This window comes from Streptomyces sp. NPDC008238, from assembly GCF_042956445.1.
Lineage (GTDB): Bacteria > Actinomycetota > Actinomycetes > Streptomycetales > Streptomycetaceae > Actinacidiphila.
Genome location: NZ_JBIBGK010000033.1, coordinates 1 through 57,671 on the forward strand (window position 1 = coordinate 1; position 57,671 = coordinate 57,671).

General features: G+C 69.0%; 46 protein-coding genes and 8 pseudogenes (1 of these 54 running past the window's edge). 28 read left to right on the top strand and 26 right to left on the bottom strand.

What is annotated here, in order from left to right; all coding sequences use genetic code 11:
- Positions 1-638 precede the first annotated feature (638 nt).
- The 5 genes from ACFZAU_RS36875 to ACFZAU_RS36895 all read right to left on the bottom strand — a co-directional run bounded on the left by ACFZAU_RS36875 (position 639) and on the right by ACFZAU_RS36895 (position 3,688).
- Entirely contained in the window at positions 639-1,502 is an 864-nt protein-coding gene (locus ACFZAU_RS36875; RefSeq protein WP_500555814.1) for an LLM class flavin-dependent oxidoreductase, read from the bottom strand.
- Positions 1,503-2,067: 565 nt separating this feature from the next.
- The gene (locus tag ACFZAU_RS36880; RefSeq protein WP_500555815.1) at positions 2,068-2,544 is read right to left on the bottom strand and encodes a hypothetical protein; all 477 of its coding nucleotides are present in this window, start codon (positions 2,542-2,544) and stop codon (positions 2,068-2,070) included.
- Positions 2,545-2,806: 262 nt separating this feature from the next.
- Entirely contained in the window at positions 2,807-3,130 is a 324-nt protein-coding gene (locus tag ACFZAU_RS36885) for a hypothetical protein (protein ID WP_500555816.1), read from the bottom strand.
- Positions 3,127-3,492: a hypothetical protein gene (locus ACFZAU_RS36890; protein ID WP_500555817.1), complete on the bottom strand. Its 366-nt coding sequence runs from the start codon at positions 3,490-3,492 to the stop codon at positions 3,127-3,129. The genes ACFZAU_RS36885 and ACFZAU_RS36890 overlap by 4 nt, the downstream gene beginning before the upstream one ends.
- A gap of 34 nt (positions 3,493-3,526) precedes the next feature.
- The gene (locus tag ACFZAU_RS36895) at positions 3,527-3,688 is read right to left on the bottom strand and encodes a type II toxin-antitoxin system Phd/YefM family antitoxin (protein ID WP_500555818.1); all 162 of its coding nucleotides are present in this window, start codon (positions 3,686-3,688) and stop codon (positions 3,527-3,529) included.
- Positions 3,689-3,894: 206 nt separating this feature from the next.
- Here ACFZAU_RS36895 and ACFZAU_RS36900 point away from each other — a divergent pair, with 206 nt between their 5' ends.
- The 4 genes and pseudogenes from ACFZAU_RS36900 (at position 3,895) to ACFZAU_RS36915 (ending at position 9,427) form a co-directional block, all read left to right on the top strand.
- A complete protein-coding gene (locus ACFZAU_RS36900) occupies positions 3,895-4,503 on the top strand; it encodes an HhH-GDP family DNA glycosylase (protein ID WP_500555819.1) in 609 nt (202 codons plus the stop codon).
- 198 nt (positions 4,504-4,701) lie between these two features.
- Positions 4,702-5,504 (top strand): annotated as a pseudogene (locus tag ACFZAU_RS36905) (IS5 family transposase); the annotation flags it as partial.
- A 367-nt stretch (positions 5,505-5,871) separates the two neighbouring features.
- On the top strand, positions 5,872-6,345 hold the full coding sequence (locus tag ACFZAU_RS36910; protein ID WP_500555820.1) for a hypothetical protein: 474 nt from the start codon (positions 5,872-5,874) through the stop codon (positions 6,343-6,345).
- 379 nt (positions 6,346-6,724) lie between these two features.
- Positions 6,725-9,427, top strand: a pseudogene (locus ACFZAU_RS36915) (helicase associated domain-containing protein).
- A gap of 160 nt (positions 9,428-9,587) precedes the next feature.
- Here the strand turns inward: ACFZAU_RS36915 and ACFZAU_RS36920 are convergent.
- Both ACFZAU_RS36920 and ACFZAU_RS36925 read right to left on the bottom strand, forming a co-directional pair.
- The gene (locus ACFZAU_RS36920; protein ID WP_500555865.1) at positions 9,588-9,926 is read right to left on the bottom strand and encodes a PIN domain-containing protein; all 339 of its coding nucleotides are present in this window, start codon (positions 9,924-9,926) and stop codon (positions 9,588-9,590) included.
- Between the two features lie 35 nt (positions 9,927-9,961).
- A complete protein-coding gene (locus tag ACFZAU_RS36925) occupies positions 9,962-10,219 on the bottom strand; it encodes a hypothetical protein (RefSeq protein ID WP_500338971.1) in 258 nt (85 codons plus the stop codon).
- A 967-nt stretch (positions 10,220-11,186) separates the two neighbouring features.
- Between ACFZAU_RS36925 and ACFZAU_RS36930 the strand changes: the two genes are divergently transcribed.
- Positions 11,187-11,552, top strand: coding sequence for a hypothetical protein (locus tag ACFZAU_RS36930; protein WP_500555821.1), 366 nt, complete (start codon positions 11,187-11,189; stop codon positions 11,550-11,552).
- 253 nt (positions 11,553-11,805) lie between these two features.
- On the opposite strand, the gene ACFZAU_RS36935 is transcribed toward ACFZAU_RS36930, so the two are convergent.
- Positions 11,806-12,498, bottom strand: a complete 693-nt coding sequence (locus ACFZAU_RS36935) for a protein kinase family protein (protein ID WP_500555822.1) — start codon at positions 12,496-12,498, stop codon at positions 11,806-11,808.
- Positions 12,499-12,754: 256 nt separating this feature from the next.
- On the opposite strand from ACFZAU_RS36935, the gene ACFZAU_RS36940 reads away from it, so the two are divergent.
- Positions 12,755-13,987: an MFS transporter gene (locus ACFZAU_RS36940; protein ID WP_500555823.1), complete on the top strand. Its 1,233-nt coding sequence runs from the start codon at positions 12,755-12,757 to the stop codon at positions 13,985-13,987.
- 116 nt (positions 13,988-14,103) lie between these two features.
- Here the strand turns inward: ACFZAU_RS36940 and ACFZAU_RS36945 are convergent, their stop codons facing one another.
- Both ACFZAU_RS36945 and ACFZAU_RS36950 read right to left on the bottom strand, forming a co-directional pair.
- On the bottom strand, positions 14,104-14,238 hold the full coding sequence (locus tag ACFZAU_RS36945) for a hypothetical protein (protein ID WP_500555824.1): 135 nt from the start codon (positions 14,236-14,238) through the stop codon (positions 14,104-14,106).
- A gap of 8 nt (positions 14,239-14,246) precedes the next feature.
- On the bottom strand, positions 14,247-14,615 hold the full coding sequence (locus tag ACFZAU_RS36950) for a hypothetical protein (protein ID WP_500555825.1): 369 nt from the start codon (positions 14,613-14,615) through the stop codon (positions 14,247-14,249).
- A 471-nt stretch (positions 14,616-15,086) separates the two neighbouring features.
- On the opposite strand from ACFZAU_RS36950, the gene ACFZAU_RS36955 reads away from it, so the two are divergent.
- Positions 15,087-16,826, top strand: a complete 1,740-nt coding sequence (locus ACFZAU_RS36955) for an AIPR family protein (RefSeq protein ID WP_500555826.1) — start codon at positions 15,087-15,089, stop codon at positions 16,824-16,826.
- Positions 16,827-16,883: 57 nt separating this feature from the next.
- A complete protein-coding gene (gene cutA, locus ACFZAU_RS36960) occupies positions 16,884-17,216 on the top strand; it encodes a divalent-cation tolerance protein CutA (protein WP_500555827.1) in 333 nt (110 codons plus the stop codon).
- On the opposite strand, the gene ACFZAU_RS36965 is transcribed toward cutA, so the two are convergent.
- On the bottom strand, positions 17,217-18,503 hold the full coding sequence (locus ACFZAU_RS36965) for an NsdA family TPR-like regulatory protein (RefSeq protein WP_500555828.1): 1,287 nt from the start codon (positions 18,501-18,503) through the stop codon (positions 17,217-17,219).
- Between the two features lie 228 nt (positions 18,504-18,731).
- Here ACFZAU_RS36965 and ACFZAU_RS36970 point away from each other — a divergent pair, with 228 nt between their 5' ends.
- From ACFZAU_RS36970 to ACFZAU_RS36990, 5 genes and pseudogenes are all read left to right on the top strand, one after another.
- Positions 18,732-19,601, top strand: a complete 870-nt coding sequence (locus tag ACFZAU_RS36970) for a hypothetical protein (RefSeq protein ID WP_500555829.1) — start codon at positions 18,732-18,734, stop codon at positions 19,599-19,601.
- 208 nt (positions 19,602-19,809) lie between these two features.
- A complete protein-coding gene (gene tgmA / locus ACFZAU_RS36975; RefSeq protein ID WP_500555830.1) occupies positions 19,810-20,052 on the top strand; it encodes a putative ATP-grasp-modified RiPP in 243 nt (80 codons plus the stop codon).
- Positions 20,053-20,094: 42 nt separating this feature from the next.
- Positions 20,095-21,016: pseudogene (gene tgmB, locus ACFZAU_RS36980) on the top strand (ATP-grasp ribosomal peptide maturase); the annotation flags it as partial.
- A 5-nt stretch (positions 21,017-21,021) separates the two neighbouring features.
- On the top strand, positions 21,022-22,185 hold the full coding sequence (tgmC, locus tag ACFZAU_RS36985) for an ATP-grasp peptide maturase system methyltransferase (protein ID WP_500555831.1): 1,164 nt from the start codon (positions 21,022-21,024) through the stop codon (positions 22,183-22,185).
- 900 nt (positions 22,186-23,085) lie between these two features.
- A complete protein-coding gene (locus ACFZAU_RS36990; protein WP_500555832.1) occupies positions 23,086-24,321 on the top strand; it encodes a hypothetical protein in 1,236 nt (411 codons plus the stop codon).
- Positions 24,322-24,777: 456 nt separating this feature from the next.
- On the opposite strand, the gene ACFZAU_RS36995 is transcribed toward ACFZAU_RS36990, so the two are convergent.
- Positions 24,778-26,880 (bottom strand): restriction endonuclease, encoded by a 2,103-nt coding sequence (locus ACFZAU_RS36995; RefSeq protein ID WP_500555833.1) that lies wholly within the window; start codon positions 26,878-26,880, stop codon positions 24,778-24,780.
- A gap of 735 nt (positions 26,881-27,615) precedes the next feature.
- Between ACFZAU_RS36995 and ACFZAU_RS37000 the strand changes: the two genes are divergently transcribed.
- Complete coding sequence (locus tag ACFZAU_RS37000) at positions 27,616-33,258, top strand: GH92 family glycosyl hydrolase (RefSeq protein ID WP_500555834.1); 5,643 nt, start codon at positions 27,616-27,618, stop codon at positions 33,256-33,258.
- Between the two features lie 677 nt (positions 33,259-33,935).
- Here the strand turns inward: ACFZAU_RS37000 and ACFZAU_RS37005 are convergent.
- Genes ACFZAU_RS37005 through ACFZAU_RS37015 form a run of 3 tightly spaced genes read right to left on the bottom strand, consistent with a single transcriptional unit; the run spans position 33,936 to position 36,227 of the window.
- Complete coding sequence (locus ACFZAU_RS37005) at positions 33,936-34,217, bottom strand: SCO5918 family protein (RefSeq protein ID WP_500555835.1); 282 nt, start codon at positions 34,215-34,217, stop codon at positions 33,936-33,938.
- Positions 34,218-34,262: 45 nt separating this feature from the next.
- Positions 34,263-34,667 carry a CBS domain-containing protein gene (locus ACFZAU_RS37010; protein ID WP_500555836.1) on the bottom strand — a complete coding sequence of 135 codons (405 nt, stop codon included), beginning with the start codon at positions 34,665-34,667 and terminating at the stop codon, positions 34,263-34,265.
- Positions 34,668-34,712: 45 nt separating this feature from the next.
- Positions 34,713-36,227: a DEAD/DEAH box helicase gene (locus tag ACFZAU_RS37015; protein ID WP_500555837.1), complete on the bottom strand. Its 1,515-nt coding sequence runs from the start codon at positions 36,225-36,227 to the stop codon at positions 34,713-34,715.
- Between ACFZAU_RS37015 and ACFZAU_RS37020 the strand changes: the two genes are divergently transcribed.
- Entirely contained in the window at positions 36,215-36,475 is a 261-nt protein-coding gene (locus ACFZAU_RS37020; RefSeq protein WP_500555838.1) for a hypothetical protein, read from the top strand. The two genes, ACFZAU_RS37015 and ACFZAU_RS37020, sit on opposite strands and share 13 nt — an antisense overlap.
- A gap of 60 nt (positions 36,476-36,535) precedes the next feature.
- Here ACFZAU_RS37020 and ACFZAU_RS37025 read toward each other — a convergent pair whose 3' ends face one another.
- From ACFZAU_RS37025 to ACFZAU_RS37035, 3 genes and pseudogenes are all read right to left on the bottom strand, one after another.
- Positions 36,536-36,739 (bottom strand): cold-shock protein, encoded by a 204-nt coding sequence (locus ACFZAU_RS37025; protein WP_500555839.1) that lies wholly within the window; start codon positions 36,737-36,739, stop codon positions 36,536-36,538.
- Between the two features lie 415 nt (positions 36,740-37,154).
- Positions 37,155-37,958 (bottom strand): PAQR family membrane homeostasis protein TrhA, encoded by an 804-nt coding sequence (gene trhA / locus ACFZAU_RS37030; RefSeq protein WP_500555840.1) that lies wholly within the window; start codon positions 37,956-37,958, stop codon positions 37,155-37,157.
- 54 nt (positions 37,959-38,012) lie between these two features.
- Positions 38,013-38,349: pseudogene (locus ACFZAU_RS37035) on the bottom strand (MerR family transcriptional regulator).
- 1,956 nt (positions 38,350-40,305) lie between these two features.
- On the opposite strand from ACFZAU_RS37035, the gene ACFZAU_RS37040 reads away from it, so the two are divergent.
- The 7 genes and pseudogenes from ACFZAU_RS37040 (at position 40,306) to ACFZAU_RS37070 (ending at position 45,291) form a co-directional block, all read left to right on the top strand.
- Positions 40,306-40,647 carry a MerR family transcriptional regulator gene (locus ACFZAU_RS37040; RefSeq protein ID WP_500555841.1) on the top strand — a complete coding sequence of 114 codons (342 nt, stop codon included), beginning with the start codon at positions 40,306-40,308 and terminating at the stop codon, positions 40,645-40,647.
- A gap of 427 nt (positions 40,648-41,074) precedes the next feature.
- On the top strand, positions 41,075-41,434 hold the full coding sequence (locus tag ACFZAU_RS37045; RefSeq protein ID WP_500555842.1) for a hypothetical protein: 360 nt from the start codon (positions 41,075-41,077) through the stop codon (positions 41,432-41,434).
- Between the two features lie 509 nt (positions 41,435-41,943).
- A protein-coding gene (locus ACFZAU_RS37050) for an IS630 family transposase (RefSeq protein WP_500555843.1) occupies positions 41,944-43,079 on the top strand; the annotation gives its coding sequence in 2 pieces (ribosomal slippage) (positions 41,944-42,400 and positions 42,400-43,079; 1,137 coding nt in all).
- Positions 43,080-43,471: 392 nt separating this feature from the next.
- Positions 43,472-44,169: pseudogene (locus ACFZAU_RS37055) on the top strand (IS5 family transposase); the annotation flags it as partial.
- 203 nt (positions 44,170-44,372) lie between these two features.
- Positions 44,373-44,645: a hypothetical protein gene (locus ACFZAU_RS37060; protein WP_500555844.1), complete on the top strand. Its 273-nt coding sequence runs from the start codon at positions 44,373-44,375 to the stop codon at positions 44,643-44,645.
- Positions 44,642-45,013 (top strand): hypothetical protein, encoded by a 372-nt coding sequence (locus ACFZAU_RS37065; protein ID WP_500555845.1) that lies wholly within the window; start codon positions 44,642-44,644, stop codon positions 45,011-45,013. Before ACFZAU_RS37060 ends, ACFZAU_RS37065 begins: the two co-directional genes overlap by 4 nt.
- Positions 45,010-45,291, top strand: a complete 282-nt coding sequence (locus ACFZAU_RS37070) for a hypothetical protein (protein ID WP_500555846.1) — start codon at positions 45,010-45,012, stop codon at positions 45,289-45,291. The genes ACFZAU_RS37065 and ACFZAU_RS37070 overlap by 4 nt, the downstream gene beginning before the upstream one ends.
- Before the next feature lie 231 nt (positions 45,292-45,522).
- On the opposite strand, the gene ACFZAU_RS37075 is transcribed toward ACFZAU_RS37070, so the two are convergent.
- On the bottom strand, positions 45,523-45,984 hold the full coding sequence (locus ACFZAU_RS37075; RefSeq protein ID WP_500555867.1) for a hypothetical protein: 462 nt from the start codon (positions 45,982-45,984) through the stop codon (positions 45,523-45,525).
- Positions 45,985-46,146: 162 nt separating this feature from the next.
- Positions 46,147-46,357, bottom strand: a pseudogene (locus ACFZAU_RS37080) (hypothetical protein); the annotation flags it as partial.
- Positions 46,358-46,561: 204 nt separating this feature from the next.
- Between ACFZAU_RS37080 and ACFZAU_RS37085 the strand changes: the two are divergent.
- On the top strand, positions 46,562-46,702 hold the full coding sequence (locus ACFZAU_RS37085) for a DUF4839 domain-containing protein (protein WP_500555866.1): 141 nt from the start codon (positions 46,562-46,564) through the stop codon (positions 46,700-46,702).
- A gap of 263 nt (positions 46,703-46,965) precedes the next feature.
- Here ACFZAU_RS37085 and ACFZAU_RS37090 read toward each other — a convergent pair whose 3' ends face one another.
- A complete protein-coding gene (locus tag ACFZAU_RS37090; RefSeq protein ID WP_500555847.1) occupies positions 46,966-47,937 on the bottom strand; it encodes a calcium-binding protein in 972 nt (323 codons plus the stop codon).
- 283 nt (positions 47,938-48,220) lie between these two features.
- Here ACFZAU_RS37090 and ACFZAU_RS37095 point away from each other — a divergent pair, with 283 nt between their 5' ends.
- The 4 genes and pseudogenes from ACFZAU_RS37095 to ACFZAU_RS37110 form a co-directional block, all read left to right on the top strand.
- Positions 48,221-48,667 carry a hypothetical protein gene (locus tag ACFZAU_RS37095; RefSeq protein WP_500555848.1) on the top strand — a complete coding sequence of 149 codons (447 nt, stop codon included), beginning with the start codon at positions 48,221-48,223 and terminating at the stop codon, positions 48,665-48,667.
- A gap of 696 nt (positions 48,668-49,363) precedes the next feature.
- Positions 49,364-50,479: pseudogene (locus ACFZAU_RS37100) on the top strand (IS110 family RNA-guided transposase); the annotation flags it as partial.
- A 789-nt stretch (positions 50,480-51,268) separates the two neighbouring features.
- Positions 51,269-52,483, top strand: coding sequence for a barstar family protein (locus tag ACFZAU_RS37105; RefSeq protein WP_500555849.1), 1,215 nt, complete (start codon positions 51,269-51,271; stop codon positions 52,481-52,483).
- Between the two features lie 549 nt (positions 52,484-53,032).
- A pseudogene (locus ACFZAU_RS37110) lies at positions 53,033-53,145 on the top strand (IS630 family transposase); the annotation flags it as partial.
- Between the two features lie 34 nt (positions 53,146-53,179).
- Here ACFZAU_RS37110 and ACFZAU_RS37115 read toward each other — a convergent pair.
- On the bottom strand, positions 53,180-53,305 hold the full coding sequence (locus ACFZAU_RS37115; protein ID WP_500555850.1) for a hypothetical protein: 126 nt from the start codon (positions 53,303-53,305) through the stop codon (positions 53,180-53,182).
- 62 nt (positions 53,306-53,367) lie between these two features.
- Positions 53,368-54,957 (bottom strand): carboxylesterase/lipase family protein, encoded by a 1,590-nt coding sequence (locus ACFZAU_RS37120; RefSeq protein WP_500555851.1) that lies wholly within the window; start codon positions 54,955-54,957, stop codon positions 53,368-53,370.
- A 67-nt stretch (positions 54,958-55,024) separates the two neighbouring features.
- Between ACFZAU_RS37120 and ACFZAU_RS37125 the strand changes: the two genes are divergently transcribed.
- The gene (locus ACFZAU_RS37125) at positions 55,025-55,666 is read left to right on the top strand and encodes a TetR/AcrR family transcriptional regulator (RefSeq protein ID WP_500555852.1); all 642 of its coding nucleotides are present in this window, start codon (positions 55,025-55,027) and stop codon (positions 55,664-55,666) included.
- A 483-nt stretch (positions 55,667-56,149) separates the two neighbouring features.
- On the opposite strand, the gene ACFZAU_RS37130 is transcribed toward ACFZAU_RS37125, so the two are convergent.
- The 3 genes from ACFZAU_RS37130 to ACFZAU_RS37140 form a co-directional block, all read right to left on the bottom strand.
- Positions 56,150-56,524, bottom strand: coding sequence for a hypothetical protein (locus ACFZAU_RS37130; protein ID WP_500555853.1), 375 nt, complete (start codon positions 56,522-56,524; stop codon positions 56,150-56,152).
- A 360-nt stretch (positions 56,525-56,884) separates the two neighbouring features.
- Entirely contained in the window at positions 56,885-57,475 is a 591-nt protein-coding gene (locus ACFZAU_RS37135; protein ID WP_500555854.1) for a hypothetical protein, read from the bottom strand.
- A 102-nt stretch (positions 57,476-57,577) separates the two neighbouring features.
- Positions 57,578-57,671 carry the end of an AraC family transcriptional regulator gene (locus ACFZAU_RS37140; RefSeq protein WP_500555855.1) on the bottom strand. The gene runs 800 nt beyond the window's last position, so the window shows 94 of its 894 coding nt (coding positions 801-894); the start codon falls outside the window, past its right edge; the stop codon is at positions 57,578-57,580.

Consider the following 57,671-nt stretch of genomic DNA (forward strand, 5'->3'; position numbering starts at 1 on the left):
GGCCCTACCCTCATGCCCGGACATCCCGGAGATCACCCGACCGAGTCGCCACACTCGAACCGATGCTCACCATGATCGATAGAGAAACGGCTTCTCAGCCCCAGCGGTGACCGGGTCGTCGGTTGGCCAGGGATGTGACGCCTGCGGGTTTCCGTCGGGGTGTTCGTTGATCCATGCCAGGCCGCCGAGGTCGAGGCGGCTGCGGGCGCGGGGGAATGGAGAGCTCCCATCGCTTGGCACCAGGCCTCCCCGACTTCCCGGGGAGACCTGGCCCGGCACGGAAGGGTAATCCGAAAGGCATCCGTACCCTGGCCATGTGGCCAGCGATGAGACTAGGCCACACGTATGTCACCACGGCCGCCAGGTACCTGCCCTACCGCGTCCGGAACACAGTGCCGACGGCGCGTGCAGCGCAGACCACACCAACCCTCAATCGCCGACGGCCCGCCCCCGGCTCTGTCCGCCGGGCAGCAGGAAACGGCATACGGACGTCAACACCGCGGCGAGGTCGGCCCGTCCCGCCTGTGGCATGGCCCTACCCCGAGCGGCACGGGTCGCACTGTGGGCATTCCCGTCACGCGCGGAGCGCACAACTCGTTCCGGGACCACGGAATCGGCGAGAATGCGCGCAGGCACTGTCAGACCGACGGCGGGCCCGCCTCGATGCGTCGCAGCACCGGGCGCAGGCGGTCCAGGTCCGGGCTGCTCTGGATTTGCCGCTCGTCCCACCACGTGGCGCCCGCGTCCCGCAGTGGCCCGATCACGTCCCTGGCCTTCGCCGCGTCCAGGGACGTCGCACCGCCGAGCACGAACTCAAAGGGGCGCTCGATCCCGGCCGTACGGTGCTTACGCACAAAGCTGACCAGCTCCTGCACCTCCGCCACGTCCGGCACCTGACCATGCCGGGCCGTCTCGAACAGCGGCACCGCGCCGTCCCAGCGCGCGGCCCGCCGCATGGGCGCCCGACGCGGCCAGAACCCGCCGATCCAGACCGGCGGAGCGGGCTGCTGCACGGTGGCGGGCAGGAGTGTCACGTCCCGCACCTCGTAGTGCCGGCCGTGGTGGTCGACCGGCTCGCCCGACCAGAAGCGCCTGAGCACCTCCAGTCCTTCGTCAAGGCGCTCGCCCAGGACGCGCGGCTCGGCGGTGTCGCCAAAACTCGCGTACTCGTCCTCGACCGGACCGCCCAGGCCCGCGGCGAAGATCACCCGGCCGCCACTGAGGTGGTCCAGCGTGACCACTTGGCGGGCGAGTTGCTGCGGACGGTAACGAGGAACCGGTGTCAGCAGGGTGCCCAGCCGTATCCGGGAGGTCGCCAGTGCGGCGGCGGTCAGCAGCATCCAGGGGTCGCCGAAGGGACGTCCCTGATGCCGACGGTGCAATATGTGGTCCCACACGAAGAACCCGTCCCAGCCGGCCTGCTCAGCGGCGGCCGCCGCGGTCGCTACATTGCGGGGGTCCGCGAAGTCCCCGAAGTTGGGCACGTTGATCGAGAAGCGCATCCCCGCAGGATGCCCAGCAGGCCAGGCACGAGGCAATCGCAATTCCGCCTCGACCGGCCCCGCCTTCCCGAACCGCTCGAACGGTCCGGGGCACGTGGTGCCGACGCCGGCCACGGCACTGGGGAAGCCGAGATCGCACGGCGCACTCCCCTGACCGCCATGGCCCGGTAGGGACCTCAGCCGCGTTGCCGACACTCCGGCGCTCTGGGCACCGATCCATCCATCGCCGGAACGCTCGACCGCACTTCCTGAGCTGTTCACGCCTGACTACGACCGCAGGCTAGAAGCGGCTCGTCAGCAGCTTCGGCCGGAGGACTGATCGAGCCGCCACTGCCTGCATGACCGAACCCATCGGGCCTGCGGCAAAGGCGGGACTACGGGTGGTTCAGCTCGAAGCCCCAGCAGGAATTCGTGGCCCCGTGGGCTTCCCGCCGGGGCGCACGAAAAGCGGTGCGCGCGGACCCTTTGATCCGTCTGACGTGGCCTTGGCGACGACGTGGCGTAGCGGCCGTGGAGCGCCCCCGCTGTCCTTCGGGACAGCGGAGGCGCGTTCGTATCTCCGGGGCTATCGCTGCCTTCGGTCCCACTTCGCCCATTCGCCCGTCTTGGGGTCGCGAGCGCTGTAAGGACGGCCAGGCTCTTGAGTTTGGCCGGTCACACCGATCCTCTTCCAGGCCCGTACGGCACCCCACACGAAGGCGCCTGCAAGCACGACGCACATGACCGCCATGGCTGGCTCATGAACCTTGCCGGCTGTCACGAAAAAGACAAGAGCCCAGAAACACAGGAACAGCGCGAGAACATTCCACAAAACCTTGCCCCAGGCACTGAGCGGCGTCCGGGGTGCCGACCGGGTGCCCTTGGCTCTTCGCCAGGCACCGGACACACCGAACCCGAGACCAACGAAAATGGGCGCAGAAACGATGAGCACGTCGAGGGCACTGTTCCGCCCATCGAAGTAGAGCAAGGCCATGACTACGACCACGGCGACAATCGCCAGGCCGAGCACGGCAGTACAAATGGCCCACAGGATGGATTTCATAGCGGCACAGTAGCTTTCGCTGACCTGCACAGATGCGCCGCCCATTCTGTTCGGGGCAGTACCCGCGGTCAGCGCCCCGGCTCGGCGGCTTCGTGACGAACACGCGCAGCCACGGGTGCAACACGGCCAGGCCGTCCCGCGCAGTGGGCGCCGTACCTTCTGCCCGGTCGCCACAGCGATCCCCCACCCCTGCTGCAGCTCCCTCAGCGAGGGCAAGGGCAGCTTCCCGCCGGGCGGGCACGCGCCGTCAGCTCACGGCCCGTCAGATCCAGAAGGCGTCGGTGATGGTGATCTGGGGTTCGGCGTGGCCGCGGATGAAGGTGTAGACGAGCCATCCACGCCCGCCGGCGAGATCGGCGATGTGGGGTCCGCCGGGGCTGATAGAGGCAAGGGGGCGCACGGTGATCCAATGCGGCAGGCAGGCGCCGGCGTCGATCCCTCGGTAGTAGGGGTCCTGGACGGTGATCAGTTCCGCGCGGGCGGCCAGGACGAGTTGCCGGCCGTCGGCGCGCATCGCGTCGAATTCCTGTCGTGCCTCGGCGGTCCAGTCCATCTGCCAGGGCGGCTGCGGGAGGTCGTCCGTCACTGGCCAGGCTTCACAGTCGCCGCTTCACGCCGCAGGCGGCTGTACTCGGCCAGGAGAGTGGCCGACTCCTTAGGGTCCTCGGACTTCGCGGCGCGGACCTCGAGACTGTGAAGGTGTGCTGCAAGGCGGGGGTCGCGAGCGATGGCGTACTGGGTCCACCACAGCCGCATGAACGCCGGCACAGGGGTGAGGTTGGAAGCGTCCCCGATCGCCTGGTGCCAATGGGACTCGAAGTCCGGCAGGAGATGCGGGGCGTGCTCCTGGATCGCCAGACGCAGGGCTTGCGGTGTCCGTTCGGGCATCAACGGAACCTGGGCTTCATCTCCCCCGGGTCCATCGAAATGCACTGGCTGAGCAGTCATGAAGTCAGGGCTCCCGGTCTTCCTGCCTGGCGCTTCAGGCCGCGTCCTGGCCGACGTCGGAGGCCGCCTGCTGCCCGGGCTGTTGCTGGTGTTGCTCGAACCACTCGGCGGGCACCAGATAGGCCACCGTCTTCCCCTTGCGCGTGATCGCGGCCGCCTCACCCGCGATCCGGGTGCGGTCAAGGATCTCCCCCATGGCCTTACGAAGGTCGATTGTCGTGTATGTCCTCGTCTCCATGGACGTCACAGTGCCCGAACTATCATAGTTGCGATACTTGCCGTCGCCCCCTCGTCACTCGGCGGCCCTCCCGCCCGGCAGCGCCCCGGCGCCGGTTCCTCTTCCCTTCCCCTGCTTTCGGTGTTCCCGGGTGTGCGGGCCCGGCCGGGCGCCATCATGGGCCGGTGACCGCACACAGCCCGGTGCAGCGCCTGACCGCCCACGTGCGGTCCGCCCTCGGCGACGGCCCGTTCCTCCCGTCTCGCGGCTGGACGCACATGGGCGCCGTGATCTGCGACGCCAGCTTCCACGCCCGCCGCAGGTACAAGTCGACGATCCGGCCGCGGCTGATCCGACTCCAGGCCGCTTGGCCCGACGCCGCCACGGTGCAGGGCTTCCAGGCACGTCTGGCCACCGAAGACCTCTCCACCGCCATGGACTTCAACAGCCCCCGCCGGGTCGCCACCGCCCACGCCCTCACCGACCTCCTGGTCACGAGGCGCGTCGACACCCGCGACGAGCTCCACGCATGGCTCGGCCGGCAGGCCAACCGTGACGCCCTGCGGAAGATAATGGGCGTGGGGCCAAAAAGCGTGGACTATCTCAGGAACCTCGTCGGCCGTTCCCAGATCGCCGTCGACGTGCACCTGCGCGCCTTCGCCGCCCAGGCCGGAGTCACGGGCCCAGGCTATGGGGAGCTACGGGCGGTGTACGAAGAGACCGCCGATCTCCTCGGACATGACCGCGCCGGCTTGGAGCACGCCGTGTGGCGGTACATGTCGCAATCCCCATAAATCGGACCTGCCGGAGGAACCCCTTGTGCGCAGCCCAAGAGCGCAGCGCGGCGATCGTGGGGTCGTCGAGGGCGTAGGCGGTGAAGGCTTCGTCGTCGATCTAACTCGGCGCAGGCCAAGTTGGCCTTACTGATCGTTGCAGAATGAGATCGGCGTGTCGGCTGGCAGTCAGTGATCTTCGTCGGCAGGGTCTGCGGGGTGTCCGATGATCTTGTCCCTGATGACCTGTGGAAGCGCATAGCCCCGCTGCTGCCGCCGCAGCCCGAGCGAAGGCACCGGCACCCAGGCCGACTTCGGGTGCCTGACCGTGTTGCGCTGGCGGGCATTGTCTACGTGCTGCGCAAGGGGGTGGCCTGGCGGGACGTTCCTGCTGGTGTGGTGGGCTGCTCGGGCGTGACCGCATGGCGCCGTCTGCGGGACTGGACCGAAGCCGGTGTCTGGCCCCGGCTGCACGCGGAGCTCCTTGCCGAACTACGCAAGACCGGCTTGCTCGAGATGGACGACTGCGCGATCGACGGCTCCCACGTCAGGGCCCTCAAAGGGGGGATCACGTCGGGCCTTCACCGGTCGACCGAGCCCGTCCCGGCTCCAAACACCACCTGATCGTCGACCGCCGCGGCACCCCGCTGGCCGTGTCCGTGACCGGCGGGAACCGGCATGACGTGACACAACTGATCCCACTGCTGGACGCGATCCCCCGAATACGGGGACTTCAAGGGCGTCCGCGCAGCAAGCCCAAGCGGTTATTTGCCGACCGCGGCTACGACTACGACAAGTACCGCCGGCTGCTGTGGCAGCGCGGCATCAAGCCCCTCATCGCCCGACGCGGTGCCGCCCACGGCTCCGGCCTGGGCAAGACCCGCTGGGTCGTCGAGCGCACCTTCGCCTGGCTCCACCAGTTCAAACGACTCCGGACCCGCTACGAACGCCGCGCCGACCTCCACCAGGGCCTCCTGGAACTCGCCTGCAGCATCATCTGCCTCCGACGACTCCGCACGTCATTCAGAAACGATCAGTTAAGGTCTCCTCGTTCGAAGCGGCCCCGGGCGTGTCGGCGGCCGAACGGGGGTCCGGACGTTCACATCGGGCACGCGGGGTCTTCCGTTCACGGTGCTGCAGGACACCACCGGGGGGTCCGGGTACGTTCCCGTGCCGCTTCCGGAACGCGCGCGACACCCGAGAGCGGCGGCCGGGCCGCAGGCCGGCCCGTGGCCTGAGACTGGCCGGTACGGTGTCACACCGGACGCCTTGGCTCTCACCACCTGCACGACCAGCGCGTGCGGGTGAAATTCGCCCTCCTCCGCAAGCGCGTCCTGCTGGTGGAGTGAGAGCTTCCATGGCCTGCCAACGGCAGAGATCATGGTCGGTATGAATAGCCGGTCCGAGCAGGACACAACTGACGGCAGCGACGTTCCTCCGCCGAAGTGGATCGAGGAGATATTCCTTCAGACCGTTGACGCTGCTGGCCTGGTGCGTCACGTCACCATCTGCCTCAGTGATCCCTCCACCGGTCTCATCGCGCTCCTCGATGCTCACTCACGCCTAGAGTTCAGCGGGACCGACTATCTCGACTGCCTTTCCCAGGCCCGGCAACAGCTCGAACGTGACGGTCGCCTCCTGTGCTGCCAGGGAGCCCGCCCCAACGTCCAACCTTCCGGACAACTGCGACAGTTCACCAACGGCCGGCAGGCATACGTCCGCCACTCGGAACGGCAGAGCGAGGGCTCTGAGATAGTCGACATCTTCGCCCCTGCACCCCCCGGAGACGTCGTGAATCTCGACGACCAGCGAGCAGCAATAATCAGCTCCTGGAACGCCCGGCACCTGGGAAACCAGATCTGACCCCCTCACAGCCGCAGTCACTCTGCGTGGACCCATCACACAACTCGTGCCAGAACCCGTTCTCACGAGCAGAGCCAGCCCCGGGCGTCTCGGCGGCCGAACGGGGGTCCGGACGTTCACATCGGGCACGCGGGGTCTTCCGTTCACGGTGCTGCAGGACACCACCGGGGGGTCCGAGTACGTTCCCGTGCCGCTTCCGGAACGCGCGCGACACCCGAGAGCGGCGGCCGGGCCGCAGGCCGGCCCGTGGCCGGAGACTGGCCGGTACGGTGTCACACCGGACGCCCTGGCTCTCAGCACCTGCACGACCAGCGCGTGCGGGCAGGAACAGGGCGCAGACGGCGGTGGCCGTGGAACCGGCTCAGGAGGAGGAGCAGGCGTGAATAGCGTCCGGCTGCGCGAGCACCAGGTCGAAGCGAACGCGCGGATCCGGCAGTGGGCGGGATTCCCCGCACGCTCCCCCGTCCCCGACGACGGGGCGCGGGCCACGCTGGTGTCCGCCACCGGATCGGGGAAAACCATCACCGCGGCTGTGGCTGCGCTGGATCTGTTCCGGGACGGTCGCGTCCTGGTGATGGTGCCCACGCTCGACCTGCTCGTGCAGACCGCGCAGGCCTGGCGCCGAGTCGGGCACCGCGGGCCCATGGTCGGCGTCTGCTCGCTGGAGGGCGACGAACTGCTGGAGCAGCTGGAGGTGCGGACCACCACGAACCCCATCCAGCTCGCGCTGTGGGCCGGTACCGGGCCCGTGGTCGTGCTCGCTACCTACGCCTCCCTGGTGGATCGCGAGGACCCTGAGGACATCACAGGTGGCGGACGGGTGCGCGGGCCGCTAGAGGCAGCCCTGACCGGCGGGCAGCGCCTGTACGGGCAGCAGCTGGCCCCGTTCGACCTCGCCGTCATCGACGAGGCGCACGGCACCGCCGGGGACCTCGGGCGGCCCTGGGCCGCGATCCACGACAACACCCGCATCCCCGTTTCCTACCGGCTGTACATGACCGCGACACCGCGGATCCTGGCCGCGCCGCGGCCGCCGAAGGGCAAGGACGGGACCGAGCTGGAGATCGCATCGATGGTCTCCGACCCGGCCGGCACCTACGGGGAATGGATCTTCGAACTCGGGCTGTCAGAGGCGGTCGAACGCGGAATCCTGGCCGGATTCGAGATCGACGTCCTGGAAATCCAGGACCCCGACCTCACCCTGGGAGCCTCCGAGGAAGCCATGCGGGGCCGGCGCCTCGCCCTGCTGCAAGCCGCCCTGCTGGAACACGCCGCCGCCCACAACCTCCGCACCGTCATGACCTTCCACCAGCGCGTCGAAGACGCCGCCGCGTTCGCGGCCAAACTCCCGGAAACCGCAGCCGAGCTATACGGGAGCCAGCCGTCCGAACATGCCCTGGCCGAAGCCGGGGCTTTGCCGGCGTCGTCGATCGACGCCGGCTTCTACAACCTCGCCGCCAACCGCCACGTACCCCCGGACAGCGTCTGGGCTGGGTGGCTGTGCGGCGACCACCTCGTGGCGGAGCGGCGTGAGGTGCTCCAGCAGTTCGCGAACGGCACCGACGCCCAGGGCCGACAGGTTCACCGGGCCTTCCTCGCCAGCGTGCGGGTCCTCGGCGAAGGCGTCGACATCACCGGCGAACGAGGCGTCGAAGCCATCTGCTTCGCCGACACCCGCGGCTCCTAAGTCGAAATCGTCCAGAACATCGGCCGCGCTTTGCGGCCGAAGGCGGACGGCACGACCAAGGTCGCCCGGATCATCGTCCCGGTCTTCCTCCAACGGGGTGAAGACCCGGACAACATGATCGCCTCCGCGTCGTTCCGGCCCCTGGTAGCGGTACTCCAGGGACTGCGCAGTCACGACGAACGACTCGTGGAGCAGCTCGCTTCACGTGCGCTGAGCAGCGGAGCCCGCACCGTCCACGTCCAGCGAGACACGGACGGCCGCATCATCGGCACCACCAGTGGTGGCGCGGCAGCAGGCGGATCCGGCGGCGGGGGCCAAGAACAGGGCGCGGAGAGTGCGGGCGCGGTGGAGTCGGCGTTGCTGAACTTCGCCACCCCCCGCGACCCCGCCACCATCGCCGCGTTCCTGCGCACACGCGTCTACCGCCCCGAATCCCTGGTCTGGCTCGAGGGCTACCAGGCACTGCGCAGGTGGCGCCAGGAGAAAGGCATCACCGGCCTGCACGCCGTGCCGTATGACACCGAAGTCGAACTCGGCGTGACCCGATTCCCCCTCGGACGCTGGGTCAACCAGCAACGACGAGCACTGCGAGCCGGAGAGTTGGAAGAACGCCGCAGAAAACTCCTCGACGAGCCGGAAGCCGGCATGATCTGGGAACCCAGCGACCAAGCCTGGGAAACCAAACTCGCCACGTTCCGCTCTTTCCACCGCGCCCACGGGCACCTCGCACCGCGACAGGACGCCCTATGGGGCGAAGCCCTCGACGACGGAGACGGCAAACCGGTGCCCATCGGGCAACCCTTGGCTAACCTCCGCCGCAAAGACGGCCTCGGCAAAGACCCCGAACGGGCAGCGGACCGCGCGGCGCAGCTGGCCGCCATCGACCCCGACTGGAACTGCCCCTGGCCCCTGGACTGGCAACGCCCCTACGCCATCCTCCGCGACCTCGCAAAGAGCGAACCCGACCACTCCGTAGCCGGCATCCAACCCGGCGTGCGCTACGAAGGCGATGATCTTGGGGCGTGGCTGGTACGGCAGTCTACGGGCTGGGCGCAGCTCAGCACCGAACAGCAGCACCGACTCACTGCACTCGGCATCACGCCCGCCGAACAAGTCACCCCTCCCCCGGCCGGGCAAGGCGCTGGGGTAAAGCCGTCGACCAAGGCACAGCAGGCCTTCCAACGCGGCCTGACCGCCCTTGCACAATGGATCGAACGCGAAGGCCCACACCGGCCAGTGCCGCGAGGATGCAGCGAACCCATCGCTGTCGACGGTGAAGCAGAGCCGGTAGCAGTCCGGCTCGGCGTATGGATCTCCAACACCAAGCAGCGGCGGGACAAGCTCAGCCAGGAGCAGTTGAACGAGCTGCGCAGGCTGGGCGTGAAGTGGGCATAGGGGGCAGTGTCTGCCCGGACCCGAGGTCCGGGCCGACACTAACCTTGGGCTTCGGTGTCAGCCGGGGGTGACGCCCTGCCCGGCCACCTCGCGATTCCCCGGTACGCGTCCTGATCAAATACGCCGCGGCGTAGCGAAGCACGTGGCCTCGGCCGTCAGGTCAGGTCAGGTCGAGAGTCCTTACGGGCTGGCCGGCCCACTGGTCCGGGGCGGTGGTGGCGATGACCGCGCCGTCGGGGCGTTCCGGGGTGGGCTGGGCGGTGTGGCGGGTGTGGGCGGCGGCCCAGGTGGCCTCGCGGGTGAGGGCGAGGGCTGCGGGCAGGTCGAGGTCGACGACGGTGATGCCGGGCAGGGCCGCGATGTGCTCGGCGGTGCCGGGGCGGGCGCGGTCGGCTTCGACCAGGGCGCAGGTGGGTGCGTACAGGTGCCAGCCTGCTTCGGCGTGGGCGCGGTGGATGAGGCGGGAGGCCAGGAGGTTGCCGCGGCCGGCGGCGACCATGGCGGTGTCATCCAGGACGACGTGCACGGTCTGGTTCACCGGGCGGTGGCCTGGGTCAGGCGGCGGTCAAGTTCGGCGTCCAGGTCGTCCTGCTCAGCGGGGGTGGGGGCGTAGCCGTTCCAGGCATTGAGGACGGCGCGGGCCTGCTCGGCGCGCTCGGCCCGCTCTGCAGGGGTCAGGAGGGTGTCGGCCAGGCGGGCCAGGTACGCGCGCAGCGACAGGCCCTCGGCCGCGGCGATCTCCGACAGCCGGTCCCGGGCCTCGGCAGGGATACGAACATTCGCATCGGACACGTGCGGTCTCCATTCGTGGTGGCGCACCACACTATAGGGGGTACGGGTACGTACCCGTGTGCACCCTGGGGCAGAGAACAGCACCACAGAACACGCAGCGCCCCGGACGTGCTCGCGGGCTTGCGGGACCTTGGCGGTCGAGCCCGGAGTATCACCCGCGACGCCAAACCGTGACGGCCCGGGACCACCGTTCGCGCCACATGCCCCGTGATTCAGGCGGGGACGGGCCCCTCGGCACGAAAGGCAGCAGGCGCCTGCGATCGGCCACGGGCCGGGCTCTGGCCGGTAGCGCGTGGCAGATCGGACGCCATGTCCGCCGTTCCAGCAGCCCCCAGCGAGTGGGCTACACCGGCCCTCGGCACGGAGGGGTTCGCCGCCCGGAGCTGTTCAGGCCACCCCATGAGGCCACGGCATCCAGCGACATCACAGCACCGGCAGAGTCATCGCCTGGGCCCTCACCGGCACGCTGCGGAGACCAACCTGTCGCTGCTGCCCCCTCCTGGCCCGTGGCGCACCATCCCACCAGAATCCGCAACGCCGCCCCCAGAGCTTCAGTGACCTCCTCGTCCTGATCGACCGTGAACACGCGGCTCTCCCCGTAGACCCCCTTCCGGCCGCCGCGGACCCTGATCGAAACCGCCGGCAACGGCGACTCGGCCGCCGCTGACGCCACGGAAGCCCGCGCGGGCCGAGGCCCGACCGCCTTCGACTGGCTGGTCGAGATCATCGAAGACGAACTTCCGGGCGGCCTGCGCCTCTGTTAACCAGGCGGACTGTTCACGGAGCCGGTAGATGGCCTTCGTCGACGTGGTCGGCGAGATAGAGCAGGGTGGCCTGCGGGTCCATGCCGAACATGGCGGTCGGCCGCTGTCGTCGTATGTCACTGTTGGCCACCCGTAGGCGGCCCGGCGACGGGTGCGAGAGCTTGCCGCGCCTCCACCTCCTCTGCACCTGCGATGATCCCTTGGTGAGCTACCCCGCAACGGACGAGCTGTCGTCAGCAGAGCGCGCATTCATGATCAATGCGACGGAGATCGACATCCTGCCCGGTGTTCGGGGAGATCTAGAGGAGCCGTTGGCGTCCGCCGGCCCTGCCGAGCTTGCCGCCATCCTTCTGCCGCTCATCGACAAGGGTTGGATCGAAGTCTCCTGCTACATCCCCCGGACGGATCCCAACGGCACAGCGGGGTTCCAGCCCGGTCCATCCATCCAACGGCATGACCTTCCCGCCTTGCTGGCCGATGCTGAGAGCTGGGACTACCCGGATGATTTTGAGTGGCTGGGTCACCTCACGCTTGTCCTTACCGAGGCGGGGCGGCAGATACCCCGGTGATCTGTGCTCGAGAGCGTCGGGGTTGGCGTAGCGGCTTTGCACGGGACCTGCCATAGGGCGAGAGGTCGAGAGGTCGGGGCCATACGCTGGCCGCGATCGGGCTGGCTCTGTACCCGCCCGCAATAGCCCGATGTGGGCCCAGATCTTCGAGGCCCGCGCCGTGGTGGCTGCGTACGACGAGAGTGGCCGATCGATAAGACTCCACAGAACTTTCCACCGCCGTACGCCAGGGCGGGACTGCTGAATACGGCCCTCAACCCGCGTAGCACCCCGACCGCAACAGAGCGGCCAGCTCTCCCGCCTGCGGCCGCTCAAAGTCTGGCTGGACCAGGACGCGGCCGAGCACTTCCTGGACGTCAGGCCACACGACGCTCTCACGGACCGGGATGCCCCGGGTCGCGATCGCGTGCCGCAACTCCGGCCCGGCCAGGCACGACGGGTCGACGTCGGCCGCCGCGTAGTCGAGCGGCCAGCCGCCATCGACCGCCCACCACAGGCTCGCTGCCAGAGCGTAGACCTCGGCCTCCTTCGACACCACCACGGGCAGCTCGCCGCGCTGGACCTTCCACGCGAGTTCCGGCGGGAGCAGGTGCGGCAGGCCGCCCCGGAAGAGGTTCGACGGAGCCAGCAGTCTCGGGTGCCAGGCCCATGAGCGGTCGAGGAACTTCACCCCGTCCGGGGTGTGCACGGTGTGCTCGGGCTGGAGGTCGCCGTGCACCCAACCGGAGTCGTGCAGCGCCGCCACGTCGTCGACCACGGCCACCAGCTGCTGACGGGCGGCCGTGAGATCAGCCGTGCCGTCGCGGACGCCGGCCAGGGCCTCGCGGGTCGACGGGCCGTCGTACCAGTCCGTGATCATCCACACCGAGGCGTTGCCGCGCCCGTAGGCCACTACGCGGCCCGGGCCCCTGACCGACAGGGCCGCGGCTTCACGGGCAGCGATCACCGTTCCTTCCTGGCCGCTCCCCCACTTCACGGCCGCAGTCCGGAGCGGGCCGGTCGCCTTGCACACGGCGCCCGCGCCGGTCGCTGATCGCCTCCAGTTCGGTTCCGTCGCCGCACGTCGCCTCTGCGGCGATACCCGCCTCCACCGGGATCAGGTGTGTCGTCATGTCTCATCCGTCTCGATACGTCCCCTAGGGTGTTGGCGTCCCGCCAGCCTCATCGGCCGGGACTTCGCGCATTCCAGGGCGGGAGTGATCTTGGGGTACGTCCGACTGCTGCGCCGTCGCCGCGTCCTTGCCCTGTGGGGTGCGCAGGCGCTGTCGGTGTTCGGTGACCGCCTGTACGCCATGGCGATCATGTGGCTGGCGTGGGAGAAGTCCGGCGCGGCCGCCATGGGCCTGGTCGCGGTCGCCGAGTCAGTGCCGTACGTCGTGATGGGCACCGTCGGCCGCCGCGTGATGGACCGCTTCGCCTCGCTGCGAGCGCTGGCTGCGGTCGACGCCTCCCGGATCGTGCTCGTCGCCCTGCTGCCCGTCGCCTGGGGCACGTTCGGGACGCCGGGCATGCTCGTCCTGGCCGCCGCCGTCGGCGCCGCCGGGGCCGTCTTCGACCCCAACCTTGGCGCCCTGGTGCCCGATCTGGTGAAGCCCGGCGAAGTGCAGGCCGTGTACGGGCTGATGGACCTCACCGGCCGCGTCGCCCGCATCGCCGGACCGGGCGCAGCCGGTGTTCTCCTCGCGGTGATGCCGCAGCCCGCGCTGTTCTGGCTCGACGCGGCCACGTTCGCGGTCTCCGCCGCGGTGCTCGCCCGCCTCGGCCGCAGCGCCCGCAAGAGCGCCCCGGCCGGGAAGCGTCCGACCGCGCCCGAGAGGCTCGGGGCCCGTGTGCTGCTGCGTTCCCACCCGGCGACCGGCGCCGCGATCGGCGTGCACGGCGCCGGCATCTTCGCCCAGGCGGTCTCATTCGCCCTGCCCGCCCTACTCGCCGCCCGCTTCCACGCCGGGGCCGGAACGTACGGACTGCTCCTGGCGACGACCGGCGCGGGCGCCCTGGCCGGGAACCTCGTCGCCGGACACGTCCGCCTCCCGTCCCGGCTGCCCGCTGCGTACTGCGCGGTGTGGGCGACCTCCGGCCTGCTGCTGGCCCTTAATGGCCTCGCCTCGAACCTTCCGGTCCTCCTGGCGCTCGCCGCCGCCTCGGGCTTCATCGCCCCGTTCTGCGGCGTCACCCTGCAGACGCACCTCGCCGGCCTCCCGGCCGGTCCGCGTCGCCGCCTGATGTCGCTGGACCTCACGGTGATCCGCACCGCCGGAACGGCGTCGATGCTCGTGGTCCCCGCGGTCGCGGCGGGCTCGCCCACGGCCGGGTTCCTGGCCGGCGGACTGGGCACGGTGGCCGTCGCCGGCGTCGGCACGGCGGCCGCCTGGTGGTGGACGCGCGACGAGGGCCTGCGCGTGCCGCAGCCCGAGCCCGCGCTGTCGCGCGACTGACGCCCCCTCACCCGATCCTCCCTCCGTAACGCCGAAGGCCGGGCCCGCACCTCCTCCCCCCCAAGGGAGGCCACGGCGGACCCGGCCGCTCACCCCTGCGTCAGCCCATCAGCCGCTCAGGCGACGCGGCTCCAGTGGGTGACCTCGATGTTCTCCAGCGGGATGCCGAGGCCCTGGTAGATCCGCTGGTGCATCGCGCCGAACCACGCCTCCTTGCGGTCGGCGAAGAACTCAGCGTCATACCAGGCCACGCCGAGGATCACGTGCCGCCGCCATTGGGGTTGTCCTGCTCGGCCTCCAAGTACGTGGACTGCCAGTCCCAGAGCATCAGCACCTCCGGCCGCTCCCGCAGCCGCTTCTCGGACTCGGCCAGCGCCTCGATGCATCGGCGGGCAGTGGCCTCGTCAGGGCAGTAGTAGGTGCACTCGCTGCGGAACAGCGGCCTCTTCCCGGCCCGAAGCTCGACGTCGTTGTCCTCGCCGCTCAGCACGCGAACCCGGGCGGCCCGGCGGACCATCCCCGCGGGTGCGGGGAGCAGCGGGAGCTCCTGGAGTCCTTCGAGTACGAGGGCGGACCATCCCCGCGGGTGCGGGGAGCAGTCGACGTCATCGCCACCGGACTGGGCCATCGGCGGACCATCCCCGCGGGTGCGGGGAGCAGACTGAGTGACCTGCAGCTTTCCCAGGCCAGAGCACAGAAATTTAGCAGCATTGAAAAAGCGGCAAATTGGACGCACGGCGCCCAGCTGTCCAAGGTGTGCTCGGCGGACGCGGTCTCGTCCGTGGCGTCCGCCCAGCGTCTGGCCTTGTCGAACCACAGGAACCGATGCTTCTCCGCCGCGCGGACCGCATCCGAGATCAGGCAGTGGTCAACACCGTCGGTGAACGGGCCCAACGCCGGCATCCACGGCCGTAGCCACCCCCCAGCGGAAGATCACCTATCGGCTGGAGCGAGGGATACCCCTCCTCCGGTCGCAGGCCGGACTGCTCTGACCCCAGGCGGTGCGTTGCGTGCTGGTTAGGTGCGCGCAAGGGGGTGTTCACCCTGACGTTCACCTGTCAGGATTTTCGGGGGTTTTGCCGTTCGGTGGGGGGATTGCATGACGTCTGTGCAGAACAACGACCAGCGCCTGCTCGACCGCATTTTGGATGACCAGCACCGGCACCTGGCACCCGGGAAGAGCCGGGAAGACTTCTTCACCTTCTTCGCTGCCGACAAGGCGCTGCAGGAGTGGGATCTCGACAATGACGAGATCATGGACGGCGTCGTGGACGGGGCGCATGACTGTGGGATCGACGGCATCTGGACGTTTGTGGACGACCGGTATGTGACGGCGGATGCCCACCGGTATCTGTCGCCGCGTGCCCGCATCATCGAGTTGGTCATCCTACAGGCCAAGACCTCCACGGGCTACCAGGAGACGGTGATCGAGAAGCTGGCCTTCCACCTGCCTGATCTGCTCAACATGGGACGCGATGAGGAAGAACTGGCGCCCCACACCAATGCCAAGCTCCTGGATCGCACCCGGCGCTTCCTGCACATCCTGGAGGAGCTGGCCTCCTCGTTTCCTCAGGTCCGCATCAAAGTGATCTACGCCAGCAAGGCTGCGGAGAGCCCGCACCCGAATGTGAAGTCCAAGGGGGACCGGCTGCGGCGGGAGCTGGCGAAGATCACCTCTGATGCCGCGGCGGACATCGAGTACCTCAACGCCGCAGACTTGCGTGAGCGTACCGCCCGCGGGGCCAGGGCCGTAGCGCAGCTAGTGTTCTCCGAGACACCGATGAGCACGTCGCTGGGCGAGGGATATGTCTGCCTGGCCAGGCTGGACGAGTACTACCGCTTCATCATCTCCGACAATGAGGCGTTGAGGCTGGAGCTGTTCGAGTCGAACGTGCGTGACTACGCGGGGTCCACCGCAGTGAACAACGCCATCGGCGAAACCCTCAAGTCAGGTACGGGCGAGGACTTCTGGTGGTTCAACAACGGCGTCACCGTCGTCGCCGACGCGGCCCAGATCGCCGGCAAGAAGATCGTCGTCAAGGATCCTCAGATCGTCAACGGCCTGCAGACCAGCCACGAGGTCTACGCCTACTTCCAAAACGGCGGCCAGCACCGCGACAGGTCCCTCCTGGTCAAAATCGTGGTGGCCCCGGAGTCAGGCACCGCCCGCGACAGGATCATCAGGGCCACCAACAGCCAGACCCAACTACCGGCCGGTGCCCTGCGCGCGACGGAGCCCATCCAGAAGGACATCGAGGAGAGCCTCACCCACTCCGGCGGCTACTACTACGAACGCCGTGCCGGCTACTACCGCAACCTCGGCTTCCCCCTCGACCGCGTCGTCAGCATGACCCGCCTGGCTCGAGAGTTCACCGCCTTCGCGCAGCGCGAGCCGCACACCGCCCTCCGGCACTCCGAAGCCCTCCTCCTGGACGACCAGCACTACGGCCAGATCTTTTCCCCAAGGCAGGACCTGGACATTTACCGCCTGAGTCTGGACGTTCACACCCACCTGCGCGACTTCCTGACCCACTACGCCGAAGACCATCCCCTGCTCGGGGAAACCCTGGAAAACTGGCTCTACCCGCTGGCAGCGATGTCCGCCTACACCCTCACCCGGCTACGCCAGCCCGCCCCGCGGGACCTGCTCCACATCGACCTCGAACACCTCAACGACGACCTGATGACCCGCATGACCGGAGTCCTCGAACAAAACTTCAAAACCGCCCTGCGTCAAAGCAAAGCCGGCGGAGTCGACCGCATCGCCCGCACCCCCGACTTCACCACCAAACTCCGCCAAGCCGTCATCTCACAAGGCCGCTTCCACATCGAACGCTAGCCCCAATCCATGGACGGGCCGGGCCCCTCGCATACACCGGCGGCTACGCTCGCCACCATGGCTGAGTACCTCGAAGTGAGCACAGCGACGGAGACACGCGACCAGGCTGTTGCGCTGGCCCGATCGGCGGTCAGCGAGCGCCTGGCCGCAGGAGCCCAGATCATCGGACCCGTAACCTCGGCGTTCTGGCACGCCGACGCATTTGGCACCGGTGAGGAGTGGAAGCTCGTCATGACGACCTCGGCGGGGCGGTACCCCGCGCTGGAGGCTCACGTCCTCAAGCATCACCCTTGGGATAATCCACAGCTCTCAGCGACGCCGATCGTCACCGGATCGGAGGGCTGCCTACGCTGGATCAGCGCCAGCACCACGCCTGTCCCCGTCGAGTAGTCAAGCGCGCGCTTTCTCTAGTACGTCGGCGATTGCGGGGAGAGCACGGTGGTCGCCAAGCCGCTGTAGAACTGGTCCGAGCCGTTGCCGGGGCCGCACAGACGCCACTCCGGTCGACAGGTCAAGGGCGCGACCGGTCACGGCGGCCGCTTGCTCGACCTCGCCGGCGGCCAGGTAAGAGTCCGCCAGCCACGACAGGTAGAGCGCCTTGTCTCGGGCACATGTATCGTCGAAGGCGCCGAGAGCCTTCTCCAGCACGGGGACGGCACGGAGAGGACGTTTCAGTTCGGTCCAGCACCGGCCGGTCATGATGTCGAGTTCGTTGCTGTCGACCCAGGCCGACCAGTTCGGCTGTGGGGCGCCAGCCGCTTCTCCAAGGGCGTCGCGTGCTGTCGCCAATGCGCGTTCGGTCTCAGCTGCGTTCCCCGCAACCGCATGAGCCCATGCGAGTCGCTCATACAGCAGAGCGCGGACCCCGGCCGCAGCGTCCGGTCCGGCGGTCACGCATGACCGTGCAGCAATCTCGACGGCGGTCCGCGGTTCGCCGCCGAGCGTCTGGTAAGCCAGGAAGGCGAGGGCGTTGCCGGCCAGTCCCGAGTCACCGGCCTCCGAGGCAGCATCGTGGCTTGCCTCGTACAGACCACGGGCCTCGGCGCGGCGGCCTCCGTCGAACGCTGCCCATCCGGCCTGCTGAGCCTGCTCTGCCAGCACGGAGAGCAGGTTACGGCGGACAGGCTCGGAGCACACGGCGTGGCGGACCAGGTGGCGCGTCTCGTGATACTCACTCAGGTACACGCGATATGTGTCCCCGCCGCCGAGGATGTCATCCAACGCCCTCAGCCGGGCCGTGCGTCGGCGCAGGTGGTCCGGGATGCTGGCGTCAACTCGCCGACCAGTCTGCAGTCGTGCGGGCTCTGGCAAGCCAACGGCAAGGCCAGCACCCGCCGCGGCAGAGGCCTTCAAGAATTGGCGGCGGCGTAGTGCATCGTCGGTATCCGTCGCTGCTTCCCATTCTCTAGGGGTCAGGCCCACCATGTGCCCAGGGATACGAAAGACGTCTGCGATGAGTGCGATCTTCTCGTACGTCGTAATGCGGCCGCGGCCGCGAGCGAGCGTCCCAACTCGCTCGGGCTTGATGTCGCAGGCAGCGGCGATCCGCGAGTAGCTGATGCCAGCTTCGCTCCGTGCCAGCAGGAAGACCGTACCGAAGTCGTGGGCAGAAAGTGCTGCTCTCATCTCGAGCCGCTCAAGCAGCTCCGGTGGCAACGCCGTCGATTGATCGCTCATGAGGTACCCCGTGCGGCCGTTGATGTCCGTACCCAAAGTCACCTTATCCCCACGGTGGGTACCCACCGGTGGGAAGCGTGGAACGCCCTGCTCGGCGATGGTGAAGCGATCAGCCCTCAGGCCCGCACGCTACGGGCCTGGCCGACCATCTGACGTAGAGGCAGGCACCATGGCACATCGTAATCGGCAGGGTTTCGGCCCGTCCTCCTCCCCGCCGAAGTCCAGCCGATGACCAGCCAGATCAACGAGTCCAGCAGAAAGCTGCCTCAGGCTTTCACGACGCGATGCGGCAACGTCTACCGGATCGTCGAGGAGCTCCGCCCCCACGCCCAACTTCGCGGCTTGAATGCCGTCGGCGAGTACGCCAACTGCGACTCCCCCGCCCCGCCTGAGTCCGGGCGCCGACAACTCCCCTTGGCCCGAGTCGCTGCCGCAGACCACACGGAGGCCTTACTCACCTATCCGACGATGCTGGGGCTCGCGGCTGGTGGGAACTCGAAGATACCGAACTTCGATGAGCAGCACGCACTGAAGCAACGCCGCACCACTGACGCAGCAAGTGAACCGGACCGGGCACGCAGCGCCACAGGCCTTCGGGCTGAGTTGAGCGACCTTGCAGATGCGGTCCGCATGCTCATCGCCCTAACCAGCGCCGAACACGCACTGCTCGACGCCCGCCCCTGGACGACCGGAGCGTGCCTGCTGTGCGGGTCCACCGAGCTGCCGGTGACCCCCTTTGTCACCGTCTACGCCGCCGACACCGCTACAGCCAGGGCCAAATGCCAGCCCTGCGTGGTCACCGGCCTGGTGGCGCAGCGTGCCACAGCGGCCGCGCTCGAGCGCCCGTACGTCCCCACGCTGCCCCCGATACCCGAAGGAAGTCTCATGTCCCCGGAACCCGCCGCAACCTCCGTGCTGTCCCCCGCTGTACGCCCGGCCGCCCGGCCGTTACCCCACCGGATCGGCGTACTCGGCCTGGTCTGGATCCTCGGCAACAGCGCCGCTCTCCCCCTGCTCTGGGCACAAGTCACCAGCGCCCAACACGACAGGCCTCCGAGCGCCATCAACGCACCCGACACCAAACCTAAAACGATCTGACACCCCGACTCCTCCCCCTCACGGGGAGGACGCCCCCGGCACCCCCGACCGGGAGCAAACGGCCCGCCCACCGAAGAAGGACCGGGCCGTGCACCACCCCGCCGCGCGCACCGGCGAGCCTGCCCGGATCATCACCCGGAGCGCGCGGCGGGGCCCATCAGATCCGCAACCAATGGAGGACCACGACATGTTCAGCCACGCCGATCGCATGCCCACCGGAACCCCGCTGCCCTCGGGCCTGCCCACCCCGCCGCCATTCGGCGTTAGCCGGATGGCGCCCTATCCGGGCGCCCCCGCGCCCGCCTACTCGCGCGCCGAGCTGGACCCGGCGTCGCAGACCACCCGGTTCTACAACGCCAGCGGCGGCATCGTGGAGATGCCGGGGCACGGCACGAGCACCGGTACCCAGCCCTCCACCGCCACCAGCCCGGACGGCCGCCGGTTCCGGTGATTCCGACACCGGTAGTGACGCGGACCAGTGACCGCCGGTCCGGTGCTGGTCGTCACCAACCTTGACGACCCCACAACGGACCTGGTGATCAGCGAATTGCACTACCGGGATCTCCCGGTCGTGCGGTTCGACTCCGGGGACTTCCCCGCCACCTTGTCCGTTGCGGCCACCATCACCCACGACGGGATCGCCGGCACCCTGGCCACGCCCACCCGCACCGCGGACCTGACACGGGTCCGGTCGGTGTACTACCGGCGCCCGTCCGGGTTCGTCTTCCCTCACCTCGACGCGCAGACCGCCCGGTTCGCCGTCACACAGGCCCGCTACGGCCTCGGCGGGGTCCTGGCGTCCCTGCCGGGCTGCCTGTACGTCAACCACCCGCACCGCATCGGGGACGCCGAGCAAGCCCTCAGGGCTCGCCGCCGCGGTGGCAGCAGGGTTCAGCATCCCTCCCACCTTGTTCACCTCCGAGCCGGACGCCGCACGGGCCTTCGTCCAGCGCCACGGCCCGGTGATCTACAAGCCGCTGTCGACGCCGCTGTACGAGGTCGACGGCAAGGCGTGCGCGGTGAAGGTGGACGAGGTCACCGCCGACGACATCGACGAGCGAGTGGCCGGCACCGTCCACCTGTTCCAGCAGCGCGTGGATAAGGTCGCAGACGTCCGCGTGACCGTCATCGGCGACCGCATCTTCTGCGTGCGCATCGACTGCGACCTGCTGGACTGGCGCACCGACTACAGCCGCCTCACCTACACCGTGGTGCAGCCGCCCCCGGGCATCTCCGCGGCGCTGCGCCGGTACCTGGACCACTTCGGCCTGGTCTTCGGCGCATTCGACTTCGCGGTGGGCCGGGACGGGGCATGGTGGTTCCTGGAGTGCAACCCCTCCGGCCAGTGGGCCTGGATGGAGCCCGAGACCGGGCTGCCGATGGTGGCAGCCATGGCCGATCTACTGGAACGGAAGGCCTCATGCCCGAACACGCCTTGCGTGAGCAGCTGCTCGACCGCCTCACGGGGCAGGGTGTCATCCGCTCCCCTCAGTGGCGGGACGCGGCGGCGGCCACGCCCCGCCACGAGTTCCTGCGGGGTGGCTTCTTCCGCCAGGTCCCGGGCTCGGCGCCGACAGCGTGGGAGCCGGTGATGCCGGAGGACCCCGCCTGGCTGCCGGCCTGTTACGTCAACGAGTCGCTGGTCACGCAGATCGCCGGGACCATCGCGCCCGGCGACGTCCGTGGTCAGATCCTCCGCGAGCCGACCAGCTCCAGCACGCTCCCGGGTCTGGTACTGCGCATGCTGGAGGACCTGGACGTCGAGGACGGCATGCGCGTCCTGGAGATCGGCACCGGCACCGGGTACTCCACCGCGCTGCTGTGCCAGCGCCTCGGGGACGACATGGTCACCTCCGTGGAGGTCGACCCGAACGTGGCGGCCAGGGCGGCAACGGCCCTCGCCGAGGCCGGGCACGTCCCCTCCCTGGTGACCGCCGACGGCCTGGCCGGACACCCGGACAACGCGCCGTATGACCGGATCATCACCACGTGCGGTGTGCGCACCATCCCCACGGCGTGGATCGCGCAGACCCGGCCCGGTGGCCAGATCCTCGCCACACTCTGCGGCTGGATGGGCTCCTCCGAGCTGGCCCGTCTCACCGTCCACGAGGACGGCACGGCATCCGGCCGGCTGCTCGGCGGGCAGGTGTCGTTCATGCTCGCCCGCCCCCACGTCCCGCCGGCGATGGGGATGCTGCCGGACACCCGCGCCGGCTACGAGCGGGAGGCCGTCGTCGGATCCGACGTCCTGGACGACTGGACGGCCCGGTTCGTCGCGCAGATCGCAGCACCTCGGGCCCAGCGCCTCGTGCTCAACGAGCGGGAACACCTGCTGCTGGATAGCGAGGCCGGCGCGTGGGCCCTGCTGCGCCAGGTCGGCGATGAGTGGCGAGTCCGTCAGGGTGGCCCCTCTCGGCTGTGGAACGACATCGAGGAGCACATCGTGCAGTGGCGCCATGACGGCGCTCCCGGGCTGGAGAAGTTCCGGGTGGCCGTGGCGTCCGACGGGCTCCAGCAGGTGGAGTGGGATACCCATAGTTCGACAGATCATCGGACACGCAGGAGAAGGCCAGCCGGGCGCTGACAGAGCGCCCGCCGTCCTTCCCGCGCAGGCGAAGGCGGCCCGATAGAGATCCCCCCTTCTGGCAAAGAGGTGGACCACGACCTACGACTGGTCGCATTCCAGCACGCCGGTCGACGTCAAGATCGAGAACCCCGTCGCAGGCGTACGTGATCGGGCAGAAAGCCGGTTCCTGCCCGTAAGCGATGACCAGCGCACACGTGCCACAGCGTGCTCGTCACCGCACTCACCCGGCTGCCTGGTCTAGAGACAGTCTGGCGGACAACTACGGGAGCTCCCGCTCCCGCGGGGTTGATCCCATGCCGGTGCCCTACTTCAGTGCCGACAGCAATCGCTCGCCGACCGCCGGTCATAGCGTCAGATTCAAGGTCACAGGCCAGGCCGTATGGCGGTGATGTCCCACAAGTCACCGCTGCGCGACCTGCGATGGTGAGTAGACCCTCGCACCTCACCGGTGACCTCGAGGCACTCACCACCTGCAAGTGATGCCGGATCGTGATCTTTCACCCCCCTTTTCGGTGAGCAAATCGGTGAGTGCCACCGGGCTTGATGGATGCCAACACCCACATCCACCAGCCCAGGAGCCCACATGACCACACCTGAGCATCCGCCTGCCATCGACCCCGAACCCGGCACCACAGGGCCCGTCATGCCCGGCCCGCACCCAAGGAAGCCAAAGCGCCCCGGGCGACAAGCATTAAGCCCCGGCACGAAGGCCGCCCGCGCCGCGAGCCACAAGCCCACACCCCATCGACACGGGACGACCCATAGCTGGCCGGTGTGTGACCGGTCTGCGCGGGACCGGCACCTGCGCCCTGCCGGCGCCGGACGGCCACTCCTCCCGCCGGGTGCGGACGGTGCTCATGCCGGTGCGGCCACACCTGTCAGGGCAGGTGACGGCCAGTGAGGAAGCTAGCCACCCGGCCACCCCGGTTCGTCGCCGTCGACAACCGCGCCGTCGACGACCAACGCCTGAGCGTCCTGGACATCGGACTGCTCACCATGGCCCTGCGCGTGCCCGACGGCGCGGACTTCACCATCGCCGCCCTCGCCCACACCCGCAAACCCGGCCGCCAAGCCCTCACCAACGCCATGCGGAACCTCGTCGCCTGCGGCTACATCGTCAAACTCAAAAACCAGAACGCCACCGACGGCACCTGGCGCACCGAATTCTCCGTCGCCGGCCTCCCCCACCGACGCGAAGACATCCACCACCTCCTGGCCCAGGTCGCCGGGACACGAGCCGTGCGCGTCGAGCCGGCCTGGCTCGACCCCCGCAACCACCAAACCCCGGCCACCGCCCCGCTCGAGCCGATGCCGCCACAACCAGCCCCCGCGGACTCCTCGGCCGCGCAGCCTGTCCCCCACCCGGTCACACCAGGCCCCCCTTCCTCCGGCACAGCCGGCGAGAACACCGAAGACGCGCAGGCCAGACCGAGTGACGGGTTCCCGACAGTCGGTCAACCGGCAGTCGGCGAGCCGACGATCGGCGAACCGGCCGCCGGACAGCCGACCGCCGGAAACCCGTCGGCTAAAGAACTAAGACTCCACAAGCAAGACGGAAAAAACTCCTCTCTCTCCTGTCCGCCCATCACTGCCGATCACACGGCGCAGCCCGCCCAGACGCCGAAGAGAGAGACCACCACCCCAACCGGACAAGCACCACTGCCCACCCCACCCGGACAGGCACCTCCGACCGCGACGCCACCACCTCCGCGCCCCACCAGCAACACCCCAAGCAACGCCGGCACCGGCGTGCCCGCGCCGGCCCGATCCACGCCAGACGGCCCACGAGCAGCCGCTGCCGCCCGGATCGCCGACGCCTGGACCACCGCCCGCCACCACCACGGCCACCCCGTCCCCACCCTCGCCCCAGGCCGCATCGCCCACACAGCCGCCGCACTCCTCACCACCGGAATCCCCGAACAACTCCTCACCCAGGCAGCCACCGCCATGGCCCGCAAACCCACCTGGTACGACCTGAACCGCCACCTCCAACACTGGACACCCCCCACAAGCCCACAACCCGACACACGGCGCGGACATCCCACCCACTGCGGAGAATGCGACCACGGCTGGACCACCGACCCCGACGGGCGCGCCCGCAAATGCCCCTGCCGCAGGCAACCAAAACCATGAACCAGCCACAGCCCCCGCACCCGCGCCCACGGCCGGCGCCCTTGGACCCACGGGCGCAGATGGCCAGCAATACGCAGCACCGACACCAATCCAGGCCTCGCCAAAGACCAGCAACACTCGTACGAAGACTCCCGACTGCTGGCGCAGCGCCGCGGCCCGACCTCGAACAGGACCTGCTACGTCGCCGCCAAGGCGCACATGCGCACGGTGCACCCGAGCCACTTGCGCAACGCCGCCAACAGGGTCGGCCTTGCGCAACCACGACGCGGCCCCCGGCTACCCCGCCATTGCGCATCCCAGGACCCACCCCTACACCCCAGTACGCAACCCAACGAGAACCGGTGCTCCAGGTCGCAGAGGCCGAGCGCGTGGCGCGGCGTGGGCATCTCCCCCGCGGGGTGCGGGTGCACACCGCGCCCGCACGGGTGCCCGACCGGGCGCGCACGGTGCCGGATGTCAGGACACCTCGATGCCGTGCTCCTGTACCAGGGCTTCCAGGCCGCCGGGGTATCCCTTGCCTCCGATGACGAAGTCCCAGTCGCCACTGGCGCGGCGGCGGAAGGAGCCGAGGACCAGGGCTGTTTCGCCGGGGCGGCCGTCGGAGACCTCCAGGCGGCCGAGTTCCTCACCCGAGGGGCCCAGGAGCCGGATGAAGGCGTCGGTGAATCCGGAAAGGTCTGCCCCGGGGTTGGTGACGGGGTCGACGGCCGCGGCCAGAACGAGCCGGTCCGCCCTCTCGGGCAGCGCCTCGAAGGCGACGCGGAGGGCGGCCTTGTCCGGTGCGAAGGCGGTCACCGACCGTACGCTTCCCTCCGGGGTCCGGGGGTTGTTGAAGAAGACGAAGTGGTCGTCGCTGAGCACCCGGGATCCCTGGCACACCAGGGCGCACACGTCCAGGGCGACGCTGCCTGACCACGCCATGCCGAGCACGTTGTCCTCGTGCGCGGGGCCGGCGTCGGTCTCGTCGGGGGCAGGCCGTTGCTGCGGGACGCCGGCCTGGGTGTCGCCGAGCCTGCCGCTCAGACCGTGGCGGTGCAGGAGGTCCACCAGTTCGGTGCCCGCGATCAGTTCCAGCGGTTTTCCGTTGGCGAAGGTGTGCGAGCCGGGGCCGAACCCGGAGGTGGTGACGAGGACGCCCTTGTTGGCGCCGGCGTCCTGCACGGTGCCGTACAGATCTCGCACCGCGCTGGGCGGCACCGTGTTCCGGTAGCGCTTGACCTGCACGACGATCTTCCCGCCGCGGATCGGGGCCGGGTCCTCGGCCTGCACGTCCACGCCGCCGTCGCCCGAGCGCTGGGTCGTCACCGCATCCATGCCCATGGCGCGGAACAGGTCTGCCACCAGCGACTCGAAGGCGATCGGGTCCATCTCGTACAGATCCGGCTCTTCCTGGCCTCCGTGGCTGATCACGCCGGTCCCACCCACGTCGCCCGGCAGCCGGTGCGGCCGTATCGCGGTGCGCTGGTCCGGGCGGGCCGACAGCTGTCCGCGCAGCCCGCCGGTCAGGCAGTCCACGGCGCTGACCTGTTCCAGGTTCAGCGGCGCGAACGAGGTGCGGGTGGCCATCACCGTCGCCACAAAGACTTCCGTACGCAGGCCGGTCGCCGGGTCGTGGTCGTCGACGAAGCCGTTCAGCGCGATCGAGTCCAACGCCCCGAACTCGTCGGCGGCGAACAGCTCCCGCAGCGCCAGCAGGACACACTGGGCGAGCACATCGCGGTACAGCTCCCGCCGCTGGGCTACCGGACGGGCGGTCTCCTTGTCCTGGTCCGCGCCGGGCATGTACCGCACCAGCTTCGCCTCGGGGACGATGTCGTACTTCGGCAGCTCCCAGTTCACCACCAGCTGCCGCGCCGGTGCGTCGTAGGCGGCGGTCAGCCGGCGCGGCAGGCCTTCCGGCCAGCCGGCCGAGGCATACAGGGCGGCCGAGAAGTATTCCACTGCCGCCTCGGGGTCGCCTTGGCGAACGGCGCCGGCCAGCTGCGTGATGCCGGCGTTGTGGCCGCGGATCTCCGCCAGCTGACCCGCCGCCCACTGATCGTACTGCTGCCGGTACGCCGCCAGCTGCTGCAGGCGCTGTGCTTCGGCAGTCTGGGCGGCATGCCAGTCACGCTCGAAGCGCTCCCGCGCTTCCTGCTGGGCCTGAGCCCGCCGGTTCGCCGTCCAGCCGCCCTGCGCTGCCTGGTACTGATTCGGGTCGGGCATCGCCACCGAGTAGCCCAGTTGACCGGGTTCGAACGGCTCGAGCTGCTCGGAGCGCGCCAAAGCATCCAGCCGGAACGCCGGCGTACGGCATCCGGCCGGCAGCAACGTCCGCAACTCCTCGACGCGGGCTTCCAGCTCGCGCGTACGCCGCTGCGCATCGGCCTCACGGTGCTGCCGATACGCCGCCTGCTGCTCCCGCCGGCTCCGCGCCAGATCACGCTCATACGTCCGCTGCTGCCGCTCCGCACTGCGCAACTGCTGCACCCGGGCCCGCTGCTGGGCCTCCACCTGCCGCTGCTGCTGACGCTGCGCCTCAGCCCAGATCCCGATCAACCCACCCGAGCGACGACTCATGACGCAACCGGCCCTCCCGAGGGACACCCTTGTCCCACCCCACCCCTACGCCGGCCCCCCGACCAGCAACAACCACACAACTCTAATCCGTAACCAGCCAGTCACCCACCCCTCAACACAAGATCCCACCACCAGCACCAGCCGACCCCCAGCGCACCCCGCGCGCGCCCACCCCAGGCACCCCCGGCACACGCAGCGGGTCTGAGCGCAACGGATGTCGCGCGGGAGTGTGGAACGTTCGGTGTAACTCCTGGTCAAGGAAGATGCGCCGATGCTCCCGCAGGCGCGAGCCGCCCGGTCCTCCTCCGCCCGTCACAGCGCAGCCTCCCGCGAAGTACCTGATCGGAGACGGCGGTTGGGTGCGGGCCGATCGCGGGCCCCGGTTCGCCCGTCCGGTCACGGCCGGACAGACGAGCCGGGAAGGAGAACGGGCTATTTCACGGGGGTTACGCGCTCCACTCTTGACAACGTTGTCTGGAAAGGAACACGCTAACCGCGATCTACGGCAGGTGTGCCCCTTTACGAGTCCCCCATCCCCTTACGGAGCTTCCGCGTGATCCAGGACCCCCGCCCCAACTCATGTATGGGGCCGGGGCGGTTGCCGCCGCCCCGCGTCGACAGTCGTGGCACCGCTTCGTACTGACCTGTTCTGAACTGTCCTCCGGGTCGAAGCGCCTCCTGGCGCCGTCCAGGACCGAGCCGCGGCAAGCCCCGACGTGATGCTCCCGACCTCCAATGACGAAAGGTCCCTCCGTGTCGCCTTCCCCCTCTGCCCGCCACTTGTCCTTGCGAAGATGGGCCGGCGCGGCGATAGCCCTGTCGTTGCCCGTGGGGCTGCTGGTCGTCGCACCCTCGGTGGGTGCCGCGACGCCGCCGCCCGGCAACTTCAGCTCTTCCTTCGAGTCGGCCGACCCGCAGGCCGCGGCGAGCACCGTCGAGGTCAACGGCAGCGGCAAGCCGGTCCAGGAGAACCTGAGCGGATCGAGCTCCACCGGACTGCCCGGCAGCCTGCTCGACCAGGTCAGCGAGGTGACCGCCAGCGCCGACAACCCGCCCGGGGAAATCGCCTCCAACGTCAAGGACGCCAATCCGTCAACCAAATGGCTCGCGTTCGCCAAAACCGGCTGGGTGACGTACCGGCTGGCCAAGCCCGCGGCGGTGGTGAAGTACTCGCTGACCTCCGCGAACGACGCGGCGGGCCGCGACCCCAAGGACTTCACCGTTCAGGGGTCGAACGACGGCAGCGCGTGGACCGACCTGGACACGCGGACGGGTGTGAGCTTCAGCGGGCGGTTCGCCACCAACACCTACAGCTTCAGCAACACGACGGCCTACGCGTACTACCGGCTGAACGTCACGGCGAACTCCGGTGATTCGATCCTCCAGCTCGCGGACTGGAACATCAGCGACGGCTCGAACGTCCTGCCGCCCGCCACCCCGATGGTCAGTGTCGCAGGCGCGGGACCGGTCAGCGGCTACAACATGAAGCCGGGGGCCGGGTTCTCCGGCGTGGCCTCGCTGCGGTACTCGGGCGGCGCGCGGGCCGACGGCCGCTCGTACGCGACCAACAAGCTCTTCGACGTCGACATCCCGGTCGGGCCCAAGACCCGGCTGTCGTACAAGATCTTCCCCGAGTTCACGGCCAAGGACACCCAGTACCCGTCCACCTACGCGGCCGTCGACCTGCACTTCACCGACGGCACCTACCTGAGCGGCCTCTCGCCCGTCGACCAGCACGGCTACGCGCTCACCGCGGCCGGGCAGGGTGCGTCGAAGGTGCTCTACGCCGACCAGTGGAACGCGGTGCAGTCCGAGATCGGGGCGGTCGCAGGCGGCAAGACGATCGACCGCATCCTGCTCTCCTACGACGACCCCAAGGCCACCGCCGCGACGCGTTTCCAGGGCTGGCTCGACGCTGTCACCGTGTCGGGCACCCCGACGCCGGTGGACGGCTCCAGCCTGACCAACTTCGTCGACACCCGGCGCGGCACCAACGCGTCCGGCGGGTTCTCGCGCGGAAACAACCTGCCGATCTCGGCGATGCCGAACGGCTTCAACTTCTTCACGCCGGTCACCAACGCCGCGTCCAACTCCTGGGAGTACGACTACCAGGCGGGCAACAACGCGGCCAACCTGCCGACGCTGCAGGGACTCGCGATCTCGCACGAGCCCAGCCCGTGGATGGGTGACCGCAACCAGATGTCGGTCATGCCGGTGCCGGCCGAGGGCTCGCTCACCGGAGCGCCCAGCGGACGCGCACTCGCCTTCAGCCACGACGACGAGATCGCGCGGCCGGACTTCTACCAGGTCACCACGCAGAACGGCCTGAAGGCGCAGATGTCGCCCACCGACCACGGTGGCATCATGCAGTTCACCTTCCCGTCCGGGCAGGCCACCGGAAGCCTGGTCTTCTACAACGGCACGTTCACCATCGGCACGGACGGCACCTTCACCGGCTGGGTGGACAACGGAAGCGGCCTGTCGGCCGGTCGCAGCCGGATGTTCGTGTCCGGCACCTTCGACCGGGCGCCGACGGCGACCTCCGCCACTTCCGCCACCTTCGACACCTCCGCGAGCCGGCAGGTGACGCTGCGGATCGCGACCTCGTTCCTCTCGGTCGGCCAGGCGGGCAAGAACCTCGGCCTGGAGGTCACCGGGCAGAGCTTCGACCGGATCCACGACGCGGCCACCGCGGCGTGGAAGGACCGGCTCGGCCGGATCGAGGTGCAGGGCGCGAACGAGACGCAGAAGGTCACGCTCTACTCGAACCTCTACCGGCTGAACCTGTACCCGAACTCGCAGTCGGAGAACACCGGCACCGCCGCCGCGCCGCGCTGGCAGTACGCGAGCCCGGTGTCAGCACCGACCGGCACGTCGACCGCCACGCAGACCAGCGCCAAGGTCGTGGACGGCCAGATCTACGTCAACAACGGGTTCTGGGACACCTACCGCACCGTGTGGCCCGCGTACTCGCTGCTGTACCCGGACGTCGCGGCCAAGATCGCCGACGGCTTCGTCCAGCAGTACCGCGACGGCGGGTGGATAGCCCGCTGGTCCTCACCCGGCTACGCCGACCTCATGACCGGCACCAGCGCCAACGTGGCACTGGCCGAGGCCTACCTCAACGGTGTCGACGTGCCCGACCCGCTCGGCGCGTACGAGGCGGCGGTCAAGGACGCCACCGTCGCGTCCGGACGCAGTGAGGTCGGCCGCAAGGGCATCGAGAACGGGCTGTTCCTGGGCTACACGCCCACCTCCACCGGCGAGTCCGTGTCGTGGGCGCTGGAAGGCTTCATCAACGACTACGGCATCGGCAACATGGGCGCGGCCCTGGCCGACGACAAGTCGGTGCCGAAGGACGACCGCAAGCGGATCAAGGAGGAGTCGGAGTACTTCCTCCAGCGGGCCCGCAACTACGTCAACCTCTTCGACAAGGACAGCAAGTTCTTCGAGGGACGCCAGGCCAACGGCACGTTCCTCACCGGCAACCCGCTCGACTGGGGCGGCGCCTACACCGAGACGAACGGCTGGAACTTCGCGTTCACCGCGCAGCAGGACGGCCAGGGCCTGGCCAACCTCTACGGCGGTCAGAAGCAGCTGGAGCAGAAGCTCGACCAGTTCTTCTCCACTCCGGAGAACGCCGACCACCCCGGTGGGTACAACGGCACGATCCACGAGATGCTCGAGGCGCAGGCGGTGCGCCTGGGTCAGCTCGGCATGAGCAACCAGCCCTCGCACCACATCCCGTACATGTACGACTACGCCGGTGCGCCGTCCAAGACACAGGCGATCGTGCGGGAGATCCTGCAGCGCCTCTATGTCGGCGACGAGATCGGCCAGGGCTACCCGGGTGACGAGGACAACGGCGAGATGTCGTCGTGGTACATCCTCAGCTCGCTGGGCATCTACCCGCTGCAGGCCGGCTCCTCCAACTGGGCCATCGGCTCGCCGCAGTTCACCAAGATGACCGTCCACCGCACGAGCGGCGACATCGTTGTCAACGCGCCGGACAACAGCACCAAGAACGTCTACGTGCAGGGTGTGAAGGTCAACGGCAAGACCCAGCGCGCAGTGTCCGTCGACTCGGCCGACCTCGTCCACGGCGGCACGATCGACTTCGCGATGGGCTCGCAGCCGTCGTCCTGGGGCACCGGCAAGAAGGACGCGCCGCCGTCGCTGACCAAGGGCACAGACGTGCCCAAGCCCTTGCAGGACACCACGGGTCCGGGCCTCGGCACCGCGACCACCAGCGACGGGCAGGACGCGTCGAAGCTGTTCGACGACTCGTCGACCACGCAGATGACCTTCGCCACCGACGAGCCCCAGATCGACTGGGTCTACCGCGGCAGCAAGCAGAGGCCGTCGTACTACACCCTCACCTCCGGTGCGGGTGCGGGCGACCCGACGGACTGGAAGCTGCAGGCCTCCAACGACGGGATCACCTGGACCACACTCGACTCGCGTCACCGCGAGGTGTTCCCGTCGCGCAACCAGACCCGGGCGTTCAAGATCGGCAATCCGGGGAAGTTCGCACGGTTCCGCCTGGTCGTGAAGGAGACCGCCGGCGCCGCGCAGACCAGCCTCGCCGAGGTCGAACTGCTCGCGGGCGGCGACGTCCAGCTCGGTGGCGGCGACCTCACGGTCGCCGGCGTGAGCAGCGGGCTGCACGCGACGTCCGGCGTCGCGGTCTCGGCACCCCTGGCCACCGTCACCGGGGGCACCGCGAGCGGCTACCAGGCCACGGTCGACTGGGGTGACGGCTCGCCGGTCACCACGGGCACCACGGCTCTGAGCTCGCGGGGCGTGTACAGCGTCAGCGGTACGCACACCTACGCCAAGCCGGGCTACTACCAGGCGAACGTCACGGTGACCGACGGCACCGTCCAGGGCTCAGGCACGGTCGGGGCCGACGTGGCGTACGCGCCGAGCTCCAGCCTCACCGCCGCATTCGACACCGTCTGCATCGGGGACGAGGGCGCGCTCGCCGCGAACTGCGACAGCAAGTCCTGGGCGTACTCGCGTGCCGCTCTCAAGGCGGCCGGCGTGACCCAGGGCCAGCAGCACGACGTGCCCGGCACGTCGCTGCACTTCACGCTGCCGGAGACCCCGGCGGGCCAGCCGGACAACGCGACGGGCAACGGGAGCACGCTCGTGCTCAACCTGCCGGCCGACGCGAAGAGCATCTCGTTCATCGGCGCCGGCACGCAGGGCAACCAGAACACCACCGGCACGGCGACGTTCAGCGACGGCAGCACCGGCACCGTCCCGATCCAGATGAGCGACTGGACGCTGGGCGGCAACGCCGACGGCACGCCGTCCTTCGGCAACATCGTCGTCGCCAAGTCCGCCTACCGACTGCTCGGCACGAGCCGGGACAGCGCCCAGCCGTTCCTGTTCGCCACCACGCCGTTCCAGATCCCGGCGGACAAGACGCTGGTGTCGGTGACCCTGCCCAAGCAGACCGGCGACGCCGGTTCCGCCGGCCGGATCCACGTGTTCGCCGTCGCCCACGACGGCACGCCGGCGCCCGCGCTGGTGACCACCACTCCCAAGGACCGGACCGCCACTCCGGGGAAGGCCCTCGCGGCGGACCTCGGTTCGGTGACCGGCGGCGTTCCCGGCACGACGGGTTACCAGGCCCGCGTCCAGTGGGGTGACGGCACGGTTCCGTCCGACGCCACGGTCGACGCGTCCGGTGCGATCAGCGGAGAGCACACGTACGTGCAGCGGGGCACGTACACCGTGCACGTCACCACGTGGGACACGCTGTCCAGCAGGACCGAGACGTTCACCGTGACCGTGGGGAAGGCGGCGCTGCAGCCGTCGATCTCGGCGTCGGCATCCACCACCGTCGAGGCCGGTGACGCGATCACCGTCAACGGCAGCGGGTTCGCCGCCGGCGAGCGCGTGACCGTCAAGCTGGGCACCAGCCCGGCGCGCAGCGTGACGGTCGAGGCCTCTGCGACGGGTGCGGTCCACGCGTCCGTGGCGGCGTCCGATGACGCGCAGCCCGGCCGGTACGCCATCACCGCGGCCGGCACGTCCTCGCGGACTCCGGCGACGGCCACCGTCCGGGTGACCGATGAACCGGAGGCGCGGACGTACCGACCGGACGTGCTGTTGTCGACGACGTCGGGGCCGCGCGCCACGGCGATCGTCGTCAACGCCAGCGGGTTCGCGCCGAACGAGGCCGTGAGGATCGGCTTCGGTGACGGTCTCGCCTTCATCACCGTGCACGCGAACGCCGACGGTGTGATCCACGGCGCAACCATCAGCGTTCCGGGGGCGGCCAAGCCGGGTCCGACCGGTGTCACGCTGGCCGGCGCCGATTCGGCGACCCATGTTCGGCTGCACTTCGAGGTCACCGACCGAAACTGACCCGAACTGAGTTGGACTGAGCTGAACCAGTCAAAGCCGCCGGTGGGCGGGGCATTGATCACGGCCCCGCCCATCGGCGCTTTTCCGTGCTGCCCCGCGGGCGCGGCGCACGGGCATCGCGGGCACGGCCGGCGGCCTGGGCCGCGTCCGGGGGCCACAAGGAGCCCAGAGCCCCTTCTCGGCGCCGCCCCGGCAGCGCTGGGCAAGCCGCCCGACGGGGCGGCCGCGGCCTTCGGACAGGGCGAGAATCACCAGAGCCAACGGGGCACCGGCAAGTACCCGTGCAGGGAACACTGAGACGACCTCCGGTCGGGGTGGGCGGAGTCTCACCACCGCTGCCACAAACACGAGAGATCGCACATGGGGAGCCCCGAGGAGATCGCCGTGGCGATCGCCGGTGCAGTGGCTGGACGCCTACGGCGGCGACCCCGCTCCACAAGACGACCCACGGATCACACCCCGGCCCCACCTCCACAAGCGGCCGACGGTCCCGGGTCCACGGAGCGGGACGCTCGTGCCACACACGCCGCCGTCGCCGGCGGCACCCGGCGCCCGGCCCGGCCCGGCAGCGTCGTCCTCCGAGAACGCCGTGACCGACACAGTCGTCCCGCAACCGGCCCTAGCGGTGCATCGTCACCATCCGTCCGTACCGCAGCAACGAACCCGGTGATGGCGGGTCAGCCGATGAGCGCTGCTTCGAGGGCCCGCGCGGGATCGGCGGTCCGGGAAAGGCCGCGGCAGGTGAAGCCGAGCCGGGTCATGGCCCGGAGGACTTCGCCGGCGCTGAAATCGCGCCGGTCTTGGCGTGTGATGACCTGGCCGACCTGCTTGACGGGGTAGGTGCGGCGGCCGATGGTGACGGACTCGCCGGTGACCTGCTCAGGCTTGACGCCCTTCATGGCTTCCAGGACGCCGCTCCGGGTGAGCTCAAACGGGAATTGGGCGATGACACAGCGCATGATGCCTCACAGGGAGAAGTAGGGAAACGGCCCGCGGCGGGCGGTTCACCGCACAAAGGCCAGGACACCAAGGTCGCTGCCCTGTTCGCCGACGACAGGCAGGGCATCGAGCCGACTGTGGCGCCTGACGTCCTCCGCTTCGGCCATCGTGGTCACCGACAAGGCGGACGGCCTACGATCGCCGAGGATGTCGCGCAGCTGGACCTGGTCCGTGTAGGCGGAGCTGTCACGAACGGCGGTGAGCTGGGCCTGGGTGACCAGTGCGGTACACAGCCCGTCGTCGTCGCAGATGAGCAGGTGCCCGACGCGGGCACTGGCCATGACGGACAGGGCCACCTCGACGGTCATGTCGTCCCAGACCTGCGGTCCGGCGGTGTCCATGGCCTCAACCACTGTCTTGTGCCCGCGAGTGGTATTAGCTGCGCGGTGCTGCATCTGGACCAGCGTCAAAAGGTGCCTCCTGCAGAGATGGGTCAGCTTCCTGATCACCGGTGCTCAGGCCGCCGCGTTAAAGGCGGACTGCCGCACGCGCAGGCGCCGTGCAGCCGAAGCGGGGCTGCGTCGACTGCGAGAGACTGCGCTGCGCTTACGCCGCTCGGGCACCAGAGCCGTGATCGTGACGGGGACGCCGGAGGGGGTCCGGGCGCCGGTGATCCGGTTGAGGGCTTCATCGCCGGAGCGGACCTGGGTGGTCTGGGGCACGATGCCGGCGGCAGCCATGAGGCGGGTGATGGCGCGGCGCTGGTTGGGGGTGACCAGGGTGACGACGCTGCCGGACTCGCCCGCGCGGGCCGTACGCCCGCCGCGGTGGAGATAGTCCTTGTGGTCGGCCGGCGGGTCCACGTTGACGACGAGGTCGAGGGCGTCGACGTGGATGCCGCGTGCCGCGACGTTCGTGGCGACCAGCACAGTGACGTGCCCGGACTTGAACTGGGCAAGGGTGCGGGTGCGCTGCGGCTGTGACTTCCCGCCGTGCAGGGCGGCCGCCCGTACGCCGCTGTCGAGGAGGTCCTGGGTCAGCCGGTCCACGGCGTGCTTGGTGTCCAGGAACATGATCACCCGGCCCTCGCGCGCCGCGATCTCCGTCGTGATCCGATGCTTGTCTTCGCCGTGCACATGCAGAAGGTGGTGTTCCATCGTAGTGACCGCACCTGCGGACGGGTCGACGGAGTGGACGACGGGGTCAGTGAGGTAGCGGCGGACCAGGAGGTCGACGTTGCGGTCCAAGGTCGCGGAGAACAGCATCCGCTGACCCTCGGGACGTACCTGGTCCAGCAGTGCGGTGACCTGCGGCATGAAGCCCATGTCGGCCATCTGGTCGGCCTCGTCGAGGACGGTGATGGCCACCTGGTTCAGCCGGCAGTCGCCGCGGTCGATGAGGTCCTTGAGGCGTCCGGGGGTGGCCACGACGACTTCCGTCCCACCACGCAGCGCACCCGCCTGCTTGCCGATCGACATCCCGCCGACGACGGTGGCCAGGCGCAGCTTCACCGAGCGGGCGTACGGGGTGAGTGCATCGGTCACCTGCTGCGCCAGCTCACGTGTCGGCACAAGGATCAGCGCAAGCGGCTGACGGGGTTCGGCGCGCTGTCCGGCAGTGCGGGCCAGCAGGGCCAGGCCGAAGGCGAGGGTCTTACCGGAGCCGGTGCGCCCGCGACCGAGGACATCGCGGCCCGCGAGGGTGTTCGGCAGCGTCGCGCCCTGGATCGGGAACGGAACGCTCACCCCTTCGGCAGTCAGCGCGGCCAGCAGCTCCCTGGGCAAGTCGAGGTCGGCGAACGCCTGTACTGCGGGCAGCACCGGAGTGATCGTCCTAGGCAGGGCGAACTCGCCCTGGACCGCAGCGGCCCGGCGGCCGTGGCAGCCCGGACGGCCCGGGCCTCCGGAACGCTTTGGGGCGGATGAACCGAAGCGGCTGCCCCGTACCGGACCAGCGGCGGAACCGGAATCGGTGCCGCCGGTGCGGCGTCGGGTGCGGGAGGAGCGATCATTCGTACGTGCTGGGTTCATTCAAAACCTTCCTTGATACGGCACGTATCAAGGAACTCCCGCAGCAGAAGAGCGGCGCGGGTAATCACAAGAACGAGCCGAATGGAATGCAGAAGAGAATCTGGTCTGCGGTGAATCCGGTGCGGGGTGCAGGCGATAGATGGCTGGTATCGCGTGGCGTAACATTCAAGGACGTCGACGGGTCCAGCTTCGAAGAGGCACGCGTCGACGGTGCGGTCGGTCCACCAGCGAAGACACTGGGGAAGTGACCGCAGCTGGAGCCCGCACCCCGGAGGATGCGGGCCCCAGCTACAGAATGCGTGTCAGTGTCAGGCGGGAACGATGTTCTCGGCTGTCGGACCCTTTCGACCCTGCACGATGTCGAAGGTGACCTTCTGGCCCTCGAGCAGTTCTCGGAAGCCCTGGGATGCGATGTTCGAGAAGTGGGCGAACACGTCAGCGCCGCCACCGTCCTGCTCGATGAAGCCGAAACCCTTGGCCGCGTTGAACCACTTCACGGTGCCAGATGCCACGTTCTATCTCCTTTGGGGCAGTACACCAGCGCCGCACTGTACGGACACCGTGTCGCTGCGATGGCGCCCCGACCGGAAAACGACCGGAAGTGTAAAAGCGCTTCCAGTGGCTGAAATGCTCACGGAGGCGCTTGGGAACCGCGACTGCAACTGAGGTCGACAGTAGCACGCCGTATCGGCATGCGTACGCCAAATAACTTCACTCTGTTCATTGCGGGTGAGACTCTCCCCGCGTCGCGCAGTAAACCCTCGACTCGCGGGCGTAGATACTGGCCTACCCGGGAGCGCAAAATACAGAAGATGGTTGCCGTTCACCACTCGAAGGATCGTACCCGTCGCACCCCTGATCCGCCCGTCTCGGGTGGCTGAGCTCGAGAAGGAAAGGAGGGGTTGGGCCTGGGCCTCGCCAAAGCAGTCATGTAACTGCCAGGACGATGGCCGTGTAGTGCGCGGTGAAGGCGGCGATCGTCAGCGCGTGAAAGACCTCGTGGAAGCCGAACCAGGCTGGTGAAGGGTCTGGGCGCTTGAGTCCGTACACGACGGCACCCGCCGTGTAGAGCAGACCACCGGTGATGACGAGTACGACAACCGCGGTGCCGCCGGTGCGCGCGAAGTCGGGCAGGTAGAAGACGGCCACCCAGCCCAGAGCGATGTAGCAGGGGGTGTACAGCCACCGGGGAGCCCCGATCCACAGCATGCGGAAGGCGATGCCGGCCACGGCGCCTGCCCACACCACGGCCAGCAACACCAACTGCTGTCCGGCGGGGAGCAGAAGTACCGCCAAGGGGGTGTACGTGCCGACGATGATCAGGAAGATGTTCGCGTGGTCCAGCCGTCGCAGGACCGCCTCCCCGCGAGGACCCCACATTCCGCGGTGGTAGACAGCGCTGGTGCCGAACAGCAGGCAGGCCGACAGCGCGTACACCGAGCAGGCCGCCACCGCCGCAGCCGAGCGCGAGACGGCGATCAGGACGATGCCACCGACCAGCGCGAGGGGGAACACCCCGGCGTGCAGCCAGCCGCGCATCCTCGGCTTGATCGCAGCCGCCGCGCGCTCCACCCCGCCTTCCGGGCCGGGCCCGCTCTGCCCGGCAATCTGCCGGCCGGTGGTGCCGGCGGGCGCATCCACCGCCGGGGCGTGGAGGGCGTCGGGAGTGGAGCCGGGGCGGGGCCGGGACTTCCGTCCGTCTGGCGGCGGCTCAATCTCTTCGATGATCATGCGCTCATATTCTGAATCGGCGAATGGATACCGGCGTCGGCTCGTTGCCAATGACTACGGGTCAGGCGTCAGTCGCATGCCGGGATGCGGTGCGCGGTATTCGGCGTTGATGCGCTGGGCTTCTTCAAGCTGGTCTTCGAGGATGACGACGCGGCAGGCCGCATCGATGGGGGGTGCCCTAGTCGACGAGCTCACGGGCTCGGGCCGCATTGCGCGGTTGATAGCGGGAGTAGCGGCGATGGCCGCCTTCGGATCGGAGCAGGGTGATCATCCGGGCTTCGCCGATGGAGCAGAGGAAGCCCGGGGTGGTGCGGAGCATCTCAGCTGCCCTACCCATCGCGCAGGAGGGGTAGCCGTCGTCGAGACGCTCGAACGATCCATCTGTGGCCATTGCCCCCCTTGGAACACGTGGAGGGGCCCTGGTGCCGTATCGCACCAGGGCCCCGAAGGAACTGCTACACCATCTGCCGACCCTGATACTGCGCCGGCCTTCTGTTTCCGCCGACCCGACCGAGATGCTGTCGGGGGTGCGGGGATCGCGGTTGCGTGACCGGAGACCACCTCACTATCGATGTCCTGCGGTACCCGGGCTCACATGTCCGCCCGGGCGATCCTGATGGCGCTTGGCTCCTCCGTTCTTCCCTCTGGCTGAGACTGCGTACTGCTGGTACTGCTCTACCGCGTGTACTGCTGGTAATGCTCGGTGGCCTGCAACAGCGCCACTCTTCGGCAGCCAGCCCCGACGCCCGTCTTGCGTATGCCCTGGCTTGGAACCCCGCCGCCGAACTTCCCGGTGCGCGCGTCCGCAGCCGACGCCTTCACCGAGGTACTGCTCACCGACTTCACTGCTGGGTTACTGCGAACTGCACTTACCGGTACTGCCACTGCACGCACTGCAGTACCGATCCAAGGCGGCCCCTGATCACTACGGGCCACCCGGTCCGGTCGTCAGTCCCGTCGCCGCCCTGGAACAACCTTGGCTTCGGGACTCCACCACCGCACCGTCCTGCGTACTGCAACCAGCTGTAGTACGGGTACTGCCGCCCGGCAGTTCGTCTCTGCCGGGCCTTTCTGTCTCTCTGGGCTACGTGAGAAACCATAACCACACCACCACCCAATGTCTACTCCAGCCAACACACATTTTCGCGTGTTCGGCAGTGAGGCAATCGACCGCGTACAGCTACGCGGCTGGGCCTCGTGATGTTGCCGGCTCAGGGGCCACGGACAAGTCCAGTTCGGGCCGATCGGCGTCAGCTGCGCCGCTCGCCTCGCCGCGCGCTCGGGGTCCCGGCTGTCCAGCGAGCAGCAGCGGCGGTCGTCGCCGTCCGGTTTGCAGCCCGCTCCGGCACCGCCGACGGGGCAGCACCCCCGGCGACTATGGGACAGTGCCCCGTCTGCACAGTGACCTCAGCCGCTTCACCGCTGCTGAACAGCGGTACCTCGCCATTCCACCCGGCGCGGGTCGCCGACCGGACCGAGGCGGGCGAGGACTCGTGGGCCGCGGTGACGGCAGTGATGACGGTCGTCGAAGTCCAGACGGCGCCGTCTCCGTCGGCGCTGGCTGGCGCTGCTCGAAGGGCCCGCGCCCCGACGGACTGGACCTTGCCGTCGGCCCCGGGCTCCGGCCGGCATGCTCACCGATCCGATGTGGGGCGAGGCGGCCGCCGCATCCCGCTGGAGCCGAGCAGCGCCGCCGTGCGGCCGGGCTCCGTGCACCGGTAGCGGCCACGGCCGCCTTGTCCCGCTCGGACACCACCACGGATGCGGCATGACTCGCAGAGCACCCCCCGGGCGTCCTGCACCACTGGGTCACGCGTACGCCCCAAGGTCGACCCTCGACCAGACAGGTGACTCTTCCGGTGGAAGAGAGGCAAATCGCAAGGCCTTAGCTTGAAGAAAACCTGTAGTGACAGAAGTAGACATTGCCGTCGACGAAAGCTAGTATTCACCCTGGCCTGGAAGTCGAAGGGCACGGCAGAGACGAACTGCCGTGCATGCAGGTCAAGCGGGCGCGGCCAGGTGACTTACGATGACGGAAGTCGCGGTTCCTCCCCAGACTTCCGGGCCGTGCGGTTCTTTGGGCCGCACGGAATATCCCGCAGCAGTACAACCACGCAAGGAGCAGAACACCATCAGGATCGCCGGGGCGAGCAGGACCGCCCGGGTAGCGCAGGCCCCGGACTGGAAGGTGGTCCCCGGTCACGCATCCTCGATCCCCGCCCTCCCAGGTGCAACCCGCGGACACAGAAGGACGGCTCAGCCAGCCGCCAGATGGTGTTGCGAGCTCGGGGCCCGAGCGCCGGTCGGCACTCGGGCCCCTCGATGCGTCCCCCGGAAGAAGAGGTCTATGCCCCCTCGCAGTGCCCGCCCCACCATCCCTCTCGATGACGACGACTACCCCGCCTACACCATGGGCCGGGCGGCCGCCATGCTCGGCGCCACCCCAGCCTTCCTGCGCGCCCTGGGCGAACACCGCCTGATCACCCCCTTGCGCTCCGAAGGCGGTCACCGCCGCTACTCCCGCTACCAGCTGCGCATCGCTACCCGCGCCCGCGAACTGGTCGACCAGGGCACCCCCATCGAGGCCGCCTGCCGCATCATCATCCTCGAAGACCAGCTCGAAGAAGCCCAACGCATCAACGAAGAACTGCGCGCCCACCGCACCAGCCCGCCGAACCCCCCAGCCTGATCCGCACTCGGCTGTGGAGCCGAGCCGGACCACTCGAACCCATGCTGGCACGTGCCGCCTCAGGCGTCTGGGGTGCCGCCGGCAGCGGGCGGGCCTCCCCGCAGCCCCACCAGGTCGAGTGCGGGCGACCCGGCCAGCTTGAGAGCGGCAGGGGCAAGCCGCCCTCAAGGCAGGCCTGCCCGGCCGCCCGGTTGCGGGCGTGTGCCCCTGCGGCGGCTGCGGACTATCGGCACAGGGCACGACTGCTGCCCGCAACAGCCCGCGTCGTGTGTCGGGTGCTAGATCAAGGTGGCCGGCGTCAGGGGCACCTGCGCACTGGAACCAACGGCCCACCATCGACACCGATCGAAGTGCCCGTCCACGGCCCCCGCTCGCATGCGGCACATCTGCGCACCCCAACCTGGGTTAGTGCATAGAATTAGATCTCATGCCGAAGCCTGACAGAATGATCATTGACATCGCTGGCCTTGTGGAGTCCGGCCAGAGCAACCAGATGTCCCTGACCGTGGTCACCGGTGGTGCTGTCATCACCGGTCGCCTGGCTCCCGAAGCCGTGTGGAGGCGAAGGGTGTCGGAGGTACTGACGGATTCCGCCCACCTGGGTCCGTTCTCCGCCATCTTCGACACCCCTGCGAAGAAGGACGGACCGCCCACGCACCTACACTTCCACGTCGCCCGGATTTTGCAAGGCACCGTGGGAATCCCGGAAACAGGCGGAATGTACCGGGTTGCGATCGAGGACGTCAGTGCCTGGACCGTCGGTGACTTCAGCTACTCCGACCACTGACCCACTCACCCCTGTCACACCGCACGCGGCACGACGCGCGGTGAGGGCCCAACCGGCGGCTGCGCGTCGGGCCCTTACCGCTGGTTCGGCTCACGGGCCAGATCGTTTACCGCGGCAACTGCTATGCAATCCGGGGCGTCTCCAAAGCTGTGACCGCCGACCAGGCCCGCACCAGAATCCCCAAGGGCTGACACAGCAGGTATACAAGCGCCTCGGCCGTAGTGCGCGTCTCACCCGACCGGAAACGCCGGCAGCCCGAAGCGGCCGGAGCCGGACCCCGTCAGGCGGGTGTGGCGAGTCCGAGTTCCTGCAGCTGCTCGAGCTGTGCGGGCTTGAGGTGGGTGCCCGGGTTGCGGAGCCAGGTCCGGTAGGCGCGGCCGTCGCCGCGCTGGGTGAGGGGTTCGCCCTTGCTGTGGCGCAGGCGGGCGAGTTGGCAGTACTGAACTTGATTGGGTGATGTCGGTGCCGTTCGCCTGACAGTTGGTCGTCGGCACCGATAGCCGTTGGGTGTGAGGTATGCGCAGGGCGGCGGGCTGACCGACGCTGAGAGGATCACGCGGGAGCGGTTACGGCTCCAGGCCCGGGAGCGTTTCGAGGGCGGGCAGAAGAACGCGGAGATTGCCGCTGCCCTGCGGGTCAGCCTGCGGTCGGTCGAGCGGTGGCGCCGGGCCTGGCGCGAGGGCGGCGAGGCGGGAGTCCTGTCGAAGGGGTCGCCGGGAAGACCTCGACTCAATGAAGCCCAGATCGCTAGGCTGGAGCAGGAGTTGGAGCGCGGTCCACTGGCTCACGGCTGGGCGGACCAGCGGTGGACCCTGGCACGGATCAAGACGCTGATCGGCCGACTCTTCCACATCTCCTACACGGTCGAGGGCACCTGGCGGCTACTGAAGCGCCACGGCTGGAGCTGGCAGCAGCCCACTCGACGGGCGATCGAGCGCGATGACGACGCGGTCGAGGTGTGGAAGAAGGAGACCTGGCCGCGGGTAAGAGCACCGCGGCGGAGAGCAACGCCTGGATCGTCTTCGAGGACGAGGCCGGGCAGTCGATGACTCCGCCGCGCGCCAGGACCTGGGGCCGGATCGGCCAGACCCCGGTCGTGAGGGTGCGGGGCCGCGGCTCCGGGCGCGTGTCGATGGCGGGCATGACCTGCTACAAGCCGGGCCAGCGGTCCCGGCTGATCTACGCGATCCGCGAGTACCGGGGCCGCAAGGACGAGCCGAAGGGTTTCGGCTGGCGCGACTTCCGCGACCTGATCGTCCGCGCTCGCATCCAGCTCGGCGGACCGATCGTGCTGGTCTGGGACAACGTCCGCCTGCACCTGCCGCCCGGCATGCACGAGTTCATCGACGCGAACGCCGAGTGGCTCACCGTGTTCCAGCTGCCCACCTATGCCCCGGACCTCAACCCGACCGAGGGCGTCTGGTCGCTGGTCAAGCGGGACATCGGCAACCTCGCCGCGGCCGACCTCGGCCAGATCACCCGCGCCGTCAAGCGCAAACTGAAGATGCTGCAGTACCGACCGGAGGCCATCGACGGCTGCCTCGCCGGCACCGACCTGGCTCTGGACCTGAGAGCGTGGGGTCGACCGACCCGAAATTGGTCGAAGCCTAAAGCTGCTGGTCAGCTACGGTGGCGGCATGACTGACAGCCTGCCCGAGGACCTAGCCGACGTGCTTGACCTCGTCCTGAACCCGGACGAGCCCGTTCACGTCGCCCTCCGACGGCAGGTGCCCCAACTCAGGTGCAATCCCGCTGTGAGTGCGGCTGCGGCACTGCCTACTTCGACCTTGACGCCCACGCGGTGGAGCCCGCGCCAACGGGCCCCGGCACCGTCGTGGCTGCCAACGTGCAGCTGTTCACCGAAACCGGCGAGTGCCCTGGCGAGGTCCTGGTCTTCGCGCAAGGCGGCTACCTCTCATGGCTGGAGGTCTGCACTTGGAGCGATGACGTCGAGGTAAATCTCGCCGCGGCGCGGCGCTGGCTACAGCCATCGTCCTAAGAAGTCATCTCAATTGGCCGGTTCGGTAGGCTGCGGGCGTGGGGATCGTTGAGCGGCTGGTGCCGGATGAGTTGTGGGCTTTGTTCCAGCGGGTGGTGCCGCCTGCGCCGACGAGGCCGCAGGGCGGCGGCCGGCGACGGCACGGGGACCGGGAAGTGCTGGCAGCGATCGTGTTCGTGGCGACGTCGGGGTGCACGTGGCAGCAGTTGCCCGCGCCATCGTTCGGACCGTCTGGAGCGACCGCCCATCGCAGGCTCACGGAATGGACCAACGCTCGGGTGTGGGCGAAGCTGCACCGCCTGGTGCTCGACGAGCTCGGCGCACGCGGTGAGCTGGACTGGAGCCGGTGCGCGATCGACTCGGTGAACATGCGGGCCCTGAAAGGGGGGACCTGACAGGCCCGAATCCTGTCGACCGGGGCAAGAAAGGGTCGGAAATTCACTTGATCACCGAAGGCTCCGGTCTGCCCGTCTCCATCGGGATCTCGGGAGCGAACACCCACGACAGCCAGGCCTTGATCCCCCTGATCCGCGGCATACCGCCGATCCGCTCCCGCCGCGGACCACGCCGACGCAAGCCTTCCAAGCTCTACGCGGACAAAGCCTACGACTAAGCTCACCTGCGACGATGGTTACGGCAACGAGGCATCGTCCACCGCATCGCCCGCAAGGGCGTCGAGTCCTCCGCACGCCTGGGTCGGCATCGCTGGAAGATCGAACGCACCATGGCCTGGCTGGGCTAGCCTCCCAGACCCATACGCACGCCGCTGGGACCGGGACGACGGTCAGTCGCCGCTGCCAAGGCGGCCAGCCCACGGGCTCAGCGGAACGATCAGTAAGACCCGCCCAGGTGTAGCCGGCCCACGGCAATGCGGATCCAGCCCTCCAATAAATGTCAAGCGCGATTGCGTTTGCGTTATAGGTGGGGCAGGATCGTTCCATGGTGACCTCACCGCGCGTGACCCGCGTCATACTGGATCTTGAGGAAACGGACGAGTTGGACCGTCTCGCCCGCGCAGTCGACGAGTACACCCTGGCGCTGGAGCAGGCGCGAACGGCACTGAGTGAGGCAGCGGGCAGGATCGCCGCCCGTTATGAACGCGGCGGACCGGCCGCGGTGGCCGCCCGTGTGGGCTGGTCGCGTCAGCACGTCTCCACCTTGACTGCAGCCCACCGTCGTAACCTCAGCAGTCAAGGAAAGGACGCAGCATGAGTACCGCATCCGAACACCCGGAGCGCCGGAGCGTGCCGCAGCCTTCCTCTACGGCCGAGGAGCTGCGAGCCGCTCTCGCCCGGATCGCGCCGGAGGCGGTGCCCACCTTCGATGCCGAACGGGCCGCGGCCATGACCCAGGCGCGGACCGAAGTCAGCTCCGCCCCCATGCGGCGGTTCCTCGGCCAATGGGCACTGCAGGTCGCCATCGAACGCCATCCGGAACAGGCCGCCCGGCTCCGGCACCTCGAAGCCCGGGCCGCCGTCGTCGACGACCCGGACGAGGCCAGGATGGTCGCCGCCGAAATCGGGCGGGTCCTCGACAAGGCCGCCACCGAGGCCGGGCTGCCCCACAGCGGTCAGTCTTGAGCGGCTGGCGCTGGGAGTACGACCCGGACGCCGAGCATGTCGTCAACGGCCTGCCCGCGCGGGTCGTGACCGAGGTCGAGCGCCTGGCCGGCGAACTCGTCGTCCTGGCCGATGTGGGTGTCGACGTCACCGACATCGGCGACGGCCCCCGCAAGGGCGTCCCCGGCGGACTGCGCCGCATCCCCCTCCTCGCAGACGGATGGTTCTACGCCCTGCCACTGTCCCGCTTGCAACTCATCGCCGTCGTCCGCATCATCCCTCCCTACACCGACCAATAGAAGCAACGCAGCACGTCGCATCCTCACGGGAAAAGGAACAGCCAGCCGCAAAACCCAGGCCGCCTGCGCAGGCCGTTGACACGCGGCTCCCGAGGACATGCCACTCGGCTCGGTTCGGGCTCGCCCGTACCTGCTGCAGGTACGTGTGCCCGCGGGTTGATGTGTCATCGCTGGCGCCGGGGCCTTACCCATCACATCCCAGCAATCCCGGCCGCCTTGGTGGTCGCAGCGTTAGAGGCGCTCGTCTGCGTTACGCCGCTGGGTACTCTTCATCGGGGGCTTGCGGATGATGTCTATATCGCCCGGCTCGCGAGGTATGTAGGAGAAGCCGCTCGCCATGTTCGGGTCGTAGTGGACGACCGTGCCTTGTTCCTCGAGCATGACTCGCCACGATTCCAAACGCTTGGCTCTGTCATCGTCGAGTGGCAAGCCGGCCCGCCGACGGGCTTCCACCCGCAGCATGATCACCGGGTACATCTGACGGTGCTCCTTCTTCACAGCCCACGGAATCAGCTCGTCGTCACGCGCGATCCTGCGATCGAGTCCTCTCCTGTGCCGGATATTCCCCCACATCGAGGACACCGTGTCGATGCCGTACTTCCGCCGGTACTCATCAATCATGTCCTGATAGCTCCAGCCGTCCTCGAACCACCGGATGACCTCCCCCTCATCAACGATCTTCCTCTTCGGCACGAATCCCCTCCCTGAACTGCAGCAATGCAAGATACACCGACCCCTGCAACACGCTGCCCAGCCCATCGGAACCACCCCGCACGCCCACACCGACGAACCGCCGCCCCAACCGTCACACGCACACGAAACAGAGCTCAGACCTGCCGAGGGACTTGGCAGCGCCAGGGCTGCGAGTAGCTCGAGGTAAAGGCGGTGATGCGACGCAGGGCTGCGATGCTCGGCGGTGCCGGGGTGTGCACGGTCGGCTTCGACCGCGACGCAGGCGGGTGCGTACAGGTGCCGGGTTCGGCACGAGCGCGGTGGATCAGGCGAGAGGCGAGCAGGTCGCCGCAGCCGACGGCAACCAGGGCGGGTCGTCCAGCACGGCCCGCACGAGCTGGTTCACCGGCCGGTGACCTGCGTGAGGCTGGTGTCCAGTTCGTCGTCCAGAGCGTCCTGCTCAGCAACCCTAGGGGCGTGAACATTCCAGGCATCCAGAACGGCACGGGCCTGCTCGGCGCCCGAGGATAACGCCGGTGATGCCGAGTCCTCCCCGAGTCCCCTATCCTCGCCGGGCAGTTGGTATGAACGGCCATCTCTGAACTGGCGCTCACCGGCAAACAACATCCCAGCCACCGTCGCAGCAGGCGACACATTCCGCTTCGTTGCCGAAGTCGGCGAGTTCAACTCGGACCAATGCCTCTTCTCCCTCTACCCGGTCTCGACGGAAGTCGGGTAATCCTTCAGCATCGGCTGGGACGCCCGTCGGGCAATCTGCCCTGAGGGCGCCACCTGCCGCTACTGGACGAAACGCAGCCCGGGCCACCGCCCGTATCCCCTCAGGAACCTCTCGACCGCAATCCGCCCGCATCGACACCCAGCCCTCCGTTCAACGATCCAGGCGGGTAGCCCCCAAGCCCCCATCCAGAGAATCCGCCCCTCAGGCCACCCACCAAGACCGAGATAAGAGGTATTCACCCAATCAGAGATGGTGTCGTGGTCTCAGACGGTGCAGCCGGGGCCGCTGAGGGGGCGGACACAGACGTTGCGCGCGGCACCGCCGTCGTTCGTGTTGGTGCCAGGGCCGCCGTCGAGGACGTCGGGGCCGTTGCCCCCGAGGAGGGTGTCGTTGCCGTTGCCGCCACTGAGGGTGTCGGCTCCGTCCTGGCCCTCGAGGCGGTCGTTGCCGTCGCCGCCGGTGACGATGTCGTTGCCGTCGCCGCCGCACAGGATGTCGTTGCCGCCGCGGCCGTCAATGATGTCGTTGCCGCCGAGGCCGAGGATGACGTCGTTGCCGGGCGTGCCGACGATGACGTCGGCGCGGTTGGTGCCCACGATGGTGGGCGTCGCGGTGGCGCAGGTGAGGGCGGGGGCCGGGCGGACGGTGATCGTGAACTGCATCGAGACGGGCGGCACGCCGGAGTCGGGGTCGGTGGCCGTCACTGTGAACGTGTACGTGCCGGTCGCCGTCGGGGTGCCCGAGATCACTCCGTTCGTCCCATTGAGGCTCAGGCCGGGAGGCAGGGAGCCGGCGGTGACCGCGAAGGCGGGGGCTCCGGTGCCGCCGCTGGTCTGCAGGGTGGTGGAGTAGGCGATGCCCTGGGTGGCGTCCGGCAGCGGGCTGGTGGTGACGAAGGCCAGGTCCTGGACCGTGTATTTGATCGTCACCTGGCCGTTGGCGGTGGGGATTCCGACCGGCGAGGCGGTGTAGGCGGTGCCGGTTCCCGTGGGGTCGGCGAAGCTGGAGCCCCCGCCGCCGCTTCCTCCGCCGGCTGCACCGGCGGTGGTGGCCGAAGCGCCGCCGCCACCACCGCCGAAGTAGCCGCCTCCGCCGCCTCCGCCGCCACTGACGACGAGGCTGGTGCTGCAGCCGGAGTAGTTGCCGCCGGTACCTCCGGCGCCGACGGCAGCTCCGGAGGGTCCGCCCCCGGTGTTGCCGGGCTGACCCGTGCAGGGTCCGGCGACGGCTCCCACGCCCCCCGCACCCGGCGCGGTGGTGGTGGCTCCGCTACCGCCGCCCCCGGGTGAACCGCCGAGCGTCCCGCCCGGGCTTCCGTCGGTACCGGCGGGGGTTCCGCCGTTGCCGCCCTGGGTCGGAAGATTGCGTCCCCCGTTGCCGCCGCCTCCGCCCGCCACCACGAGCAGGCTCCCGCCTGCCGCCACGCTCGATGCACCGCCTCCGCCCGAGCCGGTGGACAGGGGAGTGGTCGTTCCGTTTCCGCCCGCGCCTCCACCGTTGTAGCCACCGGCACCTCCGGTGCTGGAGCAGGACGCCCCACCGGCACCGCCCACGTTGACGGTGACGACCTTCGCGGTGGCGGAGGCCGGAAGTGTGGTGACGACCCGCGCCCCGCTACCGCCCGTCCCGCCGTTGGGGCAGGTCCCCGGGACGGCGCTGCCGCCGCCGGCGCCGTCAGCGGTGACCGTCGCCACCGCGTTCGCCGGAATGGTGAAGGTCTCCGGGGCGCCCGTGAAGGTGAAGGTATGGGTGATGTCGACCGCTCGGGGCGATGCGGTGGTGGCCGCCGCCGGCACGATTCCGGCACCGGACAGGACGACGCACAGGGCCGTCACGGTGCCAGCCGCTGACCACCTCCGGCCGCTGCCCGGCCCCGCGGGCCGTCGCTCTGACGGCATGATTGAAGACCGCCGTATGTGCCTTCCGTTCACCGATCTCTCCCAGCTCCTGGTGTCGGTCGTGTAAGCGCCCATGTGGTCAGCGGCGGACACGTGTCCGCACCTGTGTGACCCACGGTGCACGAAGGTGCGACGAATTGGGATATAAGCAGTCTGTTTGGGTGTACATGGGCGCGCCCGGCCTACCCCTCCGCCCGGCCGGGGTGCGGTGCGAACGGCCATCCGTCTCCCCCTGAAGGCCGGGGTGATCCGCGCAGGGGGGCCTGAACGGTGGCGCTCCCCCAAGACTGCCAGCCGCCACCTTGAGTCCTGACGGGCTGATCGGCCCGCTGGCCTGGGTTGGCGGTGGCGATGACCGCGCCATCGGGGCGTTCCGGGGTGGGTAGGACGGTGTCGTCCCGCGCGGCGCCCTGGCCTGCGGTGGTGAGTAAATCCCGCTCCTCACCGGTGACTTCACGGCACTCACCGACCGCAGGTGATGCCGGATTGTGATCTTTCACCCCCCCGTTATGTTTTTCGCGGTCCTGCAAGAGGGCCGCTGGCCTCCGGGCCCGGTATGACTGTGTCCCCCTGTCGAACGGATGACCTGGGGGGTGGTGTCACCGGGCCCGAGGGGTGCCGTCGGAGACGCTGATGAGAGGTCCGACCGCCGCCTGACCGGGCGCAATGCCTAGTCGTTCGCGGGCGGCAGGTCTGCATAACGTGGATGCGCGAGAACGGCCCCGACGCCCAGGTCAGCACTCAACGAACGAGTGGGGGCACGGTGATCGACACTGACGGTGTGGGCGTCTTCCTTGGCCTGGACGTCGGCAAGAGCACGCATCACGGCCATGGGCTGACCCCGGCCGGGAAGAAGGTTTTCGACAAGCCGCTGCCCAACAGCGAACCGAAACTGCGGGCCGTGTTCGACAAGCTGCGCGACAAGTTCGGCACGGTCCTCGTGGTGGTGGACCAGCCCGCCTCGATCGGCGCCCTCCCGCTCGCGGTCGCGCGCGATGCCGGCTGTCAGGTCGCCTACCTGCCGGGCCTTGCCATGCGGCGGATCGCCGACCTCTACCCGGGCGAAGCCAAGACCGACGCGAAGGACGCCGCGGTGATCGCGGACGCCGCCCGCACCATGCCGCACACCCTGCGCTCGCTGGAACTGACCGACGCCATCACCGCCGAGCTCACCGTGCTCGTGGGCTTCGACCAGGACCTCGCCGCCGAAGCCACCCGCACCTCCAACCGCATCCGCGGCCTGCTCACCCAGTTCCACCCCTCCCTCGAGCGCGTCCTCGGGCCCCGTCTCGACCACCAGGCCGTCACCTGGCTCCTGGAACGCCACGGGTCCCCGGCCGCCCTGCGCAAAGCCGGCCGCCGCAGACTCGTCGAGCTGATCCGACCGAAGGCCCCGCGCATGGCCACCCGGCTCATCGACGACGTCTTCGACGCGCTCGAACAGCGCCGGGCCCTGGAAGCACAGATCAACACCCTGCTGGAGGCTCACCCTCTTTCCCAGGTCCTGACGTCGCTGCCCGGCGTCGGCGTCAGGACCGCCGCAGTCCTCCTGGTCACCGTCGGCGACGGCAGCTCGTTCCCGAGCGCCGCCCACCTGGCCTCCTACGCCGGCCTCGCACCGGCCACCAAGTCGTCCGGGACCTCGATCCACGGCGAACACGCACCCCGAAGCGGCAACCGGCAACTCAAACGCGCGATGTTCCTGTCCGCGTTCGCCGCCCTGCACGACTCCGCATCCCGCACCTACTACGACAAATGCCGGGCCCGCGGCAAAACCCACACCCAAGCCCTCCTCCGCCTCGCCCGCCACCGCATCAGCGTCCTGTTCGCCATGCTCCGCGACGGCACTTTCTACGAACCCCGCACACCCGACAACGTCGAACTCGCCGCAAAACCCCGGCAGCCCCAACCACCCCAAACCCGACAGGGGCGCCTTGACCAAAGACATAGAGGCACCCCCCCCTTTTCGGTGAGCAAATCGGTGAGTGCCACCGGGCTTCATGGATGACACCACCTACGTCCACCAGCCCCGGGAGCCCAGATGGCCGCCGCTGCACATCCACCCGCCATCGGCAAAGCCAGCGCCACAGGGCCGGGTATACCCAGCCGCCCGTTCCGAAGGCAGTCTGAACGCCCTGTCCGGGACACGCTCAGCCCAGACATCAACCCCACCCGCAGCCGCAGCCGCAGCCGCAGCCGCAGCCGCAGCCGCAGCACGCTAATCGCGCCACCGCGCGACAGACACGCGTCGGCCGACGGATCGAGGACGACCGGCCTGGCCTCACCGCAGAACCGCCCCAGGCCGACAGGAGACGCCCCACCGTCACCGCCCCCACGCCCCGGCACGCCGCCGCTGTCACCGGCATCAAGCACCGCAAAGGAACAGGCCCCGTAGCCACCGCGGGCCGGCACGCTGCGGGCACAGCCGCCCGGGCATCCGACCCAGGCGAAGACGCCCCGACGGCGGCACACCACCACGCTCCTGGGAGTGCAGCACAGCCACCACTGCCTCCAGGTGCAGTTGCCGCTACTGCCGGCCCGACCACACCCACAGCAGCAGGTGACGGCCAGTGAGGAAACTACCCACTCGGCCCCCACGATTCGTCGCCGTCGACAACCGCGCCGTCGACGACCAGCGCCTGAGCGTCCTGGACATCGGACTGCTCACGTGGCCCTGCGCCTGCCCGACGGCGCCGTCTTCACCATCGCCGCCCTCGCCCACACCCGCAAACCCGGCCGCCAAGCCCTCACCAAAGCCATGCGGAACCTCGTCGACTGCGGCTACATCGTCAAACTCAAAATCCAGAACGCCACCGACGGCACTGGCGCAGAGGTTGGCGTCACACCCCTCCGACCGACGACAGCACTGGTTCGCACCGTAGGGTCAGAACATGTCCACCGGAGACCTCCCGGCCCAACGGCCAAGCATTGGCAGGACTGCACGGATGTGTACGACTTCCTGGATCAGATTCGTCTCCGGCCTGGCATGTGGCTGTCCGGCGGCTCACTCCACGATCTGCAGACGATGCTGATCGGCTACCAGGTAGCCGTTGGCGTGCACTCCATCGACGACCCGTGCGCCTTCTGGCATGGCGGGGCCTTCAGCCGGTGGCTGGGGACACGCCTCGGCGGCAGCAGCCCGCTCGGCTGGGCAGCCAACATCGAACGCAACACCCCCGACGGCTCAACTCCCGTCGAGGAGTTCTTCCGTCTCCTCGACGCCTACCGAAGCGACGCGTCACATGCTTCAGCACAGGCCACCGGGACGACTCCGCGTCCCGGCGTCGAATACATGATCCACACCTTCGTCACCCTCTTCTGGCGCAAGCGTCTCCTCACACAGGCAACCAAACGTCTCGAAGACCGCGGCTTCGGCATGATCCGCCTGGAAGCCGGCCGGTGGAACACAGAGCGAGACATGCACCGTGCCATGGCCGTGGCCCTGGACTTCCCCGACTACTACGGGCACAACCTGGACGCGCTCAACGACTGCCTTGGCGATGTGGCCTCCTACGGCGGCTACGACGATGCTCCCGAGGGTGCCGGACTGGTCCTCGTCTTCTCCGACTACGACCGGTTCGCGACGACCTGCCCGAGGGCGGCGCAGGTCGTCCTGGACATCATCGCCGACAAGGCCCGCCAGGCAGCCGTACTTCGCCGCCGTCTGATCTGCCTGGTCCAGAGCAACGACCCGCAGATCCGGTTCGAGCCCGTCGGCGCCATGCCCGTCCTGTGGAACAGCGACGAATGGTCGGACGCAAGCCGTGGTGCGTACCAGGGAGCCGTCTCCATGGGGTCAGAGTGCAGACTGGTCCTGGACGGCGTAGCCCAGCGTGCGAGCCTGTGCAGCCACTGTTTCGAGGTTGGCCGTGGAGGACAATGAAGGCACCGTCCGACGGCTTCAGCTCGGTCCGATCACGACAGCCGTCCCATACTTTCCTTACGGCTGCTCGGTGCCGTGCCAGGCGCTGGCCAGCGCCCACGCGGCGACGTTGAGCCTCCGACCCAGGCTGAGCGAGCCCCTGGCCGTGGACATGGATGAGGGCGCGCCAGTCGTAGACCGCGCCGTCGACGGCGCCTTCGAGGAGAGCGCGCAGCACCTGGCGTTGCCGAGTCTGGCCCTCAGGTAATTCGAACGCCTGAACCACCCCGGTGGTTTCAAGCCTCAGTGCAGCGACCATCACGCTCCTCCTGCTTCGGGACTACGCTGCTCTGCAGTGGGTGCCGGCCGCGTTCCCCCGTCGCGGCCGGCACCCCGCTTTCGTGTGCGGTGTCAGGCGCGGACCGGCGAGGCCGCCAGGTCCCCAAACTCTTCCAGCACTGCGGCCACCGCGTCTCCGGTGCGCGCATCCATGGAGATGTCGTAGGCCCGGGTGACCTCGGTGACCCAAGCCACCGCTTTCCGGGCCCCCGAGTGATTTCCGGCGGCCAGCACGCCGACCTCCGCTGGCGCAACAAGAATGCCCGCCACCCGGACGTCCTTGCCGCCCAACGGAGGGAGCGTGCCGCATCTGCAGCGAGAAAGGCCTGCGCTGGGGCGGATGACCGTTGGCCGCCGCCCAACAGACCACCTCAGCGTTCACTCGGTCGGGCCGTCGAAACCCGTCTCCACGTCGCCGCGGAAAGCAAGTGCCTCCCGGCCGATACCAAGCGCTCCGAGCAGGATGTCGAGCGCCGAGTCCACGTCGTCCTGTGAGCGGCTCACCAGAACACGGTCTTGAACGGCGACGTTCCGGCTGTCGCGTACTTCGTCAGGGGTCCTTCCCTTCAGCGTGTTGCGGCTAGTGCCTTCCAGAAGGCGTAGTGGTGGTCGGCTGCGAAGTCGGTCCGCCCGATGCGGCCGGACGCGAGCCGCTGCACGTACGGGATGCGGGTCGTGAACCGCTTCCACGCAGGCATGCCGTAGCCGTTCAACTGCCCTGTGCTCGCAAACCGGCTCCAGTAGATGATCACCGTGTCCGACAGCCCGGCTTGTGTGGCGTCCAGCGGCTCGAACAGGTCGTTGCCGAACAGATAGGCCAGGTCGATCATGTGGCCGGTGCCGAGCGAGAAGCTCGCCGGCCGCGGCACGTCCTTGAAGTACGGGGCCGAGGTCTCGGCGAAGTCGTAGGCGTGGACGGGGGTGTAGCGGGCCAGCGCGCGCTGGGTGTCGAAGGCCGCGGTTGACCACTCCGAGTCGGTCAGCACGGCCGACAGCGCCGCCCCGGGCGCCACGTAGTTCGCGACCGGGTACTCGGCCAGGACCGCGGGAGCTTCCTTTCCGAACTGCTCGGTGACCTTCTTGGCATACTCCTCGGCGGCCAGCGGCCTTCCTGTCGAGATCTCGTCGAGCCCGACCAGCCCGCTCATCTCGTCGTGAGTGGAGCCGTGCAGCACCGGTACCCGGGCGAACCGCCCGGCGGCGATGGCCTGTGACGGCGCCTCAGGCAATACCTTGCCGTCCACTACGGGGCGGTAGCCGTCGTGTCCGGAGGCTGACGCCTTTATGAGCTCAGCGGTGGACCTGCGCCGCAGGCAGGAGTCCACTGTGCGCAGGTCGTCGCAGTCCGCGGCTTTGGCGACGGCGAGGCCGTTGGCCTGCGCCTGTGTGCGGGTGAACGAGCCGTCCGGTCCGACGCAGCCCGCACTCTGCACGATCGCCTTGCTGAAGAGCCCGCGTGCCCCGGGTGAGACCAGCTGGGCGCAGACGCTGTACCCGCCACCTGACTGCCCCATGAGGGTTACATTGCGGGAGTCTCCGCCGAAGGCCCTGGCATTGCGGTGGACCCATTTCAGCGCGGCCTGCTGGTCGAGAAGACCGAGGTTGGCCGGGGCGCGCAGGCCGGGTGAGGTGAGGAAGCCGAACGCGCCGAGCCGGTAGTTGATCGTCACGACCATCGCGCCCTGCTGGGCGGCGGCCAGCTTGGCCGCGCGGTAGGTGGCGCCGTCGCCGTAGGTGAAGCTGCCGCCGTGAATCCAGACGATGACCGGCAGCCGCCCCGTCGTCCGCCTGGCCGGAGTCGTGACGTTCAGGTAGAGGCAGTCCTCACTGCCACCGCCCTCGATGGAGATGGGCTGGTCGGTCGGCTGCGCGCAGGCGCTCATCGGGGCGTGGGCGTCCCGTGGCGACGACCAATGGCGCACCGGCTGCGGCTCCTTCCACCTGGCTTCTCCGGTCGGCGGGGCCGCATAAGGAATGCCTTGGAACGTGCGCACCGCGTCAGCGACCGTGCCACGGACCGGGCCCTCGGCGGTCATCACCGTGGCGGGTAAGTCCTGGGCCCTGGGGCGCGCGGAGGCGAGGCCGACCGTAGTCATCGTGGCGGCGAGCGTTGTGGAGACGGTGGCCGCGACAAGGACAGCGACGCGGGACTTCATGGGTCTCATCTGGGCTCCCAGGATCGGTGTGATCTTGATGCTTGGAAGGTAGCCAAATATTGGGCAGATGCGCAAGACGTTTGCCCAAGTCGATTGCCTGAGGCGTTCGTTTGACGCAAACGCGCAGCCTCTTGGTACGGTTCGCGCCATGGGAAACCGAGAGAAGCTGCTGGAAGCCGCCAGACAGTGCCTTTTCGCGAAGGGCTACGAGCGCACGACGGTCCGCGACCTCGCCTCTGCGGCGGGCGTGAGCATGGCGGCGATCGGCTATCACTTCGGCTCGAAGGAGGCGCTGCTGAACCAGGCGCTCTTCGAGGCACTCGACTCGGGAGACCAAGTCTTCGGGCCGTCGATGAACGCTGGTGACCTTGGCGCACTGTGGCGCCGGCTGATCGAGGCGTTCTCGGTCAACGAGACCTTCTGGATCGCCAATCTGGAGACTGTTCTGCGCGCGCAGCGCGATCCGGAGTTGCGTGAGCAGGTGGCTGCCGGGTTGCGGCAAGGGCGCAGGGGCATGACGCGAGAGGTCACCGGAACCGCCGAGACCGAGCTCTCCGAAGCGATGATCCGCACCGTCGGCTCGGTGCAGCTCGCCCTCGTCAGCGGCCTGATGATCCAGCATCTCACCGACCCCGAGTCCGCTCCCACCGCCGACGAGGTGCTGGCGGGCCTGCGAGCGCTGGCCGCCCACCTGTCTGAGGAGGGGTGAGACCCGGTCCCCGGGACGAAGGCACAGGACCGCCACGGCGCCGCCCGCCCGACCCGCCCTGGGGCAGGAGCGCGCCCACCGCTGCAGGTGCTCGTTGGCCAGGTCCACTAAGGGGCGCTGTGCGTGCTCGTCGGGGAGGACCGCGTCGCCCGATGCGGGAGGGACCTCGAACGCGCCGAGGCGCTCGAAGAGTTACTCCGTGCTCCGCTCCCCCGGAACCTGATCACGTGACGCGCGTTCTCTTCGCGCAGGCCAGCCAGAAAATCCACTTGCCCGGCAGAAACGACAGACCTCCCGTCAGACCGGTGCACGCACGCGATGTCCAGGCTTCCCTCGATGGTGCCCTCAGGGCCTGCGCGTCAGCCCGCCCGCTGAAGCGGCGTTCGCCGTGACCGATCCGCTGCCGCACGCGGCCCGGGCGTCCTCGACGAGGCGCCGGCCGCGTCGGCTGCCGAACGCCGCCGCGGAGAATGACCGGCGCGGTCATCGAGGCTGGTCACCAGGGCGGTCGGCGCAGACCGGGTCGTCGATCGCGCCCACGGTGTACGGCGGCCGGCCCGGCGGCTCGTCGTTCTGGCTGTTGACGACATAGAGCCGGCAGCCGTGGCGGGCCAGCGTCGTGGGCAGGTCGAAGGGCTCCCCGGTGACGCGGTGCGTCACCATGCCGGTGCGCAGGTCCGGGTCGAGCTCGGCGACGTAGACGCCGTTCGGCGCACCGTAGTTGAGCACCGCGTACAGCGTCCGTCCGCGCAGCAGCATCCCGTCGGCGCCGAAGGACGCGCCGCCCAGGTCCACTTGGCCGACCTCCCGGGTGGCGACGTCCACCCGCCACACCGCCTCGGTCCCGTTGGACGCCACCAGCAGCGTGCGCCCCGTCCGGTCCGCGACAATGCCGTTCAGCAGCCAGTACTGCGCGGGGAACTGCGGGAAAGCGGAGCGGATGGCACGGCGCAGGGCGGGCCGCTCGGTGCGTCCGACCTGAACGACCTCGTGATCACCGACGACGCCGTGTACGTCACAGGTCCTGGCCGCTAATCTGAGCAGCTATTTCGCCTCGTCGATCGCCCCGCTGTGGCGCCGGGTCCGCACCGACGGCGCAGCGGACCGCGCCCTGCCGTCGGAGACGCTGCTGCGCGGAGGCATCGACGCTCTGCTGACCACGCTCGCTCCTACCTGGCGCTGGGATCCCCCGGTCTTGCACCTGCCGTCCCGCTACGACTACGAAATCCCGCTGTGCGGCCGCGGGCTGCTGCTCATGCCGTCCTGGTTCGCCACCGGACCGATGATCGGATACCTACCCGACGAGCCGACCGTGCTCGCTTTATGCACGTGCCCGAAACGACCGGGACCCCGGATACCTCCCCGGGGGCCGCCCTCGGCCCTCTGCTCGGGCGCACCAGGGCGGCAGTGCTCCAGGCCCTGCGCGAGCCAGCCACGACCACCGCGCTCGCCGAGCGCGTCCAGGTCTCCCTCGCGGCGGCCAGTCAACACGCATCGACTGCGGAACACCGGGTTGGTGAGCACGACCAGGATCGGTACCTCTGTCCCGCACAGCCTCACCCCGCTCGGCACGGCTCTATTGTCGGGTGAACCAACCGGGACGTCGTCGGCCGTCTCGTGACGGCGGTTCCAGGCCATGACGCGGAACCAGCCGTCGCCGAAGGGTACGACGATGGGGAAGGCGTCGCCCACAGCCCCGACGTTCGTGTCCTGGCGGATTCCGACCGCCTCGCAGCCCTGCCTGATCTCCGCACCCTGGGCGAGGCCGCGCGCCCGGAAAACCCGCTCAGTGTTGTACTGCGGTGTCACCAGGACGTGGGGTAGCGGCTCGGAAGCCGCGACAGGTCGATCATCAAGAACTGCAGTACCGGGTTTCGGAGGCCTTCAACCGATCGCTCTCGCCGAGGCGTCTCACTCCCGCACGATTGCCGCAGTCTGGAGGCGCGCCGCGTCCTGGCTCGGCGGGGCTCCGAACATGCGCCGGTATTCGCGGCTGAACTGTGAG

What these genes read in the sequence shown, in the direction of transcription:
- ACFZAU_RS37040 (WP_500555841.1), top strand. Translation starts at nt 40,306, where the DNA reads ATGCCCCCTCGCAGTGCCCGCCCCACCATCCCTCTCGATGACGACGAC.
- ACFZAU_RS37125 (WP_500555852.1), top strand. Translation starts at nt 55,025, where the DNA reads ATGCGCAAGACGTTTGCCCAAGTCGATTGCCTGAGGCGTTCGTTTGAC.
- ACFZAU_RS37045 (WP_500555842.1), top strand. Translation starts at nt 41,075, where the DNA reads ATGCCGAAGCCTGACAGAATGATCATTGACATCGCTGGCCTTGTGGAG.
- ACFZAU_RS36950 (WP_500555825.1), bottom strand. Translation starts at nt 14,615, where the DNA reads ATGGCCCAGTCCGGTGGCGATGACGTCGACTGCTCCCCGCACCCGCGG.
- ACFZAU_RS36995 (WP_500555833.1), bottom strand. Translation starts at nt 26,880, where the DNA reads ATGAGTCGTCGCTCGGGTGGGTTGATCGGGATCTGGGCTGAGGCGCAG.
- ACFZAU_RS37120 (WP_500555851.1), bottom strand. Translation starts at nt 54,957, where the DNA reads ATGAAGTCCCGCGTCGCTGTCCTTGTCGCGGCCACCGTCTCCACAACG.
- ACFZAU_RS36890 (WP_500555817.1), bottom strand. Translation starts at nt 3,492, where the DNA reads ATGACTGCTCAGCCAGTGCATTTCGATGGACCCGGGGGAGATGAAGCC.
- ACFZAU_RS36970 (WP_500555829.1), top strand. Translation starts at nt 18,732, where the DNA reads ATGACCAGCCAGATCAACGAGTCCAGCAGAAAGCTGCCTCAGGCTTTC.
- ACFZAU_RS37060 (WP_500555844.1), top strand. Translation starts at nt 44,373, where the DNA reads ATGGTGACCTCACCGCGCGTGACCCGCGTCATACTGGATCTTGAGGAA.
- ACFZAU_RS37005 (WP_500555835.1), bottom strand. Translation starts at nt 34,217, where the DNA reads ATGCGCTGTGTCATCGCCCAATTCCCGTTTGAGCTCACCCGGAGCGGC.
- ACFZAU_RS36880 (WP_500555815.1), bottom strand. Translation starts at nt 2,544, where the DNA reads ATGAAATCCATCCTGTGGGCCATTTGTACTGCCGTGCTCGGCCTGGCG.
- ACFZAU_RS37065 (WP_500555845.1), top strand. Translation starts at nt 44,642, where the DNA reads ATGAGTACCGCATCCGAACACCCGGAGCGCCGGAGCGTGCCGCAGCCT.
- ACFZAU_RS36920 (WP_500555865.1), bottom strand. Translation starts at nt 9,926, where the DNA reads ATGGTCGCCGCCGGCCGCGGCAACCTCCTGGCCTCCCGCCTCATCCAC.
- tgmA (WP_500555830.1), top strand. Translation starts at nt 19,810, where the DNA reads ATGCCCACCGGAACCCCGCTGCCCTCGGGCCTGCCCACCCCGCCGCCA.
- ACFZAU_RS36965 (WP_500555828.1), bottom strand. Translation starts at nt 18,503, where the DNA reads ATGAGCGATCAATCGACGGCGTTGCCACCGGAGCTGCTTGAGCGGCTC.
- ACFZAU_RS36955 (WP_500555826.1), top strand. Translation starts at nt 15,087, where the DNA reads ATGACGTCTGTGCAGAACAACGACCAGCGCCTGCTCGACCGCATTTTG.
- ACFZAU_RS36895 (WP_500555818.1), bottom strand. Translation starts at nt 3,688, where the DNA reads ATGGGGGAGATCCTTGACCGCACCCGGATCGCGGGTGAGGCGGCCGCG.
- ACFZAU_RS36910 (WP_500555820.1), top strand. Translation starts at nt 5,872, where the DNA reads ATGAATAGCCGGTCCGAGCAGGACACAACTGACGGCAGCGACGTTCCT.
- cutA (WP_500555827.1), top strand. Translation starts at nt 16,884, where the DNA reads ATGGCTGAGTACCTCGAAGTGAGCACAGCGACGGAGACACGCGACCAG.
- tgmC (WP_500555831.1), top strand. Translation starts at nt 21,022, where the DNA reads ATGCCCGAACACGCCTTGCGTGAGCAGCTGCTCGACCGCCTCACGGGG.
- trhA (WP_500555840.1), bottom strand. Translation starts at nt 37,958, where the DNA reads ATGATCATCGAAGAGATTGAGCCGCCGCCAGACGGACGGAAGTCCCGG.
- ACFZAU_RS37000 (WP_500555834.1), top strand. Translation starts at nt 27,616, where the DNA reads ATGACGAAAGGTCCCTCCGTGTCGCCTTCCCCCTCTGCCCGCCACTTG.
- ACFZAU_RS36875 (WP_500555814.1), bottom strand. Translation starts at nt 1,502, where the DNA reads ATGCGCTTCTCGATCAACGTGCCCAACTTCGGGGACTTCGCGGACCCC.
- ACFZAU_RS37015 (WP_500555837.1), bottom strand. Translation starts at nt 36,227, where the DNA reads ATGAACCCAGCACGTACGAATGATCGCTCCTCCCGCACCCGACGCCGC.